Annotated in this window: 41 protein-coding genes, 1 tRNA gene and 1 pseudogene; 18 read left to right on the top strand and 25 right to left on the bottom strand. The window is 66.2% G+C overall.

Annotation, left to right across the window (positions count from 1 at the left end):
• Nucleotides 1-255: 255 nt before the first annotated feature.
• The 4 genes from ACTJJM_RS16415 to mdoH are packed head-to-tail and all read right to left on the bottom strand — an operon-like array spanning nucleotide 256 to nucleotide 4,680.
• Nucleotides 256-987 (bottom strand): LytR/AlgR family response regulator transcription factor, encoded by a 732-nt coding sequence (locus tag ACTJJM_RS16415; RefSeq protein ID WP_235652194.1) that lies wholly within the window; start codon nucleotides 985-987, stop codon nucleotides 256-258.
• Between the two features lie 10 nt (nucleotides 988-997).
• Nucleotides 998-2,041 carry a histidine kinase gene (locus tag ACTJJM_RS16410; RefSeq protein ID WP_019338867.1) on the bottom strand — a complete coding sequence of 348 codons (1,044 nt, stop codon included), beginning with the start codon at nucleotides 2,039-2,041 and terminating at the stop codon, nucleotides 998-1,000.
• A 3-nt stretch (nucleotides 2,042-2,044) separates the two neighbouring features.
• A complete protein-coding gene (locus ACTJJM_RS16405) occupies nucleotides 2,045-2,704 on the bottom strand; it encodes an alpha/beta hydrolase (protein ID WP_100050030.1) in 660 nt (219 codons plus the stop codon).
• A 50-nt stretch (nucleotides 2,705-2,754) separates the two neighbouring features.
• Entirely contained in the window at nucleotides 2,755-4,680 is a 1,926-nt protein-coding gene (gene mdoH, locus ACTJJM_RS16400) for a glucans biosynthesis glucosyltransferase MdoH (protein ID WP_049480181.1), read from the bottom strand.
• A 497-nt stretch (nucleotides 4,681-5,177) separates the two neighbouring features.
• Between mdoH and ACTJJM_RS16395 the strand changes: the two genes are divergently transcribed.
• Nucleotides 5,178-7,223 carry a TonB-dependent receptor domain-containing protein gene (locus tag ACTJJM_RS16395; RefSeq protein ID WP_440865819.1) on the top strand — a complete coding sequence of 682 codons (2,046 nt, stop codon included), beginning with the start codon at nucleotides 5,178-5,180 and terminating at the stop codon, nucleotides 7,221-7,223.
• A 60-nt stretch (nucleotides 7,224-7,283) separates the two neighbouring features.
• Here the strand turns inward: ACTJJM_RS16395 and ACTJJM_RS16390 are convergent, their stop codons facing one another.
• On the bottom strand, nucleotides 7,284-7,454 hold the full coding sequence (locus ACTJJM_RS16390; protein WP_167345305.1) for a hypothetical protein: 171 nt from the start codon (nucleotides 7,452-7,454) through the stop codon (nucleotides 7,284-7,286).
• Between the two features lie 213 nt (nucleotides 7,455-7,667).
• On the opposite strand from ACTJJM_RS16390, the gene ACTJJM_RS16385 reads away from it, so the two are divergent.
• On the top strand, nucleotides 7,668-8,054 hold the full coding sequence (locus ACTJJM_RS16385; RefSeq protein WP_010481288.1) for a DUF2628 domain-containing protein: 387 nt from the start codon (nucleotides 7,668-7,670) through the stop codon (nucleotides 8,052-8,054).
• Between the two features lie 78 nt (nucleotides 8,055-8,132).
• Here the strand turns inward: ACTJJM_RS16385 and ACTJJM_RS16380 are convergent, their stop codons facing one another.
• The 3 genes and pseudogenes from ACTJJM_RS16380 to ACTJJM_RS16370 form a co-directional block, all read right to left on the bottom strand.
• Nucleotides 8,133-10,664, bottom strand: a complete 2,532-nt coding sequence (locus ACTJJM_RS16380) for a methyl-accepting chemotaxis protein (protein WP_440865818.1) — start codon at nucleotides 10,662-10,664, stop codon at nucleotides 8,133-8,135.
• 209 nt (nucleotides 10,665-10,873) lie between these two features.
• Nucleotides 10,874-11,767 carry an NAD-dependent epimerase/dehydratase family protein gene (locus ACTJJM_RS16375; RefSeq protein WP_049480185.1) on the bottom strand — a complete coding sequence of 298 codons (894 nt, stop codon included), beginning with the start codon at nucleotides 11,765-11,767 and terminating at the stop codon, nucleotides 10,874-10,876.
• Between the two features lie 98 nt (nucleotides 11,768-11,865).
• Nucleotides 11,866-12,778, bottom strand: a pseudogene (locus ACTJJM_RS16370) (S41 family peptidase).
• A 50-nt stretch (nucleotides 12,779-12,828) separates the two neighbouring features.
• On the opposite strand from ACTJJM_RS16370, the gene ACTJJM_RS16365 reads away from it, so the two are divergent.
• The gene (locus tag ACTJJM_RS16365) at nucleotides 12,829-13,293 is read left to right on the top strand and encodes a MarR family winged helix-turn-helix transcriptional regulator (protein ID WP_049452889.1); all 465 of its coding nucleotides are present in this window, start codon (nucleotides 12,829-12,831) and stop codon (nucleotides 13,291-13,293) included.
• Nucleotides 13,294-13,298: 5 nt separating this feature from the next.
• Here the strand turns inward: ACTJJM_RS16365 and ACTJJM_RS16360 are convergent, their stop codons facing one another.
• A complete protein-coding gene (locus ACTJJM_RS16360) occupies nucleotides 13,299-14,783 on the bottom strand; it encodes a DUF4434 domain-containing protein (RefSeq protein WP_440865817.1) in 1,485 nt (494 codons plus the stop codon).
• Between the two features lie 244 nt (nucleotides 14,784-15,027).
• Between ACTJJM_RS16360 and ACTJJM_RS16355 the strand changes: the two genes are divergently transcribed.
• Entirely contained in the window at nucleotides 15,028-15,333 is a 306-nt protein-coding gene (locus tag ACTJJM_RS16355; RefSeq protein WP_100446791.1) for a KGG domain-containing protein, read from the top strand.
• Nucleotides 15,334-15,343: 10 nt separating this feature from the next.
• On the opposite strand, the gene ACTJJM_RS16350 is transcribed toward ACTJJM_RS16355, so the two are convergent.
• Nucleotides 15,344-16,816: an MFS transporter gene (locus ACTJJM_RS16350; RefSeq protein WP_329839961.1), complete on the bottom strand. Its 1,473-nt coding sequence runs from the start codon at nucleotides 16,814-16,816 to the stop codon at nucleotides 15,344-15,346.
• 125 nt (nucleotides 16,817-16,941) lie between these two features.
• Here ACTJJM_RS16350 and ACTJJM_RS16345 point away from each other — a divergent pair, with 125 nt between their 5' ends.
• The gene (locus ACTJJM_RS16345) at nucleotides 16,942-17,562 is read left to right on the top strand and encodes a TetR/AcrR family transcriptional regulator (RefSeq protein WP_029379742.1); all 621 of its coding nucleotides are present in this window, start codon (nucleotides 16,942-16,944) and stop codon (nucleotides 17,560-17,562) included.
• Between the two features lie 15 nt (nucleotides 17,563-17,577).
• Here ACTJJM_RS16345 and ACTJJM_RS16340 read toward each other — a convergent pair whose 3' ends face one another.
• Complete coding sequence (locus tag ACTJJM_RS16340; RefSeq protein WP_440865816.1) at nucleotides 17,578-17,928, bottom strand: VOC family protein; 351 nt, start codon at nucleotides 17,926-17,928, stop codon at nucleotides 17,578-17,580.
• Between the two features lie 124 nt (nucleotides 17,929-18,052).
• On the bottom strand, nucleotides 18,053-18,253 hold the full coding sequence (locus ACTJJM_RS16335) for a hypothetical protein (RefSeq protein WP_029550896.1): 201 nt from the start codon (nucleotides 18,251-18,253) through the stop codon (nucleotides 18,053-18,055).
• Between the two features lie 188 nt (nucleotides 18,254-18,441).
• Between ACTJJM_RS16335 and ACTJJM_RS16330 the strand changes: the two genes are divergently transcribed.
• Nucleotides 18,442-21,822 carry an autotransporter domain-containing protein gene (locus ACTJJM_RS16330; RefSeq protein WP_043397550.1) on the top strand — a complete coding sequence of 1,127 codons (3,381 nt, stop codon included), beginning with the start codon at nucleotides 18,442-18,444 and terminating at the stop codon, nucleotides 21,820-21,822.
• A 66-nt stretch (nucleotides 21,823-21,888) separates the two neighbouring features.
• Here ACTJJM_RS16330 and cml read toward each other — a convergent pair whose 3' ends face one another.
• Nucleotides 21,889-23,076, bottom strand: coding sequence for a CmlA/FloR family chloramphenicol efflux MFS transporter (cml, locus tag ACTJJM_RS16325; RefSeq protein ID WP_227199700.1), 1,188 nt, complete (start codon nucleotides 23,074-23,076; stop codon nucleotides 21,889-21,891).
• 198 nt (nucleotides 23,077-23,274) lie between these two features.
• The gene (locus tag ACTJJM_RS16320) at nucleotides 23,275-24,180 is read right to left on the bottom strand and encodes a LysR family transcriptional regulator (RefSeq protein ID WP_227199699.1); all 906 of its coding nucleotides are present in this window, start codon (nucleotides 24,178-24,180) and stop codon (nucleotides 23,275-23,277) included.
• A gap of 106 nt (nucleotides 24,181-24,286) precedes the next feature.
• Here ACTJJM_RS16320 and ACTJJM_RS16315 point away from each other — a divergent pair, with 106 nt between their 5' ends.
• Nucleotides 24,287-25,777, top strand: coding sequence for an MFS transporter (locus ACTJJM_RS16315; RefSeq protein ID WP_440865815.1), 1,491 nt, complete (start codon nucleotides 24,287-24,289; stop codon nucleotides 25,775-25,777).
• An 85-nt stretch (nucleotides 25,778-25,862) separates the two neighbouring features.
• Here the strand turns inward: ACTJJM_RS16315 and ACTJJM_RS16310 are convergent, their stop codons facing one another.
• A complete protein-coding gene (locus ACTJJM_RS16310; RefSeq protein WP_010481259.1) occupies nucleotides 25,863-26,315 on the bottom strand; it encodes a PA2169 family four-helix-bundle protein in 453 nt (150 codons plus the stop codon).
• A gap of 554 nt (nucleotides 26,316-26,869) precedes the next feature.
• Here ACTJJM_RS16310 and ACTJJM_RS16305 point away from each other — a divergent pair.
• Both ACTJJM_RS16305 and ACTJJM_RS16300 read left to right on the top strand, forming a co-directional pair.
• Nucleotides 26,870-29,704, top strand: coding sequence for a TonB-dependent receptor domain-containing protein (locus tag ACTJJM_RS16305; RefSeq protein ID WP_440865814.1), 2,835 nt, complete (start codon nucleotides 26,870-26,872; stop codon nucleotides 29,702-29,704).
• Between the two features lie 258 nt (nucleotides 29,705-29,962).
• Entirely contained in the window at nucleotides 29,963-30,991 is a 1,029-nt protein-coding gene (locus tag ACTJJM_RS16300; RefSeq protein ID WP_049453022.1) for a hypothetical protein, read from the top strand.
• Nucleotides 30,992-30,999: 8 nt separating this feature from the next.
• Here the strand turns inward: ACTJJM_RS16300 and ACTJJM_RS16295 are convergent, their stop codons facing one another.
• Nucleotides 31,000-31,950, bottom strand: coding sequence for a DMT family transporter (locus ACTJJM_RS16295; RefSeq protein ID WP_193390868.1), 951 nt, complete (start codon nucleotides 31,948-31,950; stop codon nucleotides 31,000-31,002).
• A 7-nt stretch (nucleotides 31,951-31,957) separates the two neighbouring features.
• On the opposite strand from ACTJJM_RS16295, the gene ACTJJM_RS16290 reads away from it, so the two are divergent.
• Complete coding sequence (locus ACTJJM_RS16290; protein ID WP_125437646.1) at nucleotides 31,958-32,761, top strand: AraC family transcriptional regulator; 804 nt, start codon at nucleotides 31,958-31,960, stop codon at nucleotides 32,759-32,761.
• Nucleotides 32,762-32,768: 7 nt separating this feature from the next.
• Here the strand turns inward: ACTJJM_RS16290 and ACTJJM_RS16285 are convergent, their stop codons facing one another.
• Nucleotides 32,769-33,185, bottom strand: coding sequence for a hypothetical protein (locus ACTJJM_RS16285; protein WP_440865813.1), 417 nt, complete (start codon nucleotides 33,183-33,185; stop codon nucleotides 32,769-32,771).
• A 127-nt stretch (nucleotides 33,186-33,312) separates the two neighbouring features.
• Here ACTJJM_RS16285 and ACTJJM_RS16280 point away from each other — a divergent pair, with 127 nt between their 5' ends.
• Both ACTJJM_RS16280 and ACTJJM_RS16275 read left to right on the top strand, forming a co-directional pair.
• On the top strand, nucleotides 33,313-33,981 hold the full coding sequence (locus tag ACTJJM_RS16280) for a glutathione S-transferase family protein (RefSeq protein ID WP_071305906.1): 669 nt from the start codon (nucleotides 33,313-33,315) through the stop codon (nucleotides 33,979-33,981).
• 130 nt (nucleotides 33,982-34,111) lie between these two features.
• Nucleotides 34,112-34,504: a DoxX family protein gene (locus tag ACTJJM_RS16275; protein ID WP_019336340.1), complete on the top strand. Its 393-nt coding sequence runs from the start codon at nucleotides 34,112-34,114 to the stop codon at nucleotides 34,502-34,504.
• A gap of 24 nt (nucleotides 34,505-34,528) precedes the next feature.
• Here ACTJJM_RS16275 and ACTJJM_RS16270 read toward each other — a convergent pair whose 3' ends face one another.
• The 4 genes from ACTJJM_RS16270 to ACTJJM_RS16255 form a co-directional block, all read right to left on the bottom strand.
• A complete protein-coding gene (locus ACTJJM_RS16270) occupies nucleotides 34,529-35,215 on the bottom strand; it encodes a hypothetical protein (RefSeq protein WP_019336339.1) in 687 nt (228 codons plus the stop codon).
• On the bottom strand, nucleotides 35,215-35,640 hold the full coding sequence (locus ACTJJM_RS16265) for a hypothetical protein (protein ID WP_010481243.1): 426 nt from the start codon (nucleotides 35,638-35,640) through the stop codon (nucleotides 35,215-35,217). Before ACTJJM_RS16265 ends, ACTJJM_RS16270 begins: the two co-directional genes overlap by 1 nt.
• A gap of 58 nt (nucleotides 35,641-35,698) precedes the next feature.
• Nucleotides 35,699-36,685 (bottom strand): glycoside hydrolase family 43 protein, encoded by a 987-nt coding sequence (locus tag ACTJJM_RS16260; RefSeq protein ID WP_227199694.1) that lies wholly within the window; start codon nucleotides 36,683-36,685, stop codon nucleotides 35,699-35,701.
• A gap of 101 nt (nucleotides 36,686-36,786) precedes the next feature.
• Nucleotides 36,787-37,206: an H-NS histone family protein gene (locus ACTJJM_RS16255; RefSeq protein ID WP_049452909.1), complete on the bottom strand. Its 420-nt coding sequence runs from the start codon at nucleotides 37,204-37,206 to the stop codon at nucleotides 36,787-36,789.
• Between the two features lie 151 nt (nucleotides 37,207-37,357).
• On the opposite strand from ACTJJM_RS16255, the gene ACTJJM_RS16250 reads away from it, so the two are divergent.
• Both ACTJJM_RS16250 and ACTJJM_RS16245 read left to right on the top strand, forming a co-directional pair.
• A complete protein-coding gene (locus tag ACTJJM_RS16250) occupies nucleotides 37,358-37,927 on the top strand; it encodes a YcxB family protein (RefSeq protein WP_227199693.1) in 570 nt (189 codons plus the stop codon).
• 79 nt (nucleotides 37,928-38,006) lie between these two features.
• A complete protein-coding gene (locus ACTJJM_RS16245) occupies nucleotides 38,007-38,390 on the top strand; it encodes a hypothetical protein (protein WP_049452913.1) in 384 nt (127 codons plus the stop codon).
• 178 nt (nucleotides 38,391-38,568) lie between these two features.
• Here the strand turns inward: ACTJJM_RS16245 and ACTJJM_RS16240 are convergent.
• The 4 genes from ACTJJM_RS16240 to dtd all read right to left on the bottom strand — a co-directional run bounded on the left by ACTJJM_RS16240 (nucleotide 38,569) and on the right by dtd (nucleotide 41,856).
• Nucleotides 38,569-38,644 (bottom strand) — tRNA-Ile (locus tag ACTJJM_RS16240).
• A 219-nt stretch (nucleotides 38,645-38,863) separates the two neighbouring features.
• The gene (locus tag ACTJJM_RS16235) at nucleotides 38,864-38,995 is read right to left on the bottom strand and encodes a hypothetical protein (RefSeq protein ID WP_019338915.1); all 132 of its coding nucleotides are present in this window, start codon (nucleotides 38,993-38,995) and stop codon (nucleotides 38,864-38,866) included.
• A 476-nt stretch (nucleotides 38,996-39,471) separates the two neighbouring features.
• Nucleotides 39,472-41,325, bottom strand: coding sequence for an RNA polymerase sigma factor RpoD (rpoD, locus tag ACTJJM_RS16230; RefSeq protein WP_010481200.1), 1,854 nt, complete (start codon nucleotides 41,323-41,325; stop codon nucleotides 39,472-39,474).
• A 90-nt stretch (nucleotides 41,326-41,415) separates the two neighbouring features.
• A complete protein-coding gene (dtd, locus tag ACTJJM_RS16225; protein ID WP_049436896.1) occupies nucleotides 41,416-41,856 on the bottom strand; it encodes a D-aminoacyl-tRNA deacylase in 441 nt (146 codons plus the stop codon).
• Between the two features lie 62 nt (nucleotides 41,857-41,918).
• On the opposite strand from dtd, the gene ACTJJM_RS16220 reads away from it, so the two are divergent.
• The 4 genes from ACTJJM_RS16220 to ACTJJM_RS16205 all read left to right on the top strand — a co-directional run bounded on the left by ACTJJM_RS16220 (nucleotide 41,919) and on the right by ACTJJM_RS16205 (nucleotide 46,172).
• Entirely contained in the window at nucleotides 41,919-42,839 is a 921-nt protein-coding gene (locus tag ACTJJM_RS16220; RefSeq protein WP_010481197.1) for a lauroyl acyltransferase, read from the top strand.
• Nucleotides 42,840-42,924: 85 nt separating this feature from the next.
• Nucleotides 42,925-44,061, top strand: a complete 1,137-nt coding sequence (gene ribA, locus ACTJJM_RS16215) for a GTP cyclohydrolase II RibA (RefSeq protein WP_125437638.1) — start codon at nucleotides 42,925-42,927, stop codon at nucleotides 44,059-44,061.
• Nucleotides 44,062-44,136: 75 nt separating this feature from the next.
• Nucleotides 44,137-44,637, top strand: coding sequence for a PH domain-containing protein (locus ACTJJM_RS16210; RefSeq protein WP_043397520.1), 501 nt, complete (start codon nucleotides 44,137-44,139; stop codon nucleotides 44,635-44,637).
• On the top strand, nucleotides 44,634-46,172 hold the full coding sequence (locus tag ACTJJM_RS16205) for a PH domain-containing protein (RefSeq protein ID WP_440865812.1): 1,539 nt from the start codon (nucleotides 44,634-44,636) through the stop codon (nucleotides 46,170-46,172). The genes ACTJJM_RS16210 and ACTJJM_RS16205 overlap by 4 nt, the downstream gene beginning before the upstream one ends.
• Nucleotides 46,173-46,274 lie beyond the last annotated feature (102 nt).

Genomic DNA, 46,274 nt, shown 5'->3' with positions numbered 1-46,274 from the left:
GGGCGGGTTGGGCAGGACGCCCAACCCCGGTCTTGCCGTGTGCGCAGGACAGCGCGCACGAGCAAGGCGCCATCGAGCCCCCATGGATGGGTTTACGGCGTGTCCCGCGCCCCCACCCCGGCCCGGCCCAGCACGTAGCAACACCGAGCCATGAAGCGCTGTTGCTGTTGCTGTTGCTGTTGCTGTTGCTGTTGCTGTTGCTGTTGCTTTCGATGTTGCTCGCAAGCAGTCGCGGCCGCAGGCCGCGCGGAACACTCACAGATGCCGCAATTCCTGCTTCAACGTCGCCACGCAGCGGCGGCTGACTTCCAGCGGCTGCTTGCCATGCCGCAGCATCGCCTGCACCTGGCCGCCCGTGCCTCGACGCAGCTCCACCAGCTCATGGCGTGCCACCAGGCAGTTGCGATGGATGCGGATGAAGCGGCTGGCGAACTCCTCCTCCAGCGACTTCAGCGACTCCTCGATCAGGTCTTCGCCGCGTGCGTGGTGCACCACCACGTACTTCTCTTCGGCCTGCAGGTAGTGGATGTCGTCCAGCGGAATCAGGCGCAGGCTGCCGCGCAGGCGCGCGCACAGCATGCTGCGGGCCTGCTGCCCGCGGCGGTCCTGCGGCTGGCCGTCGCGGCCAGCCAGGAACGTGCGTGCGCGTGCGATCGCTGCAGCCAGGCGCTCGGCACGCACCGGCTTCATCAGGTAATCGATCGCTGCCGCTTCGAAGGCCGACAGTGCATGCGCGTCGTAGGCAGTGCAGAACACCACCGCCGGGCGTGGCTCGAAGCTGGCCAGGTGGCGGGCCGCTTCCAGCCCATCCAGCCCGGGCATGGCGATATCCAGCAGGACCAGGTCCGGCTGCAGCTCCGCGCACGCGTGCAGGGCCTGCTCGCCGTTGCCGGCCTCGGCCACCACATCCACGCCGTCCTGCGCGGCCAACAGGCTGCGCAGGCGCTCGCGCGCCAGCGGTTCGTCATCGGCGATGACTACCCTCACGATCGCTCCCTCACTGGATCGGCACTGTCACCTGGCAGGCATAGTAGCCCTCGCTCCAGCCAGCCGTCATCCGCGCGGCGCTGCCGAAGCGCCAGGCCAGCCGATGGCCGATGCTGTGCTGGGCATGGCCGGCACCGCGCGCCAGGGCCAGCCCGGGGGCCTGCGGATCGGGCGCCGGATTACGCACGCGGATCTGCAGCTCGTTGCCCTCGCGCGCCAGCTGCAGCTCGATGGTCCCACCCTCGGGCAGCCGCGAGATGCCATGCAGCACGGCGTTCTCCACCAGCGGCTGCAGTACCAGGCGAGGCAGGGGAAGATCCCAGGGCAGTGGCTCGTCGCGTTGCCAGCGCACCTGCAGGCGCTCGCCCAGTCGAAGTGATTCGATCGACAGATAGCGCTCGGCCAGCTCGCATTCGTCACGCAGGGTGGAATTGCCCTCGCCCGCCCCCAGCGCGGCACGGAACAGATCGGACAGGTCCAGCACCGCCCGCTCGGCCACCACCGGGTCGCGATGCAGCAGGCTGGCGATCAGGTTCATGCTGTTGAACAGGAAATGCGGGCGGATCCGCGCCTGCAGCGCGTCGGCCTGTGCGCGTGCGTTGGCCTGTACCTGCGCGGCCCAGCGATCACTCACATAGAAGTAGCGCAGGGCCAACGCCGTGATCAGCGCCGTCGTCGCGGCGCTGCCCAGCGTGAAGCGCCAGAAGCTGATGCCGCGGGCGAAGTTGTCGCCAAGCACCGCGTACAGGGCATGCACGATGCCCGCGCAGACCACCGCGATCAGCGTCGCCAGTGCGATGGCCGAGACCGCCCCCAGGACCTGTGGCAACCTCGACAACGCGTTCCGCAGCAGGCACAGGCTGGCCGTTACGGCCAGCGCCAGCCACAGCGCGAAACCACTGGCCGACAGCAGTTCGCCCACGGTCCAGTGGCGGCTGCCATCCGGGGCCAGGGCCAGCACCACCACCACCAGTTCGGCCAGGCCGAGCATCGCCGCCAGCCGCGGCAGGCGGCACAGTTCCGGCATCCAGGGCGGGGCGCTGGCCGCTGACATGGCTCAGGCAGCGCCCAGGCGTTCCTGCAACCAGTCACCCAGCGCCTGAATCTCTTCGGCGCAGACCTGGTGGGCCATCGGGTAGCTGTGCCATTCCACCTCCAGGCCCAGCGCCTGCAGGGCCTGCGCGCTGTGTACGGCCACCGCCTGCGGAATCACCGGGTCGCTGCTGCCATGGGCCATGAACACCGGCACCTGCACCGCTCCGTCAACGCGCTTGGCGCTCTCGGCTTCCGGCAGGTAGGTGGACAGTGCGATCAGGCCAGCCAGTGGCGCGGTGCGTGACAGCGCGGCGGTCAGGATGATCGCGCCCCCCTGCGAGAAGCCGGCCAGGAAGATCTTCTCCGGCGCGATGCCGCGCTCGACCTCCCGCGCAATCAGCGCATCCAGCTGCACCACCGATTCCTGCACGCCGGCCATGTCGGCGCGCGAACGGAAATCCATGCCGACGATGTCGTACCAGCCACGCATCGGCACGCCGTTGTTGATCGTGATCGGCCGCACCGGTGCATGCGGGAACACGAAGCGCAGCGCCGGCCAATGCGGACGCACCAGCTCCGGCACGATCGGTGCGAAGTCGTGGCCGTCGGCGCCGAGGCCGTGCAGCCAGATCACCGACCACTGCGGCGAGGCGCCGGTTTCCTGTTCCACCGTTTGCAGCATGATGCGGCTCCTTCAAGTTCGAGCCGCATTATGCCGCTGCCGCGGGACGATCAGTACAGCGGCGGTTGTTCGGCGGCTTCCCGTCGCAGCTGCGCGGCGCGTACCAGCACCGGCGGCGGGATGTTCTCCTCGGGAATATCGAGCAGGCCGAGGCGATGCAGGAAGGCACCCGGGCCGCGCGAAGACGTCAGCGCCACCACCGGTACCGCCAGCACCATGCCGATCACCACCGGCGCCATCCACGCGGCCAGCGAGGGCGATACCGCCCAGGCCAGCACGCCCATGAAGGCACCGAACACGCCCAGGCCGCCGTAGCCGCGGATCAGCGCCAACCACGAGATGCCGCCATCGTCGCGCTGCTGTGCGTCCCAGCCGGAATCGCGGCCGGACAGCACTTCCGCCACGCCGCGCGACTGCACGTACATCACCACCGGTGCCATCAGTGCCGCCAATACGGTTTCCACCAGCATCGAGACGAACGCGCGCAGCGCGCCGCCACACCCGCGGCGGTCGACCGGGTCCAGCAGCATCGCCAGGTAACCCAGCACCTTGGGCAGCAGCAGCACCGCCATGGTCGCCGCGAACAGGCGCACCACCTGTTCCTCGTCCTGGGCCCGCCAGTACACGCTGGGTGACAGGTGCAGCAGGGCGTTGAAATCGATGCCTTCCTGGAACAACGGGATGGCGATGCCGATCAGCATCAGCATCGCCCACATCGGCGCGGTGAAGTAATGACCGATGCCGATCAGCATGTGCATGCGGCTGATCCAGTGCAGGCCGCGGCTGCCGACCACCTTGCCGTGCTGCAGGTTGCCCTGGCACCAGCGGCGGTCGCGCACCAGCAGATCGGTCAGCGTCGGCGGACCTTCTTCATAGCTGCCCCCCAGGTACGGCACCATGTGCGCGGCCCAGCCGCCCCGACGCATCAGCGCCGCTTCGACGAAGTCATGGCTGAGGACGTGGCCACCGAACGGCTTGCGCCCCGGCAGCGCCGGCAGCCCGGCCTGATCGGCGAAGGCGCGGGTGCGGATGATGGCGTTGTGCCCCCAGTAATTGCTCTCGGCACCGTGCCACCAGGCCACACCGCGGGCGATCACCGGACCGTACACGCGGCCGCCGAACTGCTGCATGCGCGCGAACAGGGTGCGCCCACCGATCACCGACGGCAGGGTCTGGATCAGGCCGACATCGGCGTTGTGTTCCATGCCCGCGACCAGGCGCACGATGCTGTCGCCGGTCATCAGGCTGTCGGCGTCGAGGATCAGCATCTGCGGGTAGGCGCCGCCGAAGCGACGGACCCAGTCGGCGATGTTGCCGGCCTTGCGCCCGCTGTTGTCGCCACGGCGGCGGTAGAACAGCCGCGCCTGGCCATCGGTCACGCGCTCGCGCAGTTCGGCGAACACCTGCTCCTCGGCCCGTGCGATGTCTTCGCGGCGGGTATCACTGAGCACAAAGAAGTCGAACCGGTCGAGCTGGCCGGTGGCGGCCACCGACTCGTAGATCGCCTGCAGGCCGGCCAGCAGCCGGCGCGGGTCTTCGTTGTAGGTCGGCATCAGCAGCGCGGTGCGGCTGTGCACCGCCGGCAGCGGCTTGTCCGGGTCGATGCCGAGGCGGTAACCCCGGTCGAACACGGCAGTCAGGAAGCCGGCCACTGCACTGGCGAAAGACAGCGCGATCCAGGCAAACAGGCCGACAAACAGGACCAGCAGGCAGGCTTCGAGCACGCTGATGCCATTGGCCGACAGCACCCGCCACATCATCCGGGTGGCGATGGCGGTCATCGCCAGCGTGCCGCCGAAGATGTAGAACCGGCGCAGGCCGATCAGTCGCGGCGAGGTGCGGTGGCGGCGAACCTTCAGTTGGCCTTCGCGCAGGGTCTGCTCGGGCATCTGCAACGGCGATTCGGCCGGCAGCAGCGTCCAGCCGGCATCACGCCGGGACGTATCTGCTTCCGCATGGATGGTCTGCACCCCCATTGCCGCCTACTCCGCGCAGTCGGCACGGCCGGCCATCCCGGCCGGGCTGCATGCACCAAGGTTCCCGGCGCGCTTTCCCGGCGCCCGCACTTGTCCTGGCTGCGTCGGCCTCACGCCACGCAGTCGCTGTCTGTCACTACCGGAACCCACACGATCTCCAACGGGGCGGAATCGAAAATGCGGCTCAGTCTAGGGCGCCGGATGTAAGCCGAGTGCGAAGGTCTACGCCGGGATTTATCCCCATTCAGCAAACAGCAGGCGAGTGCCGGGGCGTGGGTACGGATGTCACTTGGTCGCCCCAGGTACTGGATCGTAACAAACGCGAACGGTTATCATTTCATTAACCAGGCAGGTCACCGTCTTCCGCACGGCCGAGACCCACCCAGCTGCGCCGGTTCGAGCCGCGCGCCCAACGACCCATGGAAGGGGGGGCCTGCCTGCTTGTCTGCTTGCGCCCGTTGCTTCCATCCGGTCCCCCTCATCCGATGGAAGCCGTCATGTCCCACCTGTTCCGTTCCCGTTCCGCGCGCCTGCCGCGCACCCGCCTGGCCAGTGCCCTGGCCACCGCCTGCCTGCTGGCCCTGCCCGGCCTGGCCGCCGCAGAGGCCAGCGCCGATGCCTCCACCAAGGATCTGGATACCGTGGTGGTCACCGCCTCGGGCAACCAGCAATGGATCAAGGATGCGCCGGCCAGCATCAGCGTGATCAGCCGCGAGGACATCGAGCGCCAGCCGGTGCACGACCTGGCCACCCTGCTCAGCCGCGTGCCGGGCGTGACCGGTGGCCTCAGTGCGGTCGGCGAGCAGTCCAAGATCAAGCTGCGCGGCATGCCGTCCAATTACACGCTGGTGCTGGTGGACGGCAAGCGCATGGGCAGCTCGGCCTCGACCAACTACCGCCCCGACCTCGGCCGCCAGGATCTGAACTGGATCTCGCCCGACCAGATCGAGCGCATCGAAGTGGTGCGCGGACCGATGTCGTCGCTGTACGGCTCCGACGCCATGGGCGGCGTGATCAACATCATCACCCGGCGCATCGGCGATGACTGGAGCGGCAGCGCAACGCACAGCTATACCCGCCCCGGCGATGACAAGCGCGGTGATACCCAGCAGATCGGTGCGACCTTCTCCGGCCCGCTCGGCGAACGCTTCGGCCTGCGTATCGGTGCCAACAGCATGCGCCGCGACTCGGACCGCTCCAACGGCGGTGTCTACGGCAACGCCTACGCCGGCGAGAAGGACCGCAACGTCGACGCGCTGCTGCAGTGGAAGCTCAGCGATGCGCAGGAACTGTCGCTGGAAGCCGGCCATGGCGTGCAGCAGGCCTTCATCGATGCCTCTCTGGAGAAGCAGGACGAAGGCGCCTGGGGTGCCAGCGAACTCAAGCGCAGTTCGCTGGCGCTCAACCACGACGGCAAATGGAGCTTCGGCAACTCGAAGATCAGTGCGTACTGGACCGAGTACAAGAACGACATCGGTGCCACAGGCCGCTCCGAAGCCACCGATACGATCATCGAGGGCAGCCTGACCACGCCCTTCACCCTGGGGGTTGAACACCAGTTCGCCGTGGGCGGCCAATGGAAGCGCCAGGAACTGACCAACACCGACACCATCGGCCGCGCGCCGATCGACTATGCCGGCAATGCCGTCAGCGGCTCCGATCTGGAAGTGGATACCTGGGCCCTGTTCGTCGAAGACGAACTGAAGCTGCACCGCACCTTGGCGCTGACCCTCGGCGCACGTCTGGATCACCATGAGAAGTTCGGCGGCCACGTCAGCCCGCGTGCCTACCTGGTCTGGCATCCGGCCGAGCAGTGGACGATCCGAGGTGGCGTTTCCAAAGGCTTCCGCGCACCCAGCCTGACCGAGAATTCGGCCACCGCCGCCACCCAGTCCGGCGGCCGAGGCTGCACCTCGCTGATCCCGCTGGGCTACACCCGCGGCGGCTGCTACATGGCCGGCAACCCGGACCTGGACCCGGAAACCAGCACCAACCGCGAGATCGGCATCAGCTTCGACAACGACCTGGTCGATGCGGGCCTGACCTACTTCCATACCGACTTCAGGAACAAGATCGAGTACGCGCCCCTGGGCAACTTCAACGGCATCTGGTGGACGCGCATGAGCAACGTACAGCGCGCACGCACCAGCGGCATGGAAGGCAACCTCAATTTCCGCTTCGGCGAGCACTGGCGCTGGCGCACCTCGGCGACCTGGATGAAGGAAGCCAAGAACCTGACCACCGGCCGCAACCTGATCGATACCCCGGAATTCTCTGGCTATTCGTCGCTGGACTGGACGCCCAGTACGGTGTTTTCCAGCAGTCTGTCGGCGCAGTACACCGGCAAGCAGACCGGCACGGCGACGACCTTCCTCAAGGCCTACACGTTGTATGACCTGACCGCGGCCTGGAACGTCAACGAGGTACTGACCCTGCGTGGCGGCGTCAGCAACCTGGCCGACAAGAAGCTGTATGCCGAAGGCTCCACCGACTACTTCGTGGCCGGGCGCAGCTACTTCATGAGCATGACAGCGCGGTTCTGACCGGCGGCGCGCGCCGCGATCGCGCTGGCAGCACGCCAGCGCGATCGGCGGTGTTGCGGATTACTCGCTTTCCAGCGCGGCCGCGGCCGCGTTCTGCGTAGCGGCCGTGCGTGCACGGTCCATCGCTACCGCCAGTTGCTGGCGTGCGAGCAGTTGTTGAGCCTGCACCACTTCAGGTGTCGGCAGGAGCACCGGTCCCGGTGCGTTTTCCGGTGTAGCAGGTGTGGTCATGCAACCTCCATGGACATCCCGCCGCCACCCGGGTTCAGCTGGGGCAGCAGCGGAACTGCGCACCCTATCCTAAAAACAAGGCGGATGGGTGACGGTGCGGCGCCCCGCCGCACCACAAGGAACAAGGCGGGCGTCACATTTTTGACGCCGAAGCTTGGATCCTGAATAGGACTTGTCCTATCATGAAAACGTTTTCCAACAGGGATGTTTCCCATGAATACCACTGACCTGTCCCAGTTCAGCCCGAAGTGGCAGTTCCGCTTCAACTTCTTCCGCCAGCACGGCGCCCCCAAGAATCCCGGCTTCAAGCAGGCCTGGAAGGCGCTGTCCTTCGGTGACCGCCTGAAGATCAACCTGAACTTCTTTGCGTTGTTCTTCGGCGCCATCTACCTGTTGATCCTGGGCATGTGGCGCAAGGCACTGGTGTTGATCGGCATCAACATCGTGCTCGCCATCATCACCATGTTCCTTCCGGACGTGGTGGGGCGCATGCTGTTCATCGCCATGAACCTGCTCGTCGCCTCCAGCACCAACTACAGCTACTACCTGGAGAAGGTGGAAGGACGCACCAGCTGGAACCCGTTTGAAGGCATGTTCTGAGCCCTCAGAACTGCGCAGGGATGCGCGGCAAGGATGCAATCGACGCCCGGCCCCCGCCGGGCGTCTTCGTTTGCGGGATCAGGCCGCGCGGCGAGCCGTGGCCACCGGCTCGGCCTGCAGGCGGAAGCGCGAGACCGCCACCGCCAGCTGCTCGGCCTGTTCTTCCATCGCACGCGCGGCGGCAGTGGCTTCCTCCACCAGCGCGGCGTTCTGCTGGGTGGTCTCGTCCATCTGCACTACGGTCTGGTTGACCTGCTCGATGCCGGCCGACTGTTCGCGTGACGCGGCCGAGATCTCGGCCATGATCTCGTTGACCCGACCGACCTGACCCACGATCTCCTGCATGGTGCGGCCCGCGCCGTGCACCAGCTGCGCACCGGCACCGACCTGCGCCACCGAGGCGTCGATCAGCGCTTTGATTTCCTTCGCAGCGCCCGCCGAGCGCTGTGCCAGCGCGCGCACTTCGCTGGCGACCACGGCGAAGCCACGGCCCTGTTCACCGGCACGCGCCGCTTCCACCGCCGCGTTCAACGCCAGGATGTTGGTCTGGAACGCGATGCCATCGATCACCGAAATGATCTCGACAATGCGCTGCGAAGAGGATTCGATCTGCTCCATGGTCTGCACCACCTGGCTGACCACCTGCCCGCCTTCGCTGGCCACACCCGCTGCGGAGCCGGCCAGGGCGTTGGCCTGCAGCGCGTGGTCGGCATTCTGGCGCACCGTGGAGGTCAGCTCCTCCATCGAGGCCGCGGTCTCTTCCAGGTTCGCTGCCTGCTGCTCGGTACGGCGCGACAGGTCACTGTTGCCCGCGGCAATCTCACCCGCCGCCAGGCGGATGCTGGCCGCCGACTGCTGGATCTGGCCGACGATCTGGGTCAGCTGCTGCACGGTGCTGTTGGCATCGTCGCGCATCACCGCGAACACACCGTGGAAGTCGCCCTGCATGCGCGCGCTGAGATCGCCTGCGGCGATCGCGCGCAGCAGCGTCGACAGCTCGGCCAGGTTGTGGTCGCTGACCTGCATCATGGTGTTGAGGGTTTCCACCATGCGGCGGAAGTCGTGGTCGAAGCGCAGCGTGTCGCCGCGCACCGCGAAGTCGCCGGCGGCGGCGGCGGCGGCCAGCTGCTGGATCTGATCGTTGATCGCCGCCAGGTTGCTCTTGGTGGTGGCCATCGCAGCGGTGAACACCGCCTTCTCGCCCGGCAGCGCTTCCATGTCCACGCTCAGGTCACCCACCGCATAACGCTGCATCACGTCGACCAGACGCTGGGTGACGGCGTTGCTGGAGGCCACCAGCTGGTTGCTGTCGGCCACCATCCGGCCGTACTCGCCCGGGAACGCCGCGGCGTCCATGCGGTAGCTGATTTCGCCGGCGTCATGGCGACGCGCCATCTCCGCCTGCGCCGCCATCACCGACTGCAGCTGACCCCGCATGCCCTGCATCGCATCCAGCAGGCGGCCCACTTCGTCGTTGCTGCGTGCCGGCAGGGTGCTGTCCAGCTTGCCTGCGGCGACGTCGCCGGCCACGCGCACGGCTTCGGCCAGTGGGCGGATCGCCAACCGGCGCAGCAGCACATAGACACCCACACTCAGCGTCAGCGCGGCCACAACGCCAACCAGCAGGGTCAGCCACAGCAGCTGGCGCGCCTCGGCCACGATCACCGCGTGTGGCATCACCACGCCCAGCGCGAAGCGCTGCGGCGCATCGCCCACGCGCAGCGGCACGTACACGCGCACGTTGCCTGCCGCATCCGGAGTGAAGGCTTCGAACCGGCGGTCGGCGGCGATGTCGGCCAGCATGCTGCGGGTCAATGCGTCGTTGCGCGGCTTGCCGATCTCGGCGGCGTTCGCCGAAGCCAGCACCACGCCGTTCGGCGAGAGCAGTTCAACGCGCCCGGCGCCCATCGGCTTCAGCGTGGCCAGGTGCTTCTGCAGCGCCGCCAGCGAGAAGTCCACGGTGAACACACCGAGGAACGTGCCGTTCTCGATGATCGGAGTGCTCAGCGTGCTCATCAGCACCTGCTGGCCGGCGATGTCGTAGGCATAAGGTTCACTGACCTTGGGCAGCTTGTCGCGGCTGGGCACCACGTACCAGTCGGCCGAGCCGTCAGCGGCTTCGGTGTAGTCGGTCATGGTCGACTGCTGTGGCTTGCCGTCATGCCAGGCCCAGTAGCTCATGTAGCGGCCGCTGGCATCGTGCATCTCGGCATTGGCGAACTCGGCATCCTTGCCATCGAAGGCGTCGGCTTCCCACATGGTGCTCTTGCCCAGCCATTCGGGATGGCTGCGCAGCTGCTCGCCCAGCACGGCCGCCAGGCTGGCGCGATCAGGCGCGTCACCCCGCGCACGCTGGGCGAGCACGGCCTCGACCATGGCGTCGTTGCTTGCAAAGGCGGTGCCCAGATCCGCCGCGACCTGGCGGGCTTCGGCGGTGGCTTCGCTGGCCATGGTCTGGCGCGAGGCATCGATCAGGCTGGCGCTGGCCTGGCGGTAGATCAGGAACGCGGTCAGACCGAAGCACAGCAGCGCGATCGCAGCGGTGCCCAGCATCAGCTTGTGGGCGATGCTGCCCGGGCGGCGGGCAGCGGCGGAACGGGGAGAATGCATGGAAGGGTCCGCAAGGCAGTTCAGGACGACCGGCGCCGCGAGGGCACCGCGCAGGTGCGCGATCCGTCGCGCAGGCCACCGGCCGCCGGGACCCGCCCGGCGCAGGAAGCGCACCGGGTTAGCGGCCGCCTGCGAACGAGGTTGAGGCGCTCCGCCTGCACATTCCTGAACCTGCTCAGGGTCGGGTCAGGAACCCGCCCCGTTCCGTCCTATTCGGCAACCCGATCCTTGATCCACTGCGCCCGAGGCAGCACCTCGATGCTGCCAGCCGCGTACTGCTGCAGCACGTCGTCCGGGCCGAAGCGCGGCTGCCAGCCCAGTGTGCTGCGCATCAGTGCACTGTCGTAGACGCGGTCGATGCTCAACGGCAGCGGCCAGCCGCGGCGCTCGAACTCGGCCAGCAGCAGCGGGGCGCGGCGGGCCAGCACCCGGCGGGGCTGGGTCGCCAGTTCCAGGCAATCCTCGCGCAGGAACGGTGTCGGTGCGCAGGCAATATAGCGTGCGAAGGCAGCGCCCTCATCGTGCAGCAGCGCGGCATGTGCACTGGCCACGTCGCGCGCGTCGATGCCGCGGTGCAGGCGGAACATCGCCATCCGCTCCGGTGGCTCGGGGAAGCAGCGGGCCATGCGCAGCACGCGCACGCTGAAGCCCGGTGCCGCAGCGGCTTCGGCCAACGCCTCTGCCTGCAGCTTGCTGCGATGGTAGATCGTGCGCGGCAACGGCTCGGTATCTTCATCGATCCAGCGGCATCCGCCCGCCACTACCGCATGGCCATACAGCGCCGTGGTGCTGGTCAGCACGAAGCGGCGTGCACCGGCCTCGCGGGCAGCCTGCAACAGGTGTGCGGTCGCCTCCACATTGATCTGCTGGAATACCGCATCCGGCACCAGGCCGACATGAGGTGCGTGCAGGGCGGCGGTATGGATCACCGCATCGACCCCCTGCACCGCCCGCGTCACGGCCTGACGATCGGTGACATCGGCAATGATGCGGGTGGTGGCAAATGGGCTGCGATCCAGCCCCACCACTTCGTGGGCCGCCGCCAGCGCGCCGAAGATCGCACGCCCGATCCGCCCGGAACTGCCGGTCAACAGAATCTTCATTGAGTCCATTCACTCGAAGCGCCCGGGAACTACCGGGATGCTTCGATTCTAGGCACGCTGCATGTCGTCTGCGATAGGGCGCGGTTGCAATTGTGCGTTCATTTTGGCGATGCCGATCGGGCCAGCAGCTGCCGGGCGACGAACAGCGGATCGTCACCGCCTGCCGCATCAGGCGTGACCCCGGTACCTTCCCAGTTGGTTCCGGTACGAAGGTTGATCGGCTGCCGGTCGGGAATGCTGATCTGATAGCCATCCGGCAGCAGCACAGGATCATCGAACATATGTGCCGCGCCGCCACTTCGACTCCCAACGACACGTGCCCGCCCCTGCGCCTGCAGCGAGTACGCGACGAATTCGGCGGCCGAGCCGGTGCGGCGGTCGATCAGCACCACCAGCGGCTTCAGGTACAGCCCCAGGCTCGCCGGTGGCAACGGTACCGGACTGCGTTGGCCACGTTGTTGCAGTGACTGCACCTGGGTGATCTCCGCCGCCAGCAGGGTCCGCACCAGCAGGTCCGCACTGCCGTCATCCCCCCCCCCCGTTCTGGCGCAGATCGAGCACCAGGCCATCGGTGTCGGCCAGCAGGGTGAAGGCCGCGGCCAGCTTCGGCCGGGCCAGATCGAGCGGATAGAAGGTGCTCAGGCGCAGGTAGCCGATGTTGCCTTCCAGCACCCGCACCTCGCGCACGCCCGCACCATTGCTGCGTGCATCCGCGCGCCAGGCCATCAGCCAGTCATCCTGGCCGGCGCTGGCATCCACCCGCTCGACATGGAAGTGGCCATCGAACACGTCCAGGTCCTGGTTCAGGCGTGCGCTGAACACCTTCGGGTCCGCGCAGCTGTCCGCATAGCGCTGCTGGGCGGACCAGCCGCGCACCACCTCGGCAATGCGCGCGCCTTCGGCCACGTCCAGGTACTGCGCCTGTATCGCCGTGGCCGCCGCCTGCAGCACCGCGTCCTGGGCCGGGCAGGACGCCGCCAGCAGCGCGCCCAGCATCCACGAAACCACCATGACCGCACTCCACGTTGATGATATGTAAGTGCTTATATATCATCGCGACCATGGATCTCCAACATGCCTCCCTGGGAACGCTGCTGCGGGCCCTGCTCGACCAGCTCGACCCGGCGGTCGAGCAGGCCTACCGCGACCTGAAGCTGGACTACCGGCCGCGCTACACCCCGGTGCTGCGCACGCTGATGGCGCAGGGCCCCTGCCGCATCAAGGACCTCGCACTGGCCTGCGGGCTCAGCCATTCGGCACTCAGCCAGACGGTTTCAGCGATGGTGCGCGACGGTTGGCTGCACGCTGCGGTCGGTGAAGACAGCCGTGAGCGCATCCTGCAGTTGAGCCCGCGCGCACTGCAGGCGCTGCCGGCGCTGCAGACGCAGTGGCAGGCCACGGCTCGCGCGGCGCGCAGCCTCGATGCCGATCTTGGACAGTCGTTGGAGCAGGTGCTGCGCGACGCACTGCAGGCGCTTGAGCAGCGGCCGTTCGCGCAGCGACTGCGCGACACACCCCAGCGCTGAGGCACCTACTGTTCGGCTGCCATCTCGATTTCACTGAGGAAGGTCCAGCTGCCATTGGCCAACCGCAGCTCGAGCGTGCGGCACTGCGCGGCCAGCGGCGCGGCATTGCCCAGCACGTATTCCTCTTCGGTCGAACCGCTCAGCCCGGCCTGGGTGAATGGCGCCGACAGCACGCCGATGCGGGTTGCGGCAGAGCCCGGCTCAGCGCACATCACCTCCACCGACGTCGGCGTGACGATGCCCCAGGCCGGGCGGGTCATCGTGTGCAGGCCGATCCAGTCCACCCGCCGGCGCTGGCCGAGGTCGATGGTGATGCTGACATTGCCGTGCACGCCCACCCAGCCGGCATCCATCGGGTTGCGCGGATCCCCCACCCGGCGATCGAACAGTTCATGCCCGGTGCTGTCGGGATAGTTTGCGTCCGGCGCCGTGCTGTAGCTGTAGGTGGTCTGCACCGGATCGACACTGTAGGACGCACCGAGGCCATACAACCCGCGATAGGTGTTCATCATCCGCGGCGATTCGCCATACCCCTGGCCGGGGCCGACCACCTCGGACATGTGGTACTGGTTGAGCCAGGCAACGCGCTTGCCGGCCGAACGCGCACTCCACAACTGCTGGTTGATGCGCTGCACCGAGGCTGGGCGATAGGCACCGGACAGCCCGTTGCCGGTCTCCAGGAACAAGGGGCTGCCATGGTTGAACAGTTCGATGTCGGCCCACAGGCCGCTGGCACCCAGCGCCGCCGACAGCGCCTCGTAGTACGCCTCGGTAGAATGACCCGCGCGATCCCACTGGAACAATCGGGCATGCGAGGCAGCACCGATGCCGTCCTGCCAGATCTGCACGTCCACGCCGGTGGCTGTACGGAACTGTGCAGCAGCCCGGCCCACGCTGACCGGATCCACGCTGGATGACGCCAGGTAGGGTGCCACCATCACCGGCCGCGAGGGTGTACTGCCTTTGAGCGCCGTCACGATCGCGCGATAGAACGGTGCGCGATCAATCGGCACCTGTGCCGGCTCGTCGGTGATGTACCAGCCGGCGAACGCCGGATGCGATCCGTACTGCTGGCCAAGCTGCGCCAGCGACTGCGCCGCATCCTGTGCCACGGCCGTTGCATTCTGGCCCTGCCAGAAGGTGGCGCACTGCCCCGAACTGTAGGTGGTGCCCACCACGACCTTCATGCCGCGCGCGGCTGCCGCATCGAGCACGGTGCCGAGCTTGCCGGGAAAGCCGGCAATCCATTCGAAATCCTGCACACCGCTGGCGCATCCCACGCCGGCACGGGTGGCACGCACCTGACCGAGGATGATCGTGTCGTTGCCGAGGTCCTGCAGTTCATCCAGGAACAGCGGCAATTGCGCGGCTGGCAGCTGTTCGTCGGTGGCCGAATAGCCGACGTGAACAAAGCTGCCGGACAACAGGGGGCTGGCTGCATGGACGGGGGCGATACAGGCCAGCAATGCGATCACTCCAATCCTGTTCATGTTCTACGTCCCTGTGGTGGCCAGGCGAGTGGCGTTGTCGCGCATGCTATCAACAGCGGCGGTGACCTCGGTTGAGCGAAAGCGCTTACGGGTTGCGCCACCCGCCTGAATGGCTGCGCCATCAGCCCCGTGCGCAGGGCGCGTGAAAACCGTGGCGAAGATGGCGACCTGGACTTAGCGTGCGATGGCCAAGCATGGATGCTGCCGTCTACGAAGGCGGCGTCCACACTGCAGGAGATTTCACATGACTGAGCAGAACCCGCGCAGCTCCAACCGGGGCTTCGCATCAATGGACCAGGACAAGCAGCGCGCGATCGCTGCCAAGGGCGGGCGTGCCGCACATGCCTCCGGCAACGCGCATGAATTCAGTCCGGCCGAAGCACGTGTCGCAGGCCGCAAGGGCGGCGAGGCGATCAGCCGCAACCGCCAGCATATGGCCACGATCGGTCGTGAAGGTGGGCACGCTCGCCACGCCAATGCGCGCCAGCAGCAACAGCAGCCACACGAGATCGAACGCACGGCAGAGGGCCCGCAACGCCAGCAGGGCTGAACGCTGCGCGTCAGGCCGGTGCGCGCTGGCGATACAGACCCAGCGCAGCAAGCAGGACCAGCGCACCGGCCACAGCCATCGCCCAGCCGAAACCACTGGCCATCGCACTGCGATACCACGCCAGTGTCTGCGGCGTGGCGTGCATCGAGCTTGGTTGCAGGATCAGTTCGCGCGCCTGTGCCACCAGCCCCCTCTGCCCGGCCGCCTGCGCGGAAACGGCGAAGTGCTGCACGGCGCGCTGGCCCATCAAGCTGCCCAGCAGCGCGATGCCCAGGCTCATGCCTGCCTGGCGTAACGCGTTCATCGTGGCTGAGGCGATACCCGCGCGCTCGACCGGCGCGCTGGCCATGACCGCCATGCCGGTTGCCGGCACTGCCAGCCCCATGCCAATGCCAAGCAGCACCAGCACAGCGCTGGCAAAAGCACGCGACGTAGCCGGTTCGAATGTGGCCATCGCGCACAGCGCTATCCCGGCCAGGGCGTAGCCCAGCACCAGCGCGGCATGCAGCCCGAGGTGGGCGACCAGACGACCGAACAACAGCGAGACGACCCCCATCAACAGGAACTGCGGAGCCAGCTGGGAGCCGGCCTGCGCAGCGCTGTGGCCCTGCGCCTGCTGGAAGAACAGCGACAGGAAGAACAGGCTGGCATAGGCAGTGAAGCCCAGCACGAACGATGCCAGGTTGAACATGCCGAAGCGGCGGTCGGCAAACAGGTCCAGCGGCAGCAATGGGCGTACAACCCGGCGTTCAACGATGCCGAACAGGATCAGTCCGGCGGCTGCGACGCCCAGCGCCAGCAGGGTCACCGGCTCCAGCAGGCCATGCTCGCCGATCGCGATCAGGCCATAGCTCAGCGCACCCAGCGCGACGATGCTGAGCAGCTGCCCGGCGGGGTCCAGTGCGGCGTGCTGCGGATGCCGCCGCTCCGGAATTCCCCAGACGCCCAGCGCCAGCGCGAGCAGGCCCAACGGCAGGTTGATCAGGAAGATGCTGGGCCATCCGGCGCGCTGCACCAGCACGCCGCCCAGCAGCGGGCCAAGCACCAGGGCCAGCGCACTGAACGCGGACCAGCCACCGATCGCACGTGCACGTTGGCGCGCATCGGGAAACGCATGGCTGAGGATCGGCATTGCGGCGGGAATCAACAATGCGCCCGCGATGCCCTGCACTGCGCGCCCGGCCACCAGGGTTCCAAGATTGCCGGCACAAGCGCACAGCAGGGACCCCAGCGTGAAGGTGGCGACGCTGAGCAGCCACATCCGCCGATGACCGCAACGATCCCCAAGCGGCCCCGCCGACAGCATCAACGCCGACAACGCGATCGCGTAGGCGTTGATCACCCATTGCAGGCCGGCCATGTCGGTGTGCAACGCCTGCTGCAGGGTCGGCAGGGCGACGTTGACGATGCTGATGTCCAGCGAGGCGAGGAATGTGCCGAGGTAGGCGGCCAACACCAGGGCCGGACGTTGGAAACGCTGCATGTGTGGATCCCGGGGAGGACGTGCGCGCATCGTAGCCACTGACTGACCGTCGGTCAATGACTGGCGGTCAGTCAATGCCGAAGGACAGCTAGAATGGCCACCGTCGCACCCGGACCTTGCCCACCATGCAGACCCCAGCTGTCGCCAGGCCTCGCACCAAGCCTGCGGAAACCCGCCAGGAAGAACTGATGGACGCCGCGCAGGCACTGTTCCTGTCAAAGGGAGTGGACGCCACCACCATCAGCGACATCGTCGCCGCGGCTGATGTGGCCAAGGGCACCTTCTATACCTACTTCGCCTCGCGCACCGAGATCCTGCAGGCGCTGGCGCAGCGCTACACGCGGCAGTTCATGGAAGCGGTCGACCAGGCCGTGCAGCAGCACCCCGTCGGCGATGGCGTAGCACGCCTGCGCGCCTGGATCCGCGCCAACATCGAACTTTACGTGCGCACCCATGCACTGCACGACGTGGTGTACGCCAACCATCATCACCACCAGCGCGGCAACGCCGAACGCAATGCAATCCAGCAGCAGCTGCTGGGCATCCTCGAAGCGGGCAACGCCGCCGGTCTGTGGCAGCTTCCGGCGCCGCAGGTTACCGCCTCGTTGATCTACGCCGGCGTGCACGGCGCTACCGACGACCTGATCGCCACACCGGCACAGGATGCCGATGCGTTCATCGAAGCCGTGCAGGCCGATTGCCTGCGCATGGTCGGCGTGCCACCGGCCGGTGCCAAGCGGCGCTGACGAACCGTCTGTCGCTCAGGTATGGACGAGGATGTTCAACAACCGCCCGAACGGGTCACGGACGAAGAAGCGACGCACGCCCCAGGGCTCATCGGCCGGGCCATATTCGAGCGGGATGCAGGCCGCGCGCATGCGCTCCAGTACCTGCTGCAGATTGTCCACTTCGATCGACAGATCCGGCACTGCGGTGCCGGAACCCCCTTCACTGGCAAAGCTGACCTGCGCCAGCGCGCTGCCCTCGCCGCCGTGGGTGACGATCCAGCCGTGGTCCATCACTACCGGCATGCCCAGCAGCTCGCCATAGAACACTGCGGCACGCGCAGGATCAGGCGTGGCGATGTTGGCGACGACACGTTTGACGGCCATGTGCAGCGGCTCCGATGCGATTCCCCATCCTCGCCGCTGCGTGCATGGCCTGCAAGCGGGCTGCGCTGAAACAGAAGAGCCCCGTCGGTGACGGGGCTCGTCATCAGTCCTGCATTGCCACTGCTTACACAGCGCCGCAGCGATCCATGACGCAACGATCGTATTCGTACTGGCATTCCATCGCATCACCGCCACCGGACAAACAGGCCTGGTAAGCCTTCCAACAGGGAAGATCGCATGGCGGAATCGGCCCGGCCACAGCAACCGAACCGCTGCAGGCCAAGGCGAACACGGCACCTACGATCATTTTCCTGAAAGTACGCATCGACATCACTCCTTGATAAGCCTGGTGAGCCCAGGCCGGGCCACGGTAGCGGGGTTTCCCGGAGATGGAGTGAACACGCGCGTCACGAAAAATTAACCTGTTCATTAAATTTTCTTCACACCACTGGGGGTGATCGGCGCGCTGCGGGGTTAACGGCCTTGTTGTCCGTCAATCAAGGAAGTTGTCCGATGAATCACCCGCTGCACGGCCGTTCGTCCCGCTCCCGTTCTCCGATGCACAGCCGCCTCGCACTGGCGGTCACCAGCACATTGCTGCTTGCCAGCACGTTGCCCGCCATGGCCAACGACTCATTCGAGGTCTGGCAACAACAGCGCCAACTGCAGGCGGCGTGGGCACAACCGGCCACTGCGGCGATCCCGTCCGCAACCACCCCGTTGCCGATTGCAGCCCCCGCAGCGGCGGCCAGCAGCACGACGACCCTCGGCAATCCGGGCGATCCAGCCAGCTGGCGTACGGACGAATTCAATGCCGACTGGGGCCTGGCCGCGACCAACGCGGACCACGCCTATGCGCGGGGCCTGACCGGTACCGGCATCCGCCTGGGTGTGTTCGACAGCGGCACCGGCCTGGACCATCCGGAGTTCGCCGGGAAGAACCATCGCAGCCTCCGTCTGGCCGATGTGTTGGCCGATGGCAGCCTGTGCGGAAGCGAGGTACTTGCCGGCCCGGATGCCTGCTTCACCAGTGACGGCAATCAGGTCGCCATCGATTACACCCTCATTGATCCGGCCTACAGGGACCTGCTCAATCGCAACGGCTACTTCGAGGGCCCGGGCTACAACGTGCACGGCACCCACGTATCCGGAACCATCGCCGCCAACCGCGACGGCAACGGAATGCACGGCGTCGCGTTCGGGGCGGACCTCACCGTGGCCCGCCTGTTTGCCAACAGCGTGAACTACCTGACCGTCGTCGAGCGCAATGGCGGACTGTATCTGGACAGTAAATCGGTTGCCGGGCTGGGAGCCTCCGACTCGATCTTCCCGCAGCTATACGCACAGCTCAACGAACAGCACGTCCGCGCAGTCAACCACAGTTGGGGCCTGACCAACGAACCGGACACTGCCGAGAAGCTCGACTTCTATCTGTCGCATCCGGATCTTGCGGACAGCCTCGGCGCGATAGCAGAAGGCTCACGTACCCGCGGCCTGATCCAGGTATGGGCTGCGGGAAACACCGACTCGGTCAATCCCTCGCCAGAGCAGGCGCCGATCGCGGGCATGTATGCATCGATGCCACGCGAATTCACTGACGTCGAGCCGTACTGGTTGGCCGTAGTCAACGTCAACCAGGCGCTGGAGCTGAGCAATCGCTCGATGCGCTGCGGCCTGGCCGCGAACTGGTGCCTGGCCGCGCCTGGTTCGAACATCAATTCGACCGTCTATGGCGAAGATTCGGTCATCGATGCCAGCCCCCGCGAGGACAATGGGAATGTGATCCTCGAGGTCTCCGGCCAGGCCCCAACGTATGCCTACGGGAACCTGAGCGGCACCTCGATGGCCGCACCGCACGTCACCGGTGCACTGGGCCTGTTGTTCGAACGCTTCCCTTATCTGGACAGCGCCCAGGTGCGCGACGTACTGCTGACCACCGCGCGCGATCTTGGCGCACCGGGCATCGATGATGTCTATGGCTGGGGCCTGATGGACCTGCGCAAGGCCATCGAAGGCTACGGCTCGCTGCGCGTGGATACCAACGTGGTGATGAACCAGAAGGCCGGTGGCCTGAAGGTCTGGGAAGGCGATGCCTGGGACGACTGGACCAACGACATCGGTGGCCCCGGCAAGCTGACCAAGTCCGGCATCGGCTGGCTGCGCCTGAGCGGTGACAACACTTTCAACGGCGCGGTACTGCAGGACGGTACGCTGGAATTGAATGGCGCCAACACGCTCACGTCTGCGGTCGAGGTCCAGGGTGGCCAGTTCCTGCTCAATGGCAGCCTGGTCTCCACCGCGCTGAACACCACCGGGGGCGTGAGCACGGTCAGCAGCAGCGGCCTGCTGAAGGACAGCAACCTGACCGTCAACGGTGGCGTGGTGTCCTTCAACGGCACGCAGACCGGCGGCACCACCACGGTCGGTGCCAACGGCCTGCTGAAGGGTGTCGGTACGCTCGGCAGCACCCACGTCGACGGCATCATCGCGCCCGGCAATTCGATCGGCACGCTGACCATCAACGGCAACTACGTACAGGGTGCAACCGGCGTCTATGCTGCCGAACTTGCTCCGGGCGGGCGCAGTGACCAGCTGCACGTGACCGGCACCGCCACCCTCGGCGGCACCCTGATCGCACTGCCGGAGCCGGGTACCTACTACCTCGGCGAGCAGTTCAATTTCATCCGCGCCGACGGCGGTGTCAGCGGCCAGTTCGCGAAAACCGACTTCAGCGCGTTCTCGCCGTTCCTGCAGTTCAGCCTGGCTTACGGTGCCAATGGCACCCGCATCGACGTGGCCCGTGGTGCGTCGCTCGCCAGTGCCGCCGCCACGCCGAACCAGCGTGCGGCCGCGGCGGCGGCCGATGGACTGGCAATCAACCAGGGCCTGCCCAAGCCGCTGACCCAACTGTTCCCGCAACAGGTCGGTGGCGTGCTCGATGGCCTCAGCGGCGAGCTGCATCCGGCCACGGCACTGGCCCTGGTCGAGGGCAGCCGCCATGTGCGCGATGCCGCACTGTCACGCCGTGCCGGTGCAGCCGCACCGGGATCCGATACGGGTGATGCCACCGGTGCCTGGGTGCAGGCGCTGGGCGGCAACAGCAAGCTGGATGGCAACAGCAACACCGCGCGCACTGACGCCAACAGCAATGGCCTGCTGGTCGGCATCGACCGCGAGTTCGGTGGCTGGCAGATCGGCGTGCTGGCCGGTACCGGCCGCACCGACGTGAAGCAGCAGGAGCGTCGTGCCAAGTCGAAGATCGACAACACGCACTTCGGCGCCTACGCCAGCCACACCTGGGGCGGGTTCGGCCTGCGCGGTGGCGTGGCATGGAGCCGCAATGAAGTGAAGAGCACGCGTGATGTTGCCTTCGCAGGCTTCAGCGACAGCCTGAGCGCGCGCTACAACGCACATACACGCCAGGCCTTCATCGAAGCGGGCTACCGTTTCGGCAATGCGGAAGGTGGGCTGGAGCCGTACCTGCAGGTCGCCCGCGTGGAAGTGGACCTGAAGCAGATCAACGAGCGTGGCGGCGCGGCGGCACTGCACGGCAAGGTGGACGACACCGGCACCACCATCGCCACCGCTGGTCTCCGCTTCGACAAGGGTCTGAAGGCATCGTTCCAGCAGGACAGCTGGTTGCACCTGCGTGGCGGTGTCGGCTACCGCCGTGCCTCCGGCGACCGCAGCCAGGTGGCCAACCTCGCCTTTGCCAACAGCAGCACCACGTTCGCGGTCGAGGGTGCTCCGATTGCCGACAACGCCGTCGTGGCCGAGCTGGGCCTGGCGGCGTGGCTGACCCCGCGGCAGCAGCTGGAGCTGGGCTACAGCGGTCAGTTCGGCAGTGAAAGCCGCGACCATGGCGCCACTGCACGCTGGTCCGTCCGCTTCTAAACACGTGTTCTCTTGACGGGTTGGGGCGGCCTCGCGGCCGCCCCTTTTTTTGCCCGCCATCCAGCGCTATGTGCGGTGCCGCAGCGCGGCGGTACCTGCCAGGCTGGCAAGTGGCAGCAGCAACCCGTAGGCCACCAGCGGCCACACGGTATCGCCGGGCAGCACCAGGGTAACCAGCGTGCCGATGCCTGCCACGATCAGGCTCTGCACCGCGTAGTACAGAGCCACCGCCGTACCCGACGCATCGGCGAAATCACGCAGCGCGCCGCTTGCGGCCACCGAAACCACCATCACCAGCCCCACCGCGATGCCCCACATGGGCAGCACCACCGCGATGAACGAGGGAGGCCACGCTGCGGCCAACGCCATCAGCAGCACCCCGGCCACCATCACCCACAGGCCGCGCAGGAAGGTACCGCGCACGTTCCAGCGGGCAATGCACACGTGCGCCATCCGCGCCGTGACGATCATCACCAGCGCCACCGTGGCGAAGGCAAGGCTGAACGACAGGGGCGAGTACTGCATGCGCCCGACCAGCAGCCGGGGCGCGACCGAGAAGAACACGAAGAACGTGCCCATGCCCGCACTGAAGCCCAGCGTGTAGACCCAGAACGCGCCGCTGCCGAGGATGCGTCGTACCGCCGGTCGCGACGCGTCATGGCACCGCGGGCGGGTTTCCTGCCAATGCCGTACCGCGCGCATGCCGGCGATCATGCCCAGTGCGCCGAGCAGAACGAAGATCGCGCGCCAGCCAACCGCGCCTGCCAGCAGTGCGCCGAGGATCGGTCCCAGTGCCGGCACGAAGGCCAGCATCGAGGCGAACAGCCCATACAGCGACGCACCTTCGGGTGTATCGGCATACACGTCACGGACCGTGGCAAAGGTCGCCACCAATGCCGCCGACGCCCCCACCGCCTGTACGGTCCGCCAGGCCAGGAATGCTGCGCCGCTGCTGGACATGGCCAGCGCAAACGACGAAAGCGCGAACAGCAACGCCCCCAGCAACAGGACCGGCCGCCGCCCGATGCGGTCGGACAACGGGCCGAACAGCAACTGGCCCAGGCCGAGCACCAGCAGGTAGATGCTCAACGTCAGCTGCACCAGCGTCGGTGATGTCTGCAGTGCCCGCGGCATCACCGGCACCACAGGAAGATAGATATCCATGGCCAGCGAGGCCAGGAGGTCGAACGGCGCCATCAGCACAATGGCCGATGGCAGCGGGTGGGCCCAACGCGGGGCCTGTCGATTGAACATGGGGAGTCTCCGCTCAGAGTGAATCCGGCGGTGATCCATCCACTTCGCGTGCATCGCAGGGATGATCACCGCAACAACGTCTGCATCGTTGTTGCGGCTCAGCGAACTGTCTGCGGACCGTTCCCGTTGTTCATGATGTCCATCGAATGCGAATGCAGGTGGCGCAAGTGTAGCAATCGTCCACCTGCCGCGCGGCGCTCAGGCCAGGGGCAACATGTCGATGCGCCGGCACGGCGTCTCCTTCACCTGCTCGATCAGCCGTCGCACCACAGGCGAGGTCTCCGCCCGCCGGTACTGCACAGCGATGGTCGAGACGATGGTGGGGCCGGCCAGTGGCAGATAGATCATTCCGGGCAGCACCAGCGTGCGTTGCAGTACCGATGGCACGATCGCCACCGAACCAACGCCGACCGACACCTCGGCCAACACCGCCGCCAGATGCCCGGGCTGGGAACGGATACGTGGAATGAACCCGCCGCGGCGCCCGACTTCCATTGCGCCCACCGGCTGCTCCGGCATGACGAAGCTTTCCCGGGCCAATGACGCCGGCTGTACCGGCGCGCGGGCCTGCGCCAGCGGATGGGTTTCCGGCAGGGCCACGCAGAACTGGTCTTCGACCAGGGTGTGTTCGCCGAAACTGTCGGGTACATCCATCGGAGGCCGGCAGAACACCACATCCACCCGGCCTTCCTGCAGCAGCTGCGGGAGCTCGCCCATCGGCCATTCGCTCACCTGCAGTTCCACGCCCGGGTAGCGGCTGCGGAACCGGCTGAGCTGATCCTGCAACGCACCGGCATACAGCGCCGAGCCGACGTAGCCGATCTCGATCTTGCCGATCTCACCCCGCCCGGCGCGCCGACCCAGGGTTTCGGCCTGTTCGAACCGGCGCAGCACATCGCGGGCTTCCGCCAGGAACACCTCGCCTGCGGAGGTCAGCAGCACTTCGCGCCGGCCGCGGTCGAACAGGCGCGTGCCGAGGCGACGCTCGATGTCCTGGATCTGCACGCTCAGCGTGGGAGTGGCGATCCCCAGCCGCAGGGCCGCGCGACCGAAGTGCAGTTCCTCGGCCAAGGCGACGAAGTACTCCAGGTGACGGCGTTCCATGGGCGGCATTTCGTTAGGTTCAAGCTAACGTAACCAGAAAACACCGAGAATGAAACAAACACCGATCATTGCTGGAATGGCGGTCCTCCCTTCCTGCGAGTGACCGGTGCCGCCCTCCCCTCCCTCTTCGCCTGCACGGCACACGCAGCCTGACGCGATCCTGCTGGTGGCCTCGCTGGGCTGCACGATGACCGTGCTGGAGACCAATGCCGTCGCGGTCGCACTGCCCAGCATCGCGCGTGACCTGCACGCCGGATTCGCCGATATCGAGTGGGTGATCAGTGCCTACATCCTGTCCTTCACCTCACTGCTGCTGCCCGCCGGTGTTGTCGCCGACCGCTACGGCCGCCGCCGGGTGCTGCTGATCGGCATCAGCCTGTTCGCCCTCACTTCTCTGCTCTGTGCACTGGCGCCCGGTGCCACCCTGCTCTACCTCGCGCGGGCACTGCAGGGCATCGGTGCTGCTTTCCTGCTGGCGCCCTCGCTGTCGATCATCGGCCACACCTACCACCAGGGGGCCGCCAAAGACACCGCATGGGCGTTCTGGGGCACAGCCATGGGCGTGATGATGGTGCTCTCGCCACTGATCGGCGGCCTGTTGTCCGCGCTCTGGGGCTGGCGCGCGGTGTTCATTGCGATCCTGCCGTTCCTGGGCCTGCTCGGCTACGGCACGCTGCGCTGGATACCCGAGTCGTCCGACAGCGCGGTCCGCCCGCTCGACCCGCCCGGCATCATCACCTTCAGCGTTGCCATCTTCGGCATCGTGTTCTTCCTGGTCGAAGGACTGGCAAAAGGATGGTCATCGGCGCCGGCGCTGAGCGGGCTGGGCCTGGCCATCATCATGGCCGCCGCCTTCGTCATCGTTGAGCGGGCACGGTCACATCCCATGGTCGATCTCGGGCTGCTGGCCAGTCCACGTTTCGTCGGCGCACTCATTGCCATGGTCGGCTATTCGGTCAGCGCACAGGTGATGGCGTCGATGCTGCCGCAGTACCTGCAGAACGGCATCGGCCTGGGCGTACTGGCTGCGGGTGCCGGCATGCTCCCGTTCGCTGCGGCGATGCTGCTGTTTCCCAGCGTGGGCCGCCGGCTCGGTCGCCATCTGAACAGTCCGGCGGTGCTGGCGATCGGGCTGTCGATCACTGCCGCGGGCAATGCCGTGGCCGGACTGGCCGCGTGGCAGCATCTGCCCTGGCTGGCATTCGTCGCAATGGTGGTGATCGGTGCCGGCGGCGGCATCCTCAATGGCGAGACATCCAAAGCCATCATCGGCGCGGCACCGCGCGAGCGGGCCGGCATGGCCTCCGGCATCAGCGCGACCACGCGCTTTGTCGGCATCCTGCTCGGATTCACCGTGCTGTCCAGCGCCTTGAGCCTGGGCATCCGCAACGCACTGTCGGCTGTGGGTCCCGCGCGCGATGTACTGTCGATGGCCGATGCGATCGCTACCGGCACCTTCACCGGTGCGCGCAACATGGCCTTCGCACAGGCGATCTACAGCCACGGATTTGCCAGTGCACTGTGGACGTCGGCCATTGCCGCGCTGCTGGCCAGCCTTGCGGTGTTGCTGCTGGGCCGTAGTCCCGCACAGCGATGACGCTGGAGCGCGGATTACGAAGTTGGCCGGGGCAGCCACGCTGCCCCGACCGTGGCGGCCCCGGGGAGAAGGCCGCCGATGATCGTCAGGCCGCCTTCATGGCGTGCTTGCGCGCCCGCATCACGTTGTGGCATTCCTGCACTTCAGGCAGCAGCTGGGTGACTTCCTGGCGCACGGCCGGCGGCAGTTCGTTGTCCTTCAGCACGTCCTTGAACGCGCCAAGCAGCCGGTCTTCGGACTCTTCCAGCTCGGCCACGTAACCATAGTTGGTGTCGCCGAATGCAGCGCGCACCTTGCCGTAGAACTGCTGCATCGACCCGACCATGGTGCCGTGCTCGGCGGGCTTGCCGCCGCTGGCGGCGACCGAACTGCTCAACGCGGCGACGATGCGGCCCTTGACGCCGGCAATGCGGGTGAACAGGGCCGACAGTTCGGCATCCTTCACCTTGGTCGCAGCTTCTTCGTAGAACGACTTTCCGTCCCGGGCAATCTCGATCAGGTCGTTGAGGCGATGTTCGATGGTGGACTGGGTGCTCATGGAATCGCTCCTGTGTGCTCGATGGTCTATGGAGAATGACAGCGCGAGTGCGTTGCCTTCGGGATCACTGTGGAGGTTTGAATGTGCCGGTTGGGTGAGTACGAATTGATGCATGCATCACCACCCTCAACGCGTCCTGACTCCTTCATCCCATCGCATTTCCGCGTTCACGGCATCTGAGCAGAACGCCCACGATTCACCAGGGCGCGATGACGATGATCAGCGCCACCAGCAGTGCGATGGCAAGCACCAGCAACAGCACATGCCACTGCTTCCACGTGGGTTTTGGTTTACCGGGGGTATTCATCGGATGTCTCCTGGAGTCTGTCATCGGCCCGCAGCCAGACTGAAGCAGGGCACCCCCGGTGCGCGTCGCGGTTTCGTGCATGGCTTGTGCATGAACGCTGTATCCAGCGCGCGACGATAACGCGTCCATAACGTAATCGAGTTGTAAACGGAATGTTAGGTTCCTTCCGATTCCGCACAGCGGAGTTTCAGATCGGTTTCCACGCAGCTATGCGGAAACCCATTCAACTGGATTTGGAGAGAGCCAAATGCATTACAAGTACACCCTGCTTTCCCTGGCAGTGGGCACGGCCCTGGCCGCCGCCTGGTCACCGGCCGCGCATGCGCAGGATGACGGCGACAAGACGCCGAAGAACCTCGATCGCATCCAGGTTACCGGCTCTGCCATCCGCAGCGTGGATATCGAAACGCAGCAGCCGATCATCGCCATCACCCGCACGATGATCGAGCAGCAGGGCTTCACCACGATCGCCGACCTGCTGCAGAACCTGACGTCCACGGGTGCGCCGGCGATCTCCCGCGCACGCGCATTGTCGTCCGGTGAAAATGTCGGCGGTTACTACGTCGACATCCGTAATCTGGGCGCCACGCGCACGCTGGTGCTGGTCAATGGCAAGCGCCTCGGTGCGACCACCAGCGGCCTGCAGGATCTCAGCCAGATTCCGATGAGCGCGGTGGAACGCATCGATGTCCTGAAGGACGGCGCCTCCTCGCTGTACGGTTCGGATGCGATCGCTGGCGTGGTCAACATCATCACCCGCAAGAACTACGAAGGGCTGGAAGTGTCCATGCAGCACGGGCAGTTCAGCCAGGGCGATGGCAAGGACAGCACGTTCTCGCTGGTGACCGGCGCCCGTGGAGAACGTGGCGGATACACCCTCGCACTGGAATACCAGAAGTCGGATCCGGTATTTGCCCGCGACCGCGAGTTCTCCCGGTACGGCGGCGCCGGCCCCAGTTACCCGGGCGCGGACTGGAGCAACATCAGCCAGAACGGTTCGTGGTGCGACCCGGCGCTCTACAAGTGCAACACCGGTGACGCGGTGTTCAAGACGCTCAACCGTGGCGGCGACCCGAAGAATCCGAACGACTACCACCCGATCACGCCGGCCGAGTTCGCCAACGGCAACGACCAGATGCACCTGCAGACCGGCATCGAGCGTCGCTCGCTGTTCCTCAGCACGGACTACGCGCTGAGCGGCCAGATCAAGTTCGCCGCCGACATCGGCTACAACGAGCGCACCACCGACCAGCAGATCGCGGGCTACCCGTACCAGTCGACCAAGTTCGGCACGCCCCTGGACGCAGCCAGCGTATTCAATCCGCTCGACCACGGCATCGCGTTCAATCGCCGCCTGTGGGAAGTGCCGCGCACGACCGAAAGCAAGCTGAAGTCGCTGCGCATTGCACCAAGCCTGTCCGGCTACTTCGAACTGGGCGCCAAGGCGTACGACTGGGAAGTCGGTGCGCTGTTCAACCGCAATGAAGTCACAAAAACAGGCCGTGGCGACATGAGCCTGATCGCTTCCCGGCAGGCATTGGGGCCCTCCTACCTCGATGCCAACGGTGTGGCCCGGTGTGGCACGGCGGCATCGCCGGTCACGGGCTGCCTGGCCTGGAATCCTTTGCTGCCATACGGTGTCGCGGGGGCTGGCTCTCTCTCCGATCCCGAACTGCAGCGCTTCTTGTTCCCGACGTTCAACGATACCGGCATCACCAAGACCCGCAGCTATTTCGCCAATATCTCCGGGCCAGTGATCGAACTGCCTGCCGGTGACCTGTCCGTCGCTCTGGGTTACCAATACCGCAAGGAAGAAGGCCGCTTCGTGCCCGACGCCTTTGCCCAGTCGCGCCAGAGCACGGCGCTGGGCGCGTCCACCACCTCGGGTGAGTACAGCCTCAATGAGTTCTTCGCCGAAGTGAACGTGCCGGTGCTGCGTGACCTGCCGTTCGCCAAGGAACTGACCGTGAACCTGGCCACGCGCTATTCCGACTACAGCAATTTCGGCAATACCACCAATTCCAAGGCCAGCTTCGCCTGGCGCCCGATCGAGGAATTGATGATCCGCGGCACCTTCGCCGAAGGCTTCCGCGCACCGAGCATCTCCGACCTGTATGGTGGAATGGGGACCAGCTTCGAAACCTATGTCGATCCCTGCGGCACCGGCGCCACCAACAGCGTCAACGGCAACGCTGCCTGCAACGCTGCCGGCGTCCCGCTGGGCTACCAGCAGCTGAACCAGAGCCTGAAACCCTGTGCCAGCTATCCGTGTGCCACGCCCGACGAATTCACCACCGGCTCCAACGCGAAGCTGCGACCGGAAGAGTCCAAGAGCAAGACCGTGGGCGTGGTCTGGAGCCCGCGCTGGGTCGATGGCCTGGACATCAACCTCGACTGGTATAGCTACAAGATCACCAACATGATCATCGAGGACAGCGTCGACCGCATCCTGCGTGACTGCTACGTGCTGGGCAATTCCTCGCGCTGTGGCAGCATCAAGCGCGCTGGCGATGGCCACATCACCAGCATGTTCTACGGCCTGGCCAACCTGGGCTCGATGGAAACCGAAGGCTGGGACCTGGGCATCCACTACCGCCTGCCCGAGTTCTCGTTCGGCCGCTTCACCATCGACGTGCAGAACAGCTATGTCTCCAAGTACGACGAGGAGAACCAGAACTCGGCCGGCGACACCATCATGATGGGCCGGATCGGCCGGCCGGGCATCTTCCGCCTGCGCTCGAACCTGGGTGTGAACTGGCAGCTTGGCAACTTCAGCACGCAGTACACAGTGCGCTACTACTCCGGCATGGCCGAAAGCTGCGTGCCGAACCGTCCGTGCTCGCTGCCCGATCGCTACGCCTACGGAGAACCGGATGCCCTGCGCAAGGTGGGCTCCAATGCCTTCCATGACATCCAGGTCAGCTACAAGCTGCCGTGGGACGGTACCGTGGCGCTGGGTTCGAACAACGTGTTCAACCACCAGGGCCCGATCATGTTCTCCAAGCCGTCCAGCTCCTTCCCCTACTACGGCGGCTTCGATATCGGCCGCACCGTGTACGTGAAGTACTCCCAGCGCTTCTGACGGGCATGTCCGTGCTCGTGGCCGGCGGAAGGGGAGTCCGCCGGCCACGATGCACACCACCTCCACCCAATCTCCATCGTTTTTCGACGGAATCTCCAAGGTTCCCGGCAACACTTGATGTCATGACGGCTAAGGAGCAGGACCGCATGGATCGCCACGCGCCCCGACGCTGCACACCCGTCTCCAGGTTCACCACTGAGTGTGGCGATGTGGCCGGGTTCCGACCCTCCGGACGCGCCGCCGCAAGGGAAGTACGAGATGACGACGGCAGTTCGCACCGGCCTGACCGACCTGGTCGCTGACGCGCAGCGGTACCTGCGCAGGATTCTCCCCGGGCTGGCCTCGGCAGTGCATCCACTTGCTTCATTGCACGCCATTCCCCACGCAATGGCATCGCGCTACCACCTCGCCGGACTGATGCTGTACGGGGAAACCCCCGCCATGCTCGCCGTGGCCCGCGAGCCCGGCGAATCCAGCACACGTGTGATCCAGGATGTACGCTGCCTGCGCTCTGCTGCGAATGCACTGGTGCTGTACGTCTCGCCCTATCTCACGCCGACCCAGCGCCGCTTCCTGGTCGAGAACCACATCGACTTCGTCGTCCCGCACACCCAGTTGTTCGCGCCCAGCCTGGCCATTGAGTTCCGCGACGACCCTGATCATGAGAAGAAGGCCATCTCGCTGCTGCCTTCGGCGCAGGCCGTGCTGATCCACGTGCTGCTGAGCGGCCAGTCGCGCTGGTGGTCGCCGCGCGAGATCAGTGCTGCCGCCGGCTACACCTCGATGACGGCGTCGCGCCTGTCTGCCGAACTGGTTGGTCGCGGCCTGGTTGAACGCTCCACCGGTGGCCGCGAGCGCTTCCTGAAGCTGGCCGGCAACCGCGACGAGGTCTGGGCCAGGGCGCAGCCGTTCCTGCGTTCCCCCATCCTGAAGGAAGTGGATGTCTGCTGGGGCCCGACCGCCGAGGCGCTCCGCGATGCCGGGCACCCGGCGCCGACGGCGGGCCTCGATGCGCTTGCTGACACGTCACCGCCCGCGATCGGCGGCACCCGCGCGCTGCACATCGATGCGTGGCGGTTGCTGGGTGCACTTCCCATGCCCGGCCCGGACTGCGTCCAGAGCGCACGGCTGCAGATCTGGGCCTATCCGCCGGCATTCACCAGCATCGGCGATGTGGTTGACCCGCTTTCGCTGTATCTCAGCCTGCAGGGCAAACGCGGCCATGATGCAGACGCGCTGGAACAGCGGGTGGAACAGGCGCTGAGCGGGAACACATACCCCGCATGACCGAAGCCCTAGGCGGGCTGCTCGCTCGGCACCGCAGCAGCGCGCCTGGCGCTGTACTCGGCGAATACCACGCCGGACACCGCCAGCAGGCCACCGCCCAGTACCCAGCCACTGAGCGATTCGCCCAGCAGCAGCACGGCCAGCGCGGCGGTCACGATCGGCACCAGGTTGAAGAAGCCAGAGACGCGCGCAGCGCCCAGGCGTGAAAGTCCGGTCATCCAGGTCAGCGGCGCCAGGATCGAGGCACAGACCGCCGCGAAGCCGATGCAACCAACGGCGGTCAGATTGCTCACCCCGGTACCGACCAGCAACTGCAGTGGCAGCAGGATCAGCGAGGCCGCCGTGGCCTGCAGGAACAGCGACTCCAGCACCGACAGCGGAATCTTCCAGCGCTGCATCAGCACGTTGTAGGCGGCGAAGGCCAATGCGCCGATCAGCATGATCGCGTCTCCGCGGTTCAGGCCCTGCGCCGCCAACCGTGCCAGGTCGCCCTGCGATACCACCGCCACCACGCCGGCGGTGGAGATCACCGCGCCAAGAATGGAAGTACCACGCACCGGATGGCCCATGAACACGCGTGACAGCGCCAGCGCGATCAACGGAATCAGCGCCTGGATCACCCCCATGTTGGTGGCCGAGGTGAAGTGCGCCGCATGGTAGGCCAGGCACTGGTACATCACCCCACCCAGGCAGCCCAGCACCAGGAAGCGCCCGAGGTTGGCGCGCACGGTCGGCAGATTGCCGCGCAGCCGCGGCAGCGCGAATGGCAGCAGGACCACCGCCGCGACCAGCCAGCGGAAGAAGCCGATATCGATGGGACCGACCGAGCCCGAAGCAAGCTTGGTCACGATGGTGTTCGCGCCCCACAGCAGGCAGGCGAAGATCGGGAAGAGATAGTTCACGCGTGCAGGTGTACGTGGGGGAATGGCCAGCGTACGCTTGGCGTATATTGAGGACATCCCGAAAATGCGCCACCCCGACCCCGGCTTGCGGCAATCGATGGAGCCGATCCCCACCTTCCGCCAGCTGCCCGGCCCGATCTACTTCCGGCAGGGCGCGATGGAGCCCACGGACTGGGGCACGCACAGCCATCCGTGGGGTCAGTTCAACTTCGTCGCGCAGGGGGTGATGGAGATGAAGATCGACGGCGAGTGGATGGTGTCGCCGCCGCACTACGCGATCTGGATTCCAGCAGGAATGGCGCACTATTCACGCAACCGCTCGCAGCTGGCCTACCGCTCGGCCTATCTGTCGGCGGCGCTTTCACGCCGGCTGCCCACGCGTTGCAGTGCGCTGGAAGTCAGCCCGCTGCTGCGCGAACTGCTGCATGAACTGGCACGACAGGGCGTGACCGATCCGCAGACACCGGTCCAGCGGCGCATGGCCGCCGTGGTGATCGACCAGATCGTCAATGCCGCTGTGCTGCCCAGTTTCCTGCCGATCGCCAGCAGCGATACCTTGAAGCAGGTGATGGCGTACATGGAGAAACACCTGTCGGCGACCGAATCGGTTGCCGAGATCGCGCGGCGGCACCACATGAGCGTGCGCAAGCTGGAGCGCCTGGCACGCAGCGAACTGGGCATGTCGCTGGGCGACTGGCGTGGGCGGGTGAAGTTCGTGCGCGCCACCGAGGCGCTGTGTACACGCCGGCCGATCAGCCGGATCGCCGAAGAGCTGGGCTATTCCGGCGTCAGCGCCTTCGCCGAGATGTTCAAGCGGCACGCGCAGTGCACGCCGGATCAGTACAGGAAGCTGCATCGGGCGGGGTGAGCGCGGCCTAGAGAGCGACCAGCAGGTCCACAAGCAGCCCCGGCAGGAACAAGGCGGCCAGAACGCTGGCCAACAGGATCAGCAGGACCTTCGCCGTCAAGGGGCGACGGCGCGGATTGCTGAAGTACAGGTGCAGATCGCGCAGTTCATCTTCCAGCTCCTTCCGCACGCCTGCGCTCTGTGCAACGGGTTCGAGCAGCTGTCGCTCAAGCGCCTTCAGGCGCTTCATCAGTTCACGCGGCGGTGTAGCCCGCAGGATCAGCTGATTGAGCTCCTGGAGCCGGTGCGCCTGCGGCATCAGCGCTGCCACGAGATCATCCGGCGGAAGCCGTGAGACCCGTCGCTGGGCATCCGCATCCATCTCAGCCTGCAGCACATCGCGTTGCCGCTGCAGTTCGGCCAGGGAGGTGCGGCGCTGCCACATGAGGAGGCACAGGATTGATGGGTGGCGGGCAGTGTATCGCCCGGCGCCCCGGGAAGGTTGTCGATTTCCCGCCCCATCGTTCGTCGGAGAAGGAAAGGCGGGTCTTTCAGCCTGCAGGAGTGCCCCGATGTGCCCGATCCTCACCGCCTTCGCCACCTCTCCCGACCGCGGCCAGGGCCTGGCCCGTGACATGCGCGTACGCTGGGCGCTGGAGGAACTGGCCGTGCCCTATGACGTGCAGCTGCTCAGCTTTGCCGAGCTGAAGCAGCCCGTCCACCTGGCGCGCAACCCCTTCGGGCAGATCCCCACCTGGCAGGACGGCGACCAGGTCCTGTTCGAATCCGGCGCAATCGTCCTGCACCTGGCCGAACAGCATGCCGGCCTGCTCCCCGCTGATCCGGACGCACGCATGCGCGCGATCATGTGGGTTTTCGCTGCGTTGAACACGGTGGAACCGCCCATCGTCGAACGCTCGATGGCCTGGGTGCTGGAACGCGAACTACCTTGGTATTCACAGCGGCTGGTGATGCTGGACGAGCGCGTGCGGATGCGTCTCTCGCAGCTGTCTGCGTGGCTGGGCACGGCGGCGTGGCTGGATGGCGACTTCAGCGTGGGCGACCTGATGATGGTCTCGGTGCTGCTGCGCCTGAAGAGCAGCGGCCTCCTCGACGAATACCCGAAGGTGGCTGCCTATGTGGGCCGTGCAACGCAACGCCCCGCCTACCAGCGTGCGTTTGCCGCGCAGCTGCAGGTATTCCTGCAAAGCACAGACGCGCCATCACCAAAGGATGACTGAGACAGCCTCCTTCGGCATTCGAAGGTCCCCGGCCGCGCGGGAAACCGGAAGGCAGCCGTGTGGTGTATACACGGGCTTCACTGCCTGTGGGCTCCGATCGCGGGGGTCGGACACCCTCAAGGACTTCACTGTGAGCACTTCCTCGCACTCGCTCGCTTTCCTGCTTGCGCGCATCCTGCTGATGGCACTGTTCCTGGTCTCCGGCCTGGGCAAGCTTGGCGACCTCAGTGGTACCCAGGGCTACATGGAAGCAATGGGAGTGCCCGGCATCCTGCTGTGGCCGACCATCGCCTTCGAGATCGGCAGCGGCCTGTGCATCCTGCTCGGCTTCCAGACCCGGCTGGTATCGATCGTCCTGGTGGGCTTCAGCCTGGTCACCGCCTTCATCTTCCACCACAACTTCGGCGACCAGACCCAGCAGATCATGTTCCTGAAGAATCTGGGCCTGGCCGGTGGCTTCCTGTTGCTGGCCTGCACTGGAGCCGGGCGCTACAGCATCGACGGCCGGGGACGCGGCGCATAGGTACCGGCCAGCAGGCTCGCCACGCTAGCGACGGAGCTCCGCCTCCGGCGCCAGCGTGTGGACCACCTTGCCCTGCGCATCGAGGAACTCGATCGCCCCGTAGCCCTCCGGCGTGACGGTCAACCGCAGTCGCGGCCGATCCGCCTTGTCATTCAGTGCAATGGCCGGCGTTCCATCGGCGCCGACCACCAGGCCGATGCGGGTCGGCGCCTGCACACCGGGAATCAACGCATTCCCGAGCGCGGGTTCGCGTATCAGCTTCGGTGCCTGGTTGATCGAGAAGCTCACTTGGCCATCGGGAGACACCCGCCATCCGATCGCATCCATCGCCGGATGATCCAGCGCCAGCACCGCCATGCCGCCGTCGACATCAGCGGTGCCGAAACCACCGCGCTCGCTGCCCTTGTCGTCGTACAGCACCATGCCGGCCACGTTGAAGGCGCGCTTGTACTGGATGCCATCGATGATCGGCGCCGGCGTCTTCCCGGACAGCGTCATGCGGATCACGCCCTGGTCATCGACGATATCGATGCGACGCGCGGTGATGCGCTCGTTGTCGGGCGTCCCGATCCGCGTCTGCGGAGCCTTGTCCACGATCAGGCGCTGCAGGGTTTCCACCGAAGGCCGCTTGGGCGCTCCGGCATCTTCGGCCGCACGCGCCGGAATGCTGTGGAATGCAATCAGCAGGACCAGCGCGCAGGCAGGGCGCATCATGCGGCCTCCAGAGCGGCGTGCACCGGGCGCCGGCAGGCCGCCTGCACCAGCATCAGCTGTGCCACCAGGATCAGCATCGCGCAGCCGGACAGCAGCCATGGGTCGATGTACCACTGGGCATTGAAGCTGAATTCGCCGGCGGAGATTCGCTTCCAGCCGTTGAAGTGCTGCATCGCCGCGACCACGAACGCGAAACCACCCATCGCGTTCGAAAGCCACGGCACGACGATGCCACCCGGCCGTGCAGACATCATCAGTAGACCCAGCACGCCGATGACGGTGCGCTGCACGCGGCAGTAAGGGCAGACATAGGCCAGCCCACTCCATTCCACCGACCAGGCCAACAGGCTGATCAGCACCGCTGCCGCCCCCGCGACGTACAGGACCCTCGGCGCGATCGCCGTGCTGCCGTTATGTGCCATGCTGTGGCTCTCTGCGGTAAGGACCCGCGCAGGGTAGCGCGGTTGGCCCTCGTACGGTTCAGCGCAGCGGATCGGCGGCCACACCCTCGCGGGTGATCTTCACCGGCAGGATGTTCCCCTGCGCATCGAATTCCAGGCGTTCTATGGCGGTCTGCCGATGGTCGCGCGTGGTGTCACCCAGCGGCCGGCGATGGTAGACGATGTACCAGCGGTCGCTATTTGGCACCTTGATCACCGAGTTGTGGCCGGCACTGGTGGCGATGGCCTCGTCCTGCTGCAGCACCTTGCCGATGCGCTTGAAGGGCCCGGTGGGTGTATCGGCGATGGCGTAGGCCACCGAGTAATCCGGGCCACCCCAACCGCCTTCGGACCACATGAAGTAGTAGCGGCCTCCGCGCCTGAACATCAGCGGGCCCTCCACGTATTCCGGCGCCGGGGTGATCTCCTTGAACAGCAAACCATCGGTCAGCGGCAGCACGCCGGTGAAATCATCCTTCAGGCGCACGATGTTGGCGCGCTTCCAACCGCCGTAGATCATGTACCAGGCGCCATCGTCATCCTTGAAGACGAACTGGTCGATGGGCTGCGCACCATTATGGAAAGCGCCGACCAGCGGCTTGCCCAGCAGGTCTTTGTAGGGCCCTTCCGGGCGGTCGGCCACCGCCACGCCGATGCCACCCAGCTCGCTATCGGTCTTGATGTCGTTGGCGGCGAAGAAGAAGTAGTACTTGCCGTTGTTTTCCACGACGGACGGCGCCCACATCGCGCGCTTCGCCCAGGGCACGTTCCTGGCGTTCAGGACGTCGGCATGCTTTGTCCAATGCACCAGATCAGGCGACGAGAAGGCATCGAACGTAATCTGCGCATCGTAGTCCGCCGAGGTGGTCGGGAATATCCAGTAGCGATCTGCAAATACCGTCGCTTCGGGGTCGGCATACCACCCCTGCAGGATCGGATTACCCGAGGTGGCCGGCGGCGCGGCCTGCGCGCCCGTTGCCAGTGCCGCTGCCGTGCAGGCGGCCATCATCCACTTGCCCAACGCCATGCCGTGCGCTCCCCTTCTGGATGGATGGGAGCATATTAGATCGATTCAGATGCGGATTGCGAAGGCAGCCTCACCCCATGGGCGGGAAGGGGACGAAGGCCTCAGGCTTTCTTGATGACGGTGCGCTTGCCGATGCTGCTGGTCTTGCCCGCTGTCGGCCTGGCCAGGCCAGGAATCAGGAAATCGGTGACCTTGTGGCCCATCGATACCTTGGCGGCCAGCCAGCGCGGCATGCGGCCACGGCCGGTCCAGGTCAGGCGCTTGTATTCCGGATCGCGGTATTTGGCCGCGACCTTGCCGGTTTTACGGCGGGCGGACTTGCGCGCAGGTGCGGCGGTTTCTGCGGCTTCATCGCCGAAGAGTTCTTCGATGGTGTAACCAGCTTCGGCGGCAGCGGTCTTCAGCAGGCGGCGCACGGCCGCGGCCGGGCGGCGGGTGGTGATGAGCGCTTTGCGCTGTTCGGCCGCAGCCACCAGTGCGCCCAGCTCCCGAAGGCTGAGCGATTCGATATCGATAGTCATGCGGGGAAAGGTCTACTGCGGCGGGCTGGGTGTCAAGTTTGGTTTATAGGTGCAGCACTTGCCGACGGCCACCCTCTGCAGCCTGCCGGCATGAGATCGGGATAATTTGATTAGTTTCATTCTCGGCCATCCCACGGAATGACAGAATGTCATGAATCCGATCCCCCTAAATGATGATGCGTCAAGGATTAGCCGGATTCAGGAACGTCTCGATTCATGGCGATACCACAAGGAAAGAAGGATGATCTCCGGAACGCTTACTCAAGAGCATCATCTCCACGCACTTCGCCTGCACCGGCGGAAGACGGTAAAGGTGCTGGTAGGGGTCCTGCTGGCATGTGCGGTGATCGGCGTTGTCGCTCTTGCCACGGACCATCACTTCTCTGGCCTTATCCTGGTCTGCGGCGGCGTCGGTGGCGCGATCAGTGCGTTCGCCCAGTCCAGGCTGACCCTGCCCCGTCAGGTGGCCAAGATCCACCGTCAACAGGCGAGTCTGCACGCCCACTACACCTATAGCTGGGACGAAGAGTGGCTCAGCGTTGCGTCCGAGCATGTGCAGGCCAAACGGCGGTGGTCGGATTACGCCAAGGTGGGGGAGAACGAGGAAGTGCTGCTCCTCTACCACTCGGACGTCATGTTCGAGGTTCTCCCGAAAGCATGGTTCAACGGCCAGGCGCAGATGGATGAATTCCGGAGATTGGCCTCGCGCGCGGCGGGCTGAGCGTATCTACCGAACGTTTGAAACATTGCAGCTCTCCAATGAACACGTCACAGTTCGTTGCGTATAACGGAGACAGCGCATGCAAGGGAAGACTCATCACCTCAGGATGGCAGCGACAGGAATCACATTGCTACTGGCCGCCTGTACCTCCGTCGGCGACATGCGACGCACTGGACACGTCGCGACATTCTCGTCCGATCAGAATCCCTTGGCTGCGGCCACTTGCGTACGCGATGCGTGGGGAGAGGTGAGCATTGGGGGATCGCACTGGCAGTACGTCATTGAGCCCCGTTCCGATGGCTACTCCGTGTCCACTTCCAACGGCGGCGTCCCGGCAGAGTTTGTTGAGATCACCCCTCAGGCTGGAGGAGGAAGCGAGATCAAGTTCTACAGCAAGTTCCTGAAGCGCCGGCAGGCACGCTACATCGAGGCCGCCACGCAATGCGGTGCCCGCACGAAGTAGATCGAGCCCGGCGAACATCCCCGATTTCATGAGTCCTGATGGAAAGCCATCTCGCCATGACCAGCGCTCACTCACTTTCTTCGTGGATGCCACTGAACATCAATAGACGCAATAACTGCTCCAAATCCAGCATCAATAACCCTTGCTAGATGCTCTTGGACTCCGCCGGAGATCAGTGTGGTGGGCCCATCAGGATTCGAACCTGAAACCAAGGGATTATGAGTCCCCTGCTCTAACCGTTGAGCTATAGGCCCTGCGCAGCGCCACAGTGTAGTGGACCGCCCCCCCGCCCGGCTACTCAGGCATCACTGCCAACGCATTGGCCACCTGCTCCAGCCGCACCTCCGCAATCTCCGCGAAGTGCTGCATCTGGCGTAGATGCGCCTGAAAGAGCGCGACGGTTCTTCGCGCCCCTTCCAGCCCCGACTGCTTACTGCCACCAAACCCATCAACCAGTTCCGAGCCAGAAAGCGTCAGCAGCGCATCGTGCGCCGGGCGAACCCAAGTCGATCCTCGCGCTCATCCTGCAGTACCTCATCCCGGTCCAGCAGCGGCGTGAAATCGTCTCGCGGGGAATCGGGCGCGTCGTTCTCTACATCGTTCATGGCGTAGCTCCAGATACAGGACTAACCAGAGCAGCAGTGCGTACATGGCGCCTACGACCTGCTGCGCGTCTGCATCGGTGCCGGTGATGTCCGGCCCGCCCACGTGATGTGTTGAGCATCTGCCCGGCCAGACTGCGGCCGCCATTGAGTGAATTCAAATGGCATATGCGACAGGCGGCAGTTCCCCGGGGCATTGCCCGGTTCTACCGAGTGGTGAATTATGGGACGAATAGTGTTACGTAATTCCGGCACTCACCGCGTCCCAATCGCCGACGGCATTCCGCAAATCATTGTTTGGAGATGAATTCCACGCGACCTTGGAGGCTCGGTCGCCGGAATAGTGTTACGTAATCAATACGAATCCCGTTACGAATCCGCCGGCCACGCCCCACCGCCACCAAAGAAAAACCCCGCCGAAGCGGGGGTTCTTCTTGACAGAACCACTTGCCGAGCATGGGCTCGGCACTACCTGGAAATCAATCGATATCCAGGAAGCTGCGCAGCTGCTCCGAGCGGCTCGGGTGACGCAGCTTGCGCAGGGCCTTCGCTTCGATCTGGCGGATGCGCTCGCGGGTCACGTCGAACTGCTTGCCGACTTCCTCAAGGGTGTGGTCGGTGTTCATGTCGATGCCGAAGCGCATGCGCAGCACCTTGGCTTCCCTCGGGGTGAGGCCGGCCAGCACGTCGCGCACGGTTTCAGACAAGTTGATGTTGGTGGTGTTCTCGATCGGGGACTCCACGTTGGTGTCCTCGATGAAGTCGCCCAGATGGGAATCCTCGTCGTCGCCGATCGGGGTTTCCATCGAGATCGGCTCCTTGGCGATCTTCATCACCTTGCGGATCTTGTCTTCCGGCATGTCCATTTCCTTGGCCAGCTCCTCCGGCGTAGCCTCGCGGCCGTACTGCTGGAGCATCTGGCGGGAAATGCGGTTCAACTTGTTGATCGTCTCGATCATGTGCACCGGAATACGGATGGTGCGCGCCTGGTCGGCAATCGAGCGGGTGATCGCCTGGCGGATCCACCAGGTGGCGTAGGTCGAGAACTTGTAACCGCGGCGGTACTCGAACTTGTCCACGGCCTTCATCAGGCCGATGTTGCCTTCCTGGATCAGGTCCAGGAACTGCAGGCCGCGGTTGGTGTACTTCTTGGCGATCGAGATCACCAGGCGCAGGTTGGCCTCGACCATTTCCTTCTTGGCCTTGCGCGCCTTGGCTTCACCGTAGGCCATGGCACGGCTGATTTCCTTCAGCTCTTCCAGGTCCAGCTGGGTCAGCTTCTCGATGTCGATCGTCGCCTGCTGTTCGGCGATGATCTGGTCCTTCACTTCGCGCAGGGCCGACGACCACTTCTGCTTGCGCTTCAGTGCGTCTTCCACCCACTCCAGGTTGGTCTGGTTGCCTTCCCAGGAACGGATGAAGTCCTTGCGCGGCATGCGTGCAGTGACGGTGGCCAGGTTCAGCACGCGGCGCTCATGGGCCTTGATCGACGCCATGGTGTCGCGCAGCTGCTTGGTCAGCACATCGGTCAGCGGCAGCGGCAGCTTCAGGGTGACGAACACCGCCGACATTTCTTCGCGCAGGCGCGGCAGGTTCTTCTTGTCGCCCTTGGTCGCGGCCTTCTTGAAAGCGTTGAAGGCATCGCTCAGCGCCTGCATGCGCGCGGCGACTTCCTCCGGATCCGGACCGGTCGGTGCGGCTTCTTCATCGCCACCGTCGACATCGTCGTCCTCGTCCTCGTCGCCTTCGGCGTCGGCATCGGCGCTGTCATCGGCAGCGGCCGCCGGCGGTGCCGGCTCTTCATCGGTCAGATCGTTGAAGCCGACGATCACTTCGGCCAGGCGCTTCTTGCCTTCCTTGTGGGCTTCGTAGTCGGTCAGCAGCGACTCGACCGAGACCGGGAACTGGCCCAGGGCCGCCTGGACCTGCGAAAGGCCTTCCTCGATGCGCTTGGCGATGGCGATTTCGCCTTCGCGGGTCAGCAGCTCGACGGTGCCCATTTCGCGCATGTACATGCGCACCGGGTCGGTGGTACGGCCACCTTCGGTGTCGAGCGCGCTCAGTGCGGCGGCGGCTTCTTCGGCCGCGGTGTCATCGACTTCGCGGTTACCGGTGTTGCCGTCGTTGAGAAGCAGGGTTTCCACATCCGGCGCAACTTCATGGACATCGATGCCCATGCCGTTGATCATGCCGATGATGTCTTCGATCTGTTCCGGGTCGACCATGTCGTCCGGCAGATGGTCATTGACTTCGGCGTAGGTCAGGTAGCCCTGTTCCAGGCCCTTGCTGATCAGTTGCTTGATTTCGGATTGGGCAGGACGTTCGTTGGCCATGTAGTGCTCGCGCCACCGGCTAGGGAGAAATAGGGAACGTAGCATTATACCAGCCCGGGGCCCGGCCTGCCGGGCGGTGGTCCCGGCGGCCTAGGGCCTGAGAAGGAAGGTCACGGGACCGTCATTGACCAGGCTGACGACCATATGGGCACCAAATCGGCCCGTTTCCACCCCTGGCGCGTGATTTTCACGACAGATCTCGACAAATCGATTGAACCCGCGTTCAGCCTCGGCCGGCGGCGCGGCGCTGGTGAAGCTGGGCCGCATGCCCGACCGGGTGTCGGCGGCCAGGGTGAACTGGCTGACCAGCAGCAGGCCGCCGCCGGTGTCGCGCAGCGAACGGTTCATCTTCCCGGCCTCGTCGGCGAACACCCGGTAGCCCAGCAGGCGCTCGGCCATTCGCTGCAGCTGGGCCTCGCTGTCGCCCGGCTCCATGCCGACCAGCGCCAGCAGGCCCGGACCGATCTGGCCAACCGCTTCGCCCTCGACGTGGACGGCGGCCTGGCTGACGCGCTGGATCAGGACGAGCATGCGGGGGCTTCCAATGAACACGGCCGGCCACGATAGCAGCGCCCTTGGCTAAACTGGCGCCGATGAATCCGCAACGCAAAGCCCGGCTGGTCTACCGCGCCACCACCCTGTTCGCCCGCCTGCCCTGGCCGCTGCTGCGGGGAGTCGCCCGTGCCCTGTCTTGGACCTGGATCAGTCTCAACGCCCGTGAGAGCCGCGTCACCCGGCGCAACCTGGAGCTGGCCTACCCGGACCTGGAGGGCGCCGCGCGCGACCGCCTGCACCGGGAGCTGCTGCGCTCCACCGCCCTGCAGGCCATCGAAACCCTGCGACTGTGGAGCCAGGCGCCGGCCGACAACCTGCGCCTGCACCTGAAGCAGCGCCACGGCGAGGCCCTGTACGACGCGGCGCTGGCCAGCGGCAAGGGCGTAATCGTGGCGGCGCCGCACTTCGGCAACTGGGAGCTGCTGAACCAGTGGCTGGCCTCGCGCGGGCAGATCGCCATCGTCTACAAGCCACCGGAGGACGAGGCCAGCGATGCCTTCCTGCAGCTGGTGCGGGGCGGCCAGAACGTACAGCAGGTGCGTGCCGAAGGCCCGGCCGTGCGCCAGCTGTTCAAGGTGCTCAAGGACGGCGGTGCCACCGGCATCCTGCCCGACCAGCAGCCCAAGGCCGGCGATGGGGTGTTCGTGCCGTTCTTCGGCGTGCAGGCGCTGACCATGACCCTGGTCAACCGGCTGGCCGAGCGTACCGGCGCCACCGTGCTGTATGGCTGGTGCGAGCGCATCGGGCCGGACATGGAGTTCGCCCTGCACATCGAACCGACCGACCCCGCCGTGGCCGACCCGGACCCGCAGGTGGCCGCTACCGCGCTCAATGCAGGCATCGAGCGCATCGCCCGCCGCGACCCTGCGCAGTACCAGTGGACCTACAAGCGCTATACGCTGCGACCATCGGGCAGTGGCGAGGAAGACCCCTACGCGACCGAGGAACACCCGCACTGACGGCCGCTCCACTCAGGCCACCGGCCCCTGCGACCGGCGGCCGCACCACGTTGAATACGACGCCGGCGCCCCCATAGAGACTGCGATGTCCGCCTCCCCCGGTCCTGCCATGCCTGCTGCTTCTTCCCTGTTCGGCGATCCGGCCGCGATCCGCTGCGAGCGCGCGGTTTCCGAACTGCGTGCCGGTCGCCCGGTGCTGCTCCACGATGGCCAGGGCCAGCGCCTGGCGGTGATCGCGCTGGACAGCGCCACGGCCAGCAGCTTCGCTGCCTTCGCCAATGCCGCCCACGAGCGGCATTACCTGTTCCTGACCGCCACCCGCGCCCGCGTGCTTGGCGTGGAGGCCCCGCAAGGTGCGCGCCTGCCGCTGGCCGGTGTTGCCTTCGACGCCCTGCCCTCGCTGGGCTATCTGCGCGAACCGGGCCCGATGCCGGACGGCTGGAGTGCCGGTGACGCCTTCGATGCAGGCGCCGTGGAACTGGCCCGCCTTGGCCTGTTGCTGCCGGCCATGGTGGCGGTGCGCCTGGACGCCGAAGACCGCACCTTCGATGGCGCTTCCGAGGTGGCGCTGTGCGACCTCGCCGAAGGCGCAGCACATGCGGCCCACGACTACGAACTGGTGGCGCGTTCACCGGTGCCGTTGCGCGACGTCGGCATGACCACGTTCGCGGTGTTCCGCGGCGGCGTCGCCCAGCGTGACCAGGTCGCGATCGTCGTCGGCGAACCCGACCTGTCGGCGGTGGTGCCGGTGCGCGTGCACTCCTCGTGCCTGACCGGTGACCTGTTCGGCTCGCTCAAGTGCGACTGCGGCGACCAGCTGCGGCGCGGCCTGCGCAAGCTGAAGGAACTGGGGGGCGGCGTGCTGCTGTACCTGGACCAGGAAGGCCGTGGCACCGGCATCGCGGCCAAGATGCGCGCCTACGGCTACCAGCACGACGGCCTGGACACCATCGACGCCGACGCACAGCTGGGCTTCGGTGCCGACGAGCGCCGCTACGGCAGCGCGGTGGCCATGCTGCGTGGCCTGGGCATTTCGCGCGTGGCCCTGCTCAGCAACAACCCGACCAAGGCGCAGCGCCTGCGCAATGCCGGCATCGAAGTGCTGGACTGCATTCCGGTCACCGGCGAAATCACCGCCGAGAACGAACACTACCTGCGCACCAAGGCCGATCGTGCCGGCCACCTGCTGGATGTGGACGCGCTGATCCAGGCTGCCCAGTAACGCAGCCGACCTGCTACCGTCTGCGCGGTGCGGCCACGGCCGCCACCGCCCGCCCTGCCACCTGACGGAGCCCGCGTGACCGACGTTCCCCTTACTGCTCCGCCCACCGATGCCTGGCAGTCGCTGCCGCGCCGCGCCTCGCGGCTGGCCGCACTGGAAGGTGCCTTCGGTGGCCTGTTTGTGCCAGGCCTGCCGCTGGCCGCTGCATGGTGGTTCTTCGATCTGCCCGGTGGCGTGTGGGTCGCAGCCCTTGGGCTGCTGGTGGGGGCTGCATGTGGTGCGTGGCTCGGCCACCGCCGCCTGGTCCGCACCCGTTGGCGGCTGGACGCACAGGGCCTGGGCCTGCGGCGAGACCTGATGTGGCAGCTGGAAACGCGCATTCCCCTGTCGCGCGTGCAGCACCTGGACCTGCGCCGCGGGCCACTGGAACGCCGCGCCGGTCTGGCCACGCTGATCGTGCACACCGCCGGCACCCGCATGAGCGCGGTGACCGTGAGCGGCCTGGACGAGGCGGATGCCGAGCGCCTGCGCGACACCCTGTCCCATCAGCTCGACCAGGACGCCGACGCCCTGTGAGCCTGCCACCACCTCTGCCTGCAGCGCTGCCCGCCGGTGGCGAGGACCACCGCCTGCATCCGTGGTCATGGTTGTTCGTACTGTTGATGCAGCTGCGCCATTACTTCCTGCCGCTGGTCGCGCTGCTGGTGTTCGGCCAGCGGGGTGACCACGACCCGATGTGGGCGCAGCTGATTCCGCTGACGGCGATTGCCGCACTGGTACTGGTGTCGGTGCTGCAGTACCTCAGCTACCGCTACCGCATCGGCAGCGATGCGATTACCGTGCGCAGCGGTCTGCTGGCGCGCAACCGGCGCGAGATTCCGTTTGCGCGCATCCACAACGTGGAGGTCCGGCAGAACCCGCTGCACCGCCTGTTCGGTGTGGCCGAGCTGCGCCTGGAATCGGCCGGCGGCGTGCGTCCAGAAGCCGAAATGCGGGTGCTGAAGCTGGACCAGGCGCTGGCGCTGGAACGACTGGTGCGCCAGCGCGGGCAGGCGCCGCAGGCCGCCGACGTTGTCGCCGCCGCCTCGATCACCGAGGCCGACACCGAACAGGTACTGCTGCGCCTGTCGAGCTGGGACGTGGTGCGCATGGGGCTGCTCTCCAACCGTGGCTGGGCGCTGGCGATCGCCGCGTTCGGTGTCCTGTTCCAGACCGTCCCGCGGCCGGTGATGGACGATGCCCTCCAGCGCGGTGGACGCGAGGCCTTCGGCTACGCCAGCCACCTGCACCCCGGCGTGGCCGGCGCGTTCCTGCTGCTGGCTGCGGCTCTGTTGCTGGGCTGGCTGGCGCTGCGCGTGTTGTCGGTGGTGCTGACCCTGCTGCGCTACCACGGCTTCACCCTCAGCGAGCAGGATCGCCGCCTGACCGTTTCGGCTGGCCTGCTCAGCCGCACCCGCAGCAGCGTGGCGCGCCGGCGCATCCAGGCCTGGACGCTGCGCGAAGGTACGTTGCAGCGCTGGTTCGGACTGCGCCAGCTGCGCATCGACAGCGCCGCCGGTGGCCCTGCGCGCGATGAGGACCGCGCCCTGCGCGAACTGGCACCGCTGGCGTCAAGTACGCGTTGCGAGCAGCTGGTGCAGCACCTGCTGCCACAGTTGCAGTGGCCACCCGCGCAGTGGCAGTCCATTCCGCAGCGCGGCTGGTGGCGGCTGTGCCTGGGCGCGCTGCTGCTGGTGCCGCTGCTGGCTGCGGCCGCGTACTGGCGCTGGGGCCCATGGGGCCTGCTGGTGCTTGCGTGGCTGCCGGTGGCGCTGCTGGTCGCGCACCGGCAGATGGCGCGCATGGGCTGGTCCCTGGACGAGCACTATGTGGCGGTGCGCGGCGGCTGGTGGAAGCGCTGGTGGCGCTGGGCCGAGCTGGACAAGGTGCAGGGCCTGCGCCTGCAGCGCTCGCCGCTGGACAGGCTGCTGGGCACCAGCAGCCTGCAGCTGGATACCGCCGGCGCGCATGGCGATGTGGCGCTGACCCTGCACCATCTGCCGCAGGCACAGGCGCAACAGGTGATGGAGCAGCTGGCCGCAGCACTCGCGCGGCGCAAGCTGCGCTGGTGACGGCGGGGCCGGATCCCGGCCGCGCATCCACGCATGGCGTGGATCTACTGTAGCGGGGGGGGGGGGGGGGGGGGGGGGGGGGGGGGGGGGGGGGGGGGGGGG

Origin of the sequence: Stenotrophomonas sp. 22692, from assembly GCF_052045015.1 — a bacterium.
GTDB classification, from domain to species: Bacteria; Pseudomonadota; Gammaproteobacteria; order Xanthomonadales; family Xanthomonadaceae; genus Stenotrophomonas; species Stenotrophomonas geniculata.
The sequence above is the reverse complement of the archived record's forward strand: the minus strand, read 5'-3'. Positions and strand labels throughout refer to the sequence as shown.

Coding starts and splice junctions, on each gene's coding strand:
- ribA (WP_125437638.1), top strand. CDS start 42,925: ATGTCCGCCTCCCCCGGTCCTGCCATGCCTGCTGCTTCTTCCCTGTTC.
- ACTJJM_RS16305 (WP_440865814.1), top strand. CDS start 26,870: ATGCATTACAAGTACACCCTGCTTTCCCTGGCAGTGGGCACGGCCCTG.
- ACTJJM_RS16245 (WP_049452913.1), top strand. CDS start 38,007: ATGCAAGGGAAGACTCATCACCTCAGGATGGCAGCGACAGGAATCACA.
- ACTJJM_RS16410 (WP_019338867.1), bottom strand. CDS start 2,041: ATGTCAGCGGCCAGCGCCCCGCCCTGGATGCCGGAACTGTGCCGCCTG.
- ACTJJM_RS16295 (WP_193390868.1), bottom strand. CDS start 31,950: ATGTCCTCAATATACGCCAAGCGTACGCTGGCCATTCCCCCACGTACA.
- ACTJJM_RS16375 (WP_049480185.1), bottom strand. CDS start 11,767: ATGAAGATTCTGTTGACCGGCAGTTCCGGGCGGATCGGGCGTGCGATC.
- ACTJJM_RS16335 (WP_029550896.1), bottom strand. CDS start 18,253: ATGCGTACTTTCAGGAAAATGATCGTAGGTGCCGTGTTCGCCTTGGCC.
- ACTJJM_RS16235 (WP_019338915.1), bottom strand. CDS start 38,995: ATGAACGATGTAGAGAACGACGCGCCCGATTCCCCGCGAGACGATTTC.
- ACTJJM_RS16365 (WP_049452889.1), top strand. CDS start 12,829: ATGGATCTCCAACATGCCTCCCTGGGAACGCTGCTGCGGGCCCTGCTC.
- ACTJJM_RS16390 (WP_167345305.1), bottom strand. CDS start 7,454: ATGACCACACCTGCTACACCGGAAAACGCACCGGGACCGGTGCTCCTG.
- ACTJJM_RS16395 (WP_440865819.1), top strand. CDS start 5,178: ATGTCCCACCTGTTCCGTTCCCGTTCCGCGCGCCTGCCGCGCACCCGC.
- ACTJJM_RS16300 (WP_049453022.1), top strand. CDS start 29,963: ATGACGACGGCAGTTCGCACCGGCCTGACCGACCTGGTCGCTGACGCG.
- ACTJJM_RS16310 (WP_010481259.1), bottom strand. CDS start 26,315: ATGAGCACCCAGTCCACCATCGAACATCGCCTCAACGACCTGATCGAG.
- ACTJJM_RS16405 (WP_100050030.1), bottom strand. CDS start 2,704: ATGCTGCAAACGGTGGAACAGGAAACCGGCGCCTCGCCGCAGTGGTCG.
- dtd (WP_049436896.1), bottom strand. CDS start 41,856: ATGCTCGTCCTGATCCAGCGCGTCAGCCAGGCCGCCGTCCACGTCGAG.
- ACTJJM_RS16260 (WP_227199694.1), bottom strand. CDS start 36,685: ATGGCGTTGGGCAAGTGGATGATGGCCGCCTGCACGGCAGCGGCACTG.
- ACTJJM_RS16385 (WP_010481288.1), top strand. CDS start 7,668: ATGAATACCACTGACCTGTCCCAGTTCAGCCCGAAGTGGCAGTTCCGC.
- rpoD (WP_010481200.1), bottom strand. CDS start 41,325: ATGGCCAACGAACGTCCTGCCCAATCCGAAATCAAGCAACTGATCAGC.
- ACTJJM_RS16380 (WP_440865818.1), bottom strand. CDS start 10,664: ATGCATTCTCCCCGTTCCGCCGCTGCCCGCCGCCCGGGCAGCATCGCC.
- cml (WP_227199700.1), bottom strand. CDS start 23,076: ATGTTCAATCGACAGGCCCCGCGTTGGGCCCACCCGCTGCCATCGGCC.
- ACTJJM_RS16290 (WP_125437646.1), top strand. CDS start 31,958: ATGCGCCACCCCGACCCCGGCTTGCGGCAATCGATGGAGCCGATCCCC.
- ACTJJM_RS16255 (WP_049452909.1), bottom strand. CDS start 37,206: ATGACTATCGATATCGAATCGCTCAGCCTTCGGGAGCTGGGCGCACTG.
- ACTJJM_RS16360 (WP_440865817.1), bottom strand. CDS start 14,783: ATGAACAGGATTGGAGTGATCGCATTGCTGGCCTGTATCGCCCCCGTC.
- ACTJJM_RS16345 (WP_029379742.1), top strand. CDS start 16,942: ATGCAGACCCCAGCTGTCGCCAGGCCTCGCACCAAGCCTGCGGAAACC.
- ACTJJM_RS16265 (WP_010481243.1), bottom strand. CDS start 35,640: ATGGCACATAACGGCAGCACGGCGATCGCGCCGAGGGTCCTGTACGTC.
- ACTJJM_RS16330 (WP_043397550.1), top strand. CDS start 18,442: ATGAATCACCCGCTGCACGGCCGTTCGTCCCGCTCCCGTTCTCCGATG.
- ACTJJM_RS16350 (WP_329839961.1), bottom strand. CDS start 16,816: ATGCAGCGTTTCCAACGTCCGGCCCTGGTGTTGGCCGCCTACCTCGGC.
- ACTJJM_RS16220 (WP_010481197.1), top strand. CDS start 41,919: ATGAATCCGCAACGCAAAGCCCGGCTGGTCTACCGCGCCACCACCCTG.
- ACTJJM_RS16280 (WP_071305906.1), top strand. CDS start 33,313: ATGTGCCCGATCCTCACCGCCTTCGCCACCTCTCCCGACCGCGGCCAG.
- ACTJJM_RS16250 (WP_227199693.1), top strand. CDS start 37,358: ATGAATCCGATCCCCCTAAATGATGATGCGTCAAGGATTAGCCGGATT.
- ACTJJM_RS16320 (WP_227199699.1), bottom strand. CDS start 24,180: ATGGAACGCCGTCACCTGGAGTACTTCGTCGCCTTGGCCGAGGAACTG.
- ACTJJM_RS16340 (WP_440865816.1), bottom strand. CDS start 17,928: ATGGCCGTCAAACGTGTCGTCGCCAACATCGCCACGCCTGATCCTGCG.
- mdoH (WP_049480181.1), bottom strand. CDS start 4,680: ATGGGGGTGCAGACCATCCATGCGGAAGCAGATACGTCCCGGCGTGAT.
- ACTJJM_RS16270 (WP_019336339.1), bottom strand. CDS start 35,215: ATGCGCCCTGCCTGCGCGCTGGTCCTGCTGATTGCATTCCACAGCATT.
- ACTJJM_RS16285 (WP_440865813.1), bottom strand. CDS start 33,185: ATGTGGCAGCGCCGCACCTCCCTGGCCGAACTGCAGCGGCAACGCGAT.
- ACTJJM_RS16355 (WP_100446791.1), top strand. CDS start 15,028: ATGACTGAGCAGAACCCGCGCAGCTCCAACCGGGGCTTCGCATCAATG.